46 protein-coding genes and 1 tRNA gene (1 of these 47 running past the window's edge) are annotated in these 57,671 nt (G+C 58.1%); 27 read left to right on the top strand and 20 right to left on the bottom strand.

Translation table 11 applies throughout. The features are described 5' to 3' along the window. The 3 genes in view from fruA to fruB are tightly spaced (at most 16 nt apart) and all read right to left on the bottom strand, a layout consistent with a single transcriptional unit that may run on beyond the window. Positions 1–468, bottom strand: the beginning of a protein-coding gene (fruA, locus tag HMPREF3140_RS15200; RefSeq protein ID WP_002912939.1) for a PTS fructose transporter subunit IIBC. It extends 1,227 nt beyond the left edge of the window; only the first 468 of its 1,695 coding nucleotides appear in the window; it begins with the start codon at positions 466–468; the stop codon falls past the left edge of the window. Between the two features lie 16 nt (positions 469–484). Then, a complete protein-coding gene (fruK, locus tag HMPREF3140_RS15195; protein ID WP_002912941.1) occupies positions 485–1,423 on the bottom strand; it encodes a 1-phosphofructokinase in 939 nt (312 codons plus the stop codon). After that, entirely contained in the window at positions 1,424–2,554 is a 1,131-nt protein-coding gene (fruB, locus tag HMPREF3140_RS15190; RefSeq protein ID WP_002912947.1) for a fused PTS fructose transporter subunit IIA/HPr protein, read from the bottom strand. A gap of 336 nt (positions 2,555–2,890) precedes the next feature. Between fruB and setB the strand changes: the two genes are divergently transcribed. Further along, complete coding sequence (gene setB / locus HMPREF3140_RS15185) at positions 2,891–4,072, top strand: sugar efflux transporter SetB (RefSeq protein WP_004211524.1); 1,182 nt, start codon at positions 2,891–2,893, stop codon at positions 4,070–4,072. Between the two features lie 39 nt (positions 4,073–4,111). On the opposite strand, the gene HMPREF3140_RS15180 is transcribed toward setB, so the two are convergent. After that, positions 4,112–4,366: a YkgJ family cysteine cluster protein gene (locus tag HMPREF3140_RS15180; RefSeq protein ID WP_004175066.1), complete on the bottom strand. Its 255-nt coding sequence runs from the start codon at positions 4,364–4,366 to the stop codon at positions 4,112–4,114. A gap of 147 nt (positions 4,367–4,513) precedes the next feature. Here HMPREF3140_RS15180 and yeiP point away from each other — a divergent pair, with 147 nt between their 5' ends. Continuing rightward, positions 4,514–5,086: an elongation factor P-like protein YeiP gene (gene yeiP / locus HMPREF3140_RS15175; protein ID WP_002912951.1), complete on the top strand. Its 573-nt coding sequence runs from the start codon at positions 4,514–4,516 to the stop codon at positions 5,084–5,086. A gap of 70 nt (positions 5,087–5,156) precedes the next feature. Here yeiP and uxuA read toward each other — a convergent pair whose 3' ends face one another. Beyond that, complete coding sequence (gene uxuA / locus HMPREF3140_RS15170; RefSeq protein WP_016946899.1) at positions 5,157–6,347, bottom strand: mannonate dehydratase; 1,191 nt, start codon at positions 6,345–6,347, stop codon at positions 5,157–5,159. A gap of 207 nt (positions 6,348–6,554) precedes the next feature. Here uxuA and HMPREF3140_RS15165 point away from each other — a divergent pair, with 207 nt between their 5' ends. The 9 genes from HMPREF3140_RS15165 to yejF all read left to right on the top strand — a co-directional run bounded on the left by HMPREF3140_RS15165 (position 6,555) and on the right by yejF (position 18,212). After that, on the top strand, positions 6,555–8,021 hold the full coding sequence (locus HMPREF3140_RS15165; protein WP_032411974.1) for a mannitol dehydrogenase family protein: 1,467 nt from the start codon (positions 6,555–6,557) through the stop codon (positions 8,019–8,021). Between the two features lie 121 nt (positions 8,022–8,142). Beyond that, complete coding sequence (locus HMPREF3140_RS15160; RefSeq protein ID WP_032411976.1) at positions 8,143–9,120, top strand: CobW family GTP-binding protein; 978 nt, start codon at positions 8,143–8,145, stop codon at positions 9,118–9,120. A gap of 37 nt (positions 9,121–9,157) precedes the next feature. Then, positions 9,158–9,871, top strand: a complete 714-nt coding sequence (locus HMPREF3140_RS15155) for a phosphatase PAP2 family protein (RefSeq protein WP_002912965.1) — start codon at positions 9,158–9,160, stop codon at positions 9,869–9,871. A 426-nt stretch (positions 9,872–10,297) separates the two neighbouring features. Continuing rightward, positions 10,298–10,867 carry a bifunctional murein DD-endopeptidase/murein LD-carboxypeptidase gene (gene mepS, locus HMPREF3140_RS15150; RefSeq protein ID WP_002912967.1) on the top strand — a complete coding sequence of 190 codons (570 nt, stop codon included), beginning with the start codon at positions 10,298–10,300 and terminating at the stop codon, positions 10,865–10,867. 188 nt (positions 10,868–11,055) lie between these two features. Further along, a complete protein-coding gene (locus tag HMPREF3140_RS15145; protein WP_002912968.1) occupies positions 11,056–12,618 on the top strand; it encodes a cyclic di-GMP phosphodiesterase in 1,563 nt (520 codons plus the stop codon). Between the two features lie 68 nt (positions 12,619–12,686). Further along, positions 12,687–14,492, top strand: coding sequence for an extracellular solute-binding protein (locus HMPREF3140_RS15140; protein WP_032411977.1), 1,806 nt, complete (start codon positions 12,687–12,689; stop codon positions 14,490–14,492). A 9-nt stretch (positions 14,493–14,501) separates the two neighbouring features. Further along, complete coding sequence (locus HMPREF3140_RS15135) at positions 14,502–15,596, top strand: microcin C ABC transporter permease YejB (protein WP_004200501.1); 1,095 nt, start codon at positions 14,502–14,504, stop codon at positions 15,594–15,596. Next, a complete protein-coding gene (locus HMPREF3140_RS15130) occupies positions 15,596–16,621 on the top strand; it encodes a microcin C ABC transporter permease (protein ID WP_002912972.1) in 1,026 nt (341 codons plus the stop codon). The genes HMPREF3140_RS15135 and HMPREF3140_RS15130 overlap by 1 nt, the downstream gene beginning before the upstream one ends. A 1-nt stretch (position 16,622) precedes the next feature. Beyond that, positions 16,623–18,212, top strand: coding sequence for a microcin C ABC transporter ATP-binding protein YejF (gene yejF / locus HMPREF3140_RS15125; RefSeq protein ID WP_070553028.1), 1,590 nt, complete (start codon positions 16,623–16,625; stop codon positions 18,210–18,212). A gap of 3 nt (positions 18,213–18,215) precedes the next feature. Here the strand turns inward: yejF and HMPREF3140_RS15120 are convergent, their stop codons facing one another. The 3 genes from HMPREF3140_RS15120 to rsuA form a co-directional block, all read right to left on the bottom strand. Beyond that, positions 18,216–18,560: a YejG family protein gene (locus HMPREF3140_RS15120; protein ID WP_002912974.1), complete on the bottom strand. Its 345-nt coding sequence runs from the start codon at positions 18,558–18,560 to the stop codon at positions 18,216–18,218. A 331-nt stretch (positions 18,561–18,891) separates the two neighbouring features. Beyond that, a complete protein-coding gene (locus HMPREF3140_RS15115; RefSeq protein ID WP_023280364.1) occupies positions 18,892–20,088 on the bottom strand; it encodes a Bcr/CflA family multidrug efflux MFS transporter in 1,197 nt (398 codons plus the stop codon). Continuing rightward, positions 20,085–20,804: a 16S rRNA pseudouridine(516) synthase RsuA gene (rsuA, locus tag HMPREF3140_RS15110; protein WP_002912977.1), complete on the bottom strand. Its 720-nt coding sequence runs from the start codon at positions 20,802–20,804 to the stop codon at positions 20,085–20,087. Before rsuA ends, HMPREF3140_RS15115 begins: the two co-directional genes overlap by 4 nt. 147 nt (positions 20,805–20,951) lie before the next feature. Here rsuA and HMPREF3140_RS15105 point away from each other — a divergent pair, with 147 nt between their 5' ends. After that, entirely contained in the window at positions 20,952–22,709 is a 1,758-nt protein-coding gene (locus HMPREF3140_RS15105; RefSeq protein ID WP_032411979.1) for a DEAD/DEAH box helicase, read from the top strand. A 136-nt stretch (positions 22,710–22,845) separates the two neighbouring features. After that, entirely contained in the window at positions 22,846–23,130 is a 285-nt protein-coding gene (rplY, locus tag HMPREF3140_RS15100) for a 50S ribosomal protein L25 (protein ID WP_004189006.1), read from the top strand. Between the two features lie 58 nt (positions 23,131–23,188). On the opposite strand, the gene HMPREF3140_RS15095 is transcribed toward rplY, so the two are convergent. Further along, positions 23,189–24,076 (bottom strand): LysR family transcriptional regulator, encoded by an 888-nt coding sequence (locus HMPREF3140_RS15095; protein WP_032411981.1) that lies wholly within the window; start codon positions 24,074–24,076, stop codon positions 23,189–23,191. Between the two features lie 104 nt (positions 24,077–24,180). Here HMPREF3140_RS15095 and HMPREF3140_RS15090 point away from each other — a divergent pair, with 104 nt between their 5' ends. Further along, positions 24,181–25,467, top strand: coding sequence for a serine hydrolase domain-containing protein (locus HMPREF3140_RS15090; protein WP_032411983.1), 1,287 nt, complete (start codon positions 24,181–24,183; stop codon positions 25,465–25,467). Positions 25,468–25,485: 18 nt separating this feature from the next. On the opposite strand, the gene HMPREF3140_RS15085 is transcribed toward HMPREF3140_RS15090, so the two are convergent. Beyond that, the gene (locus HMPREF3140_RS15085) at positions 25,486–26,082 is read right to left on the bottom strand and encodes an NUDIX domain-containing protein (RefSeq protein ID WP_004144265.1); all 597 of its coding nucleotides are present in this window, start codon (positions 26,080–26,082) and stop codon (positions 25,486–25,488) included. Positions 26,083–26,164: 82 nt separating this feature from the next. On the opposite strand from HMPREF3140_RS15085, the gene HMPREF3140_RS15080 reads away from it, so the two are divergent. Beyond that, complete coding sequence (locus tag HMPREF3140_RS15080; RefSeq protein WP_014343355.1) at positions 26,165–26,926, top strand: DeoR/GlpR family DNA-binding transcription regulator; 762 nt, start codon at positions 26,165–26,167, stop codon at positions 26,924–26,926. Positions 26,927–26,945: 19 nt separating this feature from the next. Here the strand turns inward: HMPREF3140_RS15080 and yejK are convergent, their stop codons facing one another. Beyond that, on the bottom strand, positions 26,946–27,953 hold the full coding sequence (yejK, locus tag HMPREF3140_RS15075) for a nucleoid-associated protein YejK (RefSeq protein WP_004144267.1): 1,008 nt from the start codon (positions 27,951–27,953) through the stop codon (positions 26,946–26,948). 186 nt (positions 27,954–28,139) lie between these two features. On the opposite strand from yejK, the gene HMPREF3140_RS15070 reads away from it, so the two are divergent. The 5 genes from HMPREF3140_RS15070 to eco all read left to right on the top strand — a co-directional run bounded on the left by HMPREF3140_RS15070 (position 28,140) and on the right by eco (position 32,259). Further along, positions 28,140–28,367, top strand: coding sequence for a YejL family protein (locus HMPREF3140_RS15070; RefSeq protein ID WP_004195346.1), 228 nt, complete (start codon positions 28,140–28,142; stop codon positions 28,365–28,367). A gap of 18 nt (positions 28,368–28,385) precedes the next feature. Next, a complete protein-coding gene (yejM, locus tag HMPREF3140_RS15065) occupies positions 28,386–30,146 on the top strand; it encodes an LPS biosynthesis-modulating metalloenzyme YejM (protein ID WP_002912990.1) in 1,761 nt (586 codons plus the stop codon). 76 nt (positions 30,147–30,222) lie between these two features. After that, positions 30,223–30,299 (top strand) — tRNA-Pro (locus HMPREF3140_RS15060). A 184-nt stretch (positions 30,300–30,483) separates the two neighbouring features. Then, positions 30,484–31,593 carry an AI-2E family transporter gene (locus tag HMPREF3140_RS15055; protein WP_002912992.1) on the top strand — a complete coding sequence of 370 codons (1,110 nt, stop codon included), beginning with the start codon at positions 30,484–30,486 and terminating at the stop codon, positions 31,591–31,593. A gap of 174 nt (positions 31,594–31,767) precedes the next feature. After that, positions 31,768–32,259, top strand: coding sequence for a serine protease inhibitor ecotin (eco, locus tag HMPREF3140_RS15050; RefSeq protein ID WP_032411985.1), 492 nt, complete (start codon positions 31,768–31,770; stop codon positions 32,257–32,259). A 66-nt stretch (positions 32,260–32,325) separates the two neighbouring features. Here eco and mqo read toward each other — a convergent pair whose 3' ends face one another. Beyond that, positions 32,326–33,960, bottom strand: a complete 1,635-nt coding sequence (mqo, locus tag HMPREF3140_RS15045; RefSeq protein ID WP_032411987.1) for a malate dehydrogenase (quinone) — start codon at positions 33,958–33,960, stop codon at positions 32,326–32,328. A gap of 359 nt (positions 33,961–34,319) precedes the next feature. Between mqo and HMPREF3140_RS15040 the strand changes: the two genes are divergently transcribed. Beyond that, on the top strand, positions 34,320–35,480 hold the full coding sequence (locus HMPREF3140_RS15040; protein ID WP_014599216.1) for a SulP family inorganic anion transporter: 1,161 nt from the start codon (positions 34,320–34,322) through the stop codon (positions 35,478–35,480). On the opposite strand, the gene mgtE is transcribed toward HMPREF3140_RS15040, so the two are convergent. From mgtE to ompK36, 6 genes are all read right to left on the bottom strand, one after another. Continuing rightward, positions 35,443–36,879 (bottom strand): magnesium transporter, encoded by a 1,437-nt coding sequence (gene mgtE, locus HMPREF3140_RS15035; protein ID WP_002912996.1) that lies wholly within the window; start codon positions 36,877–36,879, stop codon positions 35,443–35,445. The two genes, HMPREF3140_RS15040 and mgtE, sit on opposite strands and share 38 nt — an antisense overlap. A gap of 148 nt (positions 36,880–37,027) precedes the next feature. Continuing rightward, positions 37,028–38,671: a multidrug ABC transporter permease/ATP-binding protein gene (locus HMPREF3140_RS15030; RefSeq protein ID WP_004184919.1), complete on the bottom strand. Its 1,644-nt coding sequence runs from the start codon at positions 38,669–38,671 to the stop codon at positions 37,028–37,030. Positions 38,672–38,745: 74 nt separating this feature from the next. After that, positions 38,746–39,399: a DNA oxidative demethylase AlkB gene (gene alkB / locus HMPREF3140_RS15025; RefSeq protein ID WP_004140817.1), complete on the bottom strand. Its 654-nt coding sequence runs from the start codon at positions 39,397–39,399 to the stop codon at positions 38,746–38,748. After that, a complete protein-coding gene (gene ada, locus HMPREF3140_RS15020; RefSeq protein ID WP_002913002.1) occupies positions 39,399–40,463 on the bottom strand; it encodes a bifunctional DNA-binding transcriptional regulator/O6-methylguanine-DNA methyltransferase Ada in 1,065 nt (354 codons plus the stop codon). Before ada ends, alkB begins: the two co-directional genes overlap by 1 nt. A 73-nt stretch (positions 40,464–40,536) precedes the next feature. Then, on the bottom strand, positions 40,537–41,589 hold the full coding sequence (gene apbE / locus HMPREF3140_RS15015) for an FAD:protein FMN transferase ApbE (protein ID WP_032411989.1): 1,053 nt from the start codon (positions 41,587–41,589) through the stop codon (positions 40,537–40,539). Positions 41,590–41,692: 103 nt separating this feature from the next. Further along, positions 41,693–42,811, bottom strand: coding sequence for a porin OmpK36 (gene ompK36, locus HMPREF3140_RS15010; protein ID WP_004149145.1), 1,119 nt, complete (start codon positions 42,809–42,811; stop codon positions 41,693–41,695). Positions 42,812–43,582: 771 nt separating this feature from the next. Here ompK36 and rcsD point away from each other — a divergent pair. Both rcsD and rcsB read left to right on the top strand, forming a co-directional pair. Beyond that, positions 43,583–46,240: a phosphotransferase RcsD gene (gene rcsD, locus HMPREF3140_RS15005; RefSeq protein WP_023280372.1), complete on the top strand. Its 2,658-nt coding sequence runs from the start codon at positions 43,583–43,585 to the stop codon at positions 46,238–46,240. Positions 46,241–46,255: 15 nt separating this feature from the next. After that, positions 46,256–46,906, top strand: a complete 651-nt coding sequence (rcsB, locus tag HMPREF3140_RS15000; protein ID WP_002913007.1) for a response regulator transcription factor RcsB — start codon at positions 46,256–46,258, stop codon at positions 46,904–46,906. A gap of 45 nt (positions 46,907–46,951) precedes the next feature. Here rcsB and rcsC read toward each other — a convergent pair whose 3' ends face one another. Together rcsC and gyrA are read right to left on the bottom strand one after the other, a co-directional pair. Continuing rightward, on the bottom strand, positions 46,952–49,792 hold the full coding sequence (gene rcsC, locus HMPREF3140_RS14995) for a two-component system sensor histidine kinase RcsC (protein WP_023301166.1): 2,841 nt from the start codon (positions 49,790–49,792) through the stop codon (positions 46,952–46,954). A 131-nt stretch (positions 49,793–49,923) separates the two neighbouring features. Continuing rightward, positions 49,924–52,557, bottom strand: a complete 2,634-nt coding sequence (gene gyrA / locus HMPREF3140_RS14990) for a DNA topoisomerase (ATP-hydrolyzing) subunit A (RefSeq protein ID WP_004140833.1) — start codon at positions 52,555–52,557, stop codon at positions 49,924–49,926. Positions 52,558–52,703: 146 nt separating this feature from the next. Between gyrA and ubiG the strand changes: the two genes are divergently transcribed. The 4 genes from ubiG to yfaE all read left to right on the top strand — a co-directional run bounded on the left by ubiG (position 52,704) and on the right by yfaE (position 57,548). Then, the gene (gene ubiG / locus HMPREF3140_RS14985) at positions 52,704–53,432 is read left to right on the top strand and encodes a bifunctional 2-polyprenyl-6-hydroxyphenol methylase/3-demethylubiquinol 3-O-methyltransferase UbiG (protein WP_029602052.1); all 729 of its coding nucleotides are present in this window, start codon (positions 52,704–52,706) and stop codon (positions 53,430–53,432) included. Between the two features lie 344 nt (positions 53,433–53,776). Then, positions 53,777–56,062, top strand: a complete 2,286-nt coding sequence (gene nrdA, locus HMPREF3140_RS14980; RefSeq protein ID WP_002913016.1) for a class 1a ribonucleoside-diphosphate reductase subunit alpha — start codon at positions 53,777–53,779, stop codon at positions 56,060–56,062. Between the two features lie 101 nt (positions 56,063–56,163). Continuing rightward, entirely contained in the window at positions 56,164–57,294 is a 1,131-nt protein-coding gene (gene nrdB, locus HMPREF3140_RS14975) for a class Ia ribonucleoside-diphosphate reductase subunit beta (protein ID WP_004140835.1), read from the top strand. Next, positions 57,294–57,548: a class I ribonucleotide reductase maintenance protein YfaE gene (yfaE, locus tag HMPREF3140_RS14970; protein WP_002913017.1), complete on the top strand. Its 255-nt coding sequence runs from the start codon at positions 57,294–57,296 to the stop codon at positions 57,546–57,548. Before nrdB ends, yfaE begins: the two co-directional genes overlap by 1 nt. Positions 57,549–57,671 lie beyond the last annotated feature (123 nt).

Below are 57,671 nucleotides of genomic sequence, written 5' to 3'. Positions count from 1 at the left end.
CACCTCTTCCGGGGTGATGGCATTGCCCGCCCCAACGGAGCCGCGGGTCTCCACCTTCACCCACCAGCCGCGTTTTTTGGCTTCGGTTTCGATGGCTTCTGCCGCCATAAAGGTGTGGGCGACGCCGGTCGGACAGGCCGTGACCGCGACAATGCGTTTCTGCCCCTGAGCGGCGGCCGGAACGGCTACCGCCGCTGGCGCAACGTAGGGCTTAGCGTGGTCTTTCGCTTCTCCCAGGAACAGCTCCGGATGGGCGACAGCACGGTTAATATCGCCCAGGTAAACGTTTTTACCATTCAGCGCGCTATCGGCCGGCAGCGCGGTTCCCAGCACGATGGCCAGTTCGGCGTCATTCGGGTTATCAATCAGCTCAAGGTGCGCTTTCGGCGCCGCGGCACCCAGCAGGGTTTTCGCCATGTAGGCGCGCGCCTGTCCGAGTCCGGCATCAATAATCAGCAGCGTTTTCATTATGCCTCTCCTGCTGTCAATTAAAGGGTTGTAAGTCGACGCGCGCCATCATCGCGGCCAACTGGGTACGGTCGGTAATTCCTACATTGCTCTGGCTGACGGCCAGGGCAGCGACGGCGGTCGCCAGGCGCAGGGTATGCTCGCTGGATTCACGCATCAGCAGGCCGTAAATCAGGCCGCCGACCATCGAATCGCCGGCGCCAACGGTGCTGACCACTTCCACTGAAGGTGGTTTAGCAATCCACTCCCCAGAGGCGTTGACCCACAGCGCACCCTCTTCGCCCAGGGAGATCACCACGTGGGCGATACCCTGCTCGCGCAGCGCATGGGCGGCGTCGATAACATCTTTCATCTCCGGCAGCTTGCGGCCAGCCCAGATTTCCAGTTCGCGACGGTTCGGTTTCACCAGCCACGGCGCCGCTTTTAGTCCGGCAACCAACGCTTCGCGGCTGCTGTCGAAAATGATGCATGGGCACTGACTGCGCAGACGGGTCATCCAGTCGGTGAAGGCTTCCGGGCTAACGCCGGACGGCAGGCTGCCGCTGACGCAGACCATATCGAACTGCCCGAGCCAGCTCAGGGAGTCGTTGACGAAGCGTTCCCAGTCGCCCGGGGTGACTTCAAAGCCGGAGAAGTTGAAATCGGTCACTTCGCCATCTTTTTCCGTCAGCTTAACGTTGATACGGGTCCGGCCCTGCACCACCTGGAAACGGTTGGCGATCCCCAGCTCGCTGAACAGCTGCTGAAAGCCGTCCTGGTTGTCTTTACCCAGGAAACCGCCGACGGTGACGTCAATGCCGAGATCTTTCAGCACTTTCGCCACATTAATGCCTTTCCCGGCGGCGTGCAGGCCGGTGGTGCGCACCAGGTTCACTTCACCGCGTTCAATCTCCGGGGTGAATCCCACCAGGTCGTATGCCGGGTTTAACGTAATCGTTGCTACACGTCTGCTCATTTATGCGCCCTCCCCAAGGCCTGCGGCGATCGCTTCGCCAATCGCATCCAGCGCTTGTTGCGCATCCTCACCCTGCGCGGTAAAACGCAGACGGTGACCTTTTTTCACACCCAGCGCCACAACCTTCATCAGGCTGCGACCGTTAGCCGGCTTGCCGGAACCGTCGAGATTGGTGACGGTGATGTCGCTGGAAAATTGTTTAATGGTGTTGACCAGCATGGTGCCCGGACGGGCATGCAGGCCGTGTTCATTGCGCACCACGAATTCGGCGCTCAGCACATCTTCGGCAATGGCGTCGTCGCTGGTCAGCAGCGCCAGCACGGTGGCGGCGTCGGCTTTCAGCAAATGTTCAGCTTTCTTGTCCAGCAGCAGCTTGCTCAGACGGTTCAGCACTGCGGTCGGCTGCTCGTCGGCCATCGCCACCGTGACCAGCAGGGAAACCGGCTGCTCGTCGCGGGTAAAGGCGTTAGCCGCGCGGCTGACCGCCACGGCGCTGCGCAAATTGCCTTCCGCACTGTCGTTCAGCCAGACGCCCTGACCGAGGTTCAGCGGCGTATCGTTAATGACGTGGCTAACGAAGGCGGCATCGACAGCGCCAACTTCTTTCAGACGCGCCGCGTTCAGCGCCTGCAGGGTCAGCAGATCGCTGGCCGCGACGTCGAGACTGAGGGTCTCGTTATCCAGCTTCAGCGCTTCGCTCTGCTTCTCTCCCATCAGCAGCGCGCGCAGCTCTTCCGCGGTGGTGGCGGACTGCAGCTGCGCGGCGACCGCGTCATCGCTCAGCACGTGGGTCAGCTGACGCAGCAGGCCGAGGTGTTCATCTGAGCTGGCGGCAATCCCGATCGCCACATAGGCGGTCTGCCCTTCGCCCCAGGTGACGCCCTGCGGGAACTGAAACACCTGAACGCCGGTCTTCAGCACCTGGTCACGCGTATCCGTCGTGCCGTGCGGGATCGCGATCCCGTTGCCGAGGAAGGTCGAGGTCTGCTGCTCGCGCGCCAGCATGCCGTTCACGTAGCCATCGGCCACGTTGCCGGCGCTGACCAGCGCGGCGGCGACCTGCCGGATGGCCTCTTCTTTATTACCGGCCTGCTGGCCGGGATGAATATCCTGCACAGATAACTGGAACATGGTTCTCCTCTCCTGCTGAATTGAATCGTTTCAGCTAACTTGAGAAAAAAGGCGCCATCTGACGGGGAACGGATTGCCGAATGACGCTGAAACGTTTCAAGAATTTTGTACCTTTCTTGCTCAACGCGCAAGGTACGTCAGCGACTTGATCGCAGAACTTAGAGGTACTGCACACTTTTGCTGAAGCCTTAGCTATCGACCGCCTCGAACGTCAGCTTTTTGCTGAACCCTATATTTTGAAACGCCTTTTTAATTATTCGTGCCATACTACTGTTTATTTTTAGCCAGCAGGCGTAAACTCCGCGCCGTCTCCTGAAACTACAGAAAACCAAACCCATGGAAAACCGTAGCGCCGCTCTCCCCCGACGCGGGTTCGATGTCACCTCTTCCGCCTTCTTAATCGTCGCCTTTCTGACGGGCATTGCCGGGGCGCTGCAAACCCCGACCCTGAGCCTGTTTCTGACCAACGAAGTGCACGTCCGCCCGGCGATGGTCGGTTTCTTTTTTACCGGCAGCGCGGTTATTGGCATTCTGGTCAGTCAGTTCCTCGCCGGCCGCTCCGACCGTCAGGGCGATCGCAAGCAGCTGATTGTCGTCTGCTGTCTGCTGGGGGTGCTGGCCTGCGTACTCTTTGCCTGGAACCGCAACTATTTCATTTTGCTGTTCATCGGCGTTTTTCTCAGCAGCTTTGGATCGACCGCCAACCCGCAGATGTTTGCCCTCGCGCGGGAGCATGCCGACAGGACCGGCCGCGAAGCGGTGATGTTCAGCTCCATTTTACGTGCCCAGGTCTCCCTGGCATGGGTGATTGGTCCCCCGCTGGCCTACGCCCTGGCGATGGGGTTTGGTTTTACCGCGATGTATCTCAGCGCCGCGGCGGCGTTTATCGTCTGCGGGATCATGGTCTGGCTATTCTTGCCCAGCATGCGCAAAGAAAACCCGGTAGCGACCGGCCGGCTGGAAGCTCCGCGCACGCATCGCCGCGATGCGCTGCTGCTGTTCAGCATCTGCACCCTGATGTGGGGTACTAACAGCCTGTACATCATTAACATGCCGCTGTTTATCATTAACGAGCTGCATCTGCCGGAGAAGCTGGCGGGGCTGATGATGGGCACCGCCGCCGGACTGGAAATTCCGACCATGCTGATTGCCGGTTACTACGCCCGGCGTTTCGGCAAACGCTTTCTGATGCGTCTTTCTGCAGTGGCCGGGGTGCTGTTTTACGTCGGCATGCTGACGGTGCATACGCCAGCGCTGCTGCTGGCGATGCAGGTGCTGAACGCCATCTATATCGGGATCCTCGCCGGGATCGGCATGCTCTATTTCCAGGACCTGATGCCGGGGCAGGCGGGCGCGGCCACCACCCTCTATACCAATACTACCCGCGTCGGCTGGATCATCGCCGGTTCACTGGCGGGGGTAGTGGCGGAGATCTGGAGCTATCACGCGGTGTTCTGGATTGCGCTGGCGATGGGCGTTGTCACTCAGGCCTGCCTGTGGCGGATAAGAGACGTGTAAGCACATTGGTTTCCATCCCTCTCATCTGCTGCGTTGAGCTCAGGGCGCGGTGGCCAGCTCAAGCTCCAGCAGCCAGGTGATCGCTTCATCGCGGTGGGTGAGGCACATCTCCGGCGAGGGCTGCAGGCTGGCGCACACCTTCGGGCGCAGAGGGGAGCCGAAAATAAGGCATAAATTGCGCTCGGAAAGCTGGATACAACGGGTGTTAGCCGGCTTGCCCTGCGGCATGCCGGGGATCGGCGATGATATAGAGGGGGCGATGCAACATGCGCCACAATCAGTACGACATTCCACAACCCGACTCCCAAACGCTCATTTTGCGCCACAGCCTAAACGTTTTGCCAGAAGATAGCAAAACTCGCGAAATCCGCTTGCCTGAACGCCCGGGCGCGAGTAGTTTTACGCGATATTTTTGACTCGTTAAGTGACAGGATTACTGCAATGCCAAGAGCGAATGAAATTAAAAAAGGTATGGTGCTGAATTACAACGGCAAGCTGCTGATTGTGAAAAATATTGATATTCAGTCACCCAGCGCCCGCGGTGCTGCGACACTGTATAAAATGCGCTTCTCCGATGTGCGCACCGGCCTGAAAGTAGAAGAGCGCTTCAAAGGCGACGATATCGTCGATACCGTCACCCTGACCCGCCGTTTCGTCGACTTCTCCTACGTCGATGGCAACGAATACGTGTTCATGGATAAAGAAGACTATACCCCTTACACCTTTACCAAAGAGCAGATTGAAGAAGAGCTGCAGTTTATTCCGGAAGGTGGGATGCCGGACATGCAGGTGCTGACCTGGGACGGCCAGCTGCTGGCGCTGGAGCTGCCGCAGACCGTTGACCTGGAAATTATCGAAACCGCGCCGGGTATTAAAGGCGCGTCCGCCAGCTCCCGCACCAAGCCAGCCACCATGAGCACCGGCCTGGTGATTCAGGTGCCGGAATACCTGACCACCGGTGAGAAAATCCGCATTCATATCGAAGAGTGCCGCTATATGGGCCGCGCGGATTAATCATCGGTAACGCCCCGACAGTAAAAAAGGACAGCGCTGGCTGTCCTTTTTATTATCCCCATTGCCGCGATTACAGCAGTTCAGGGTATTTGGTCATTTTCAGCGCCAGCTCGACGCCGCGCACTTCCGCCATCCCCTTGAGACGGCCAATCGCCGAATAGCCTGGGTTGGTTTTCTTGCGCAGATCATCGAGCATCTGATGACCATGATCCGGACGAAATGGGATCGGGCGCAGATCGCCGGCCTGTTTACGCCGCTGCTCTTCACGCAGGATAGCATCCACCACCGCCACCATATTGACGTCGCCGCTAAGGTGCGCCGCCTCGTGGAAGGTTTTTGGGTTTGCTTCACGGCAGGTAGAGCGCAGATGGGTAAAATGGATGCGATCGCCAAAGGTCTCCACCATCTTCACCAGATCGTTATCGGCGCGAACGCCATACGATCCGGTACACATGGTGAAGCCATTATTAATGCTGTCCACCGTCTCCTTCAGCCACTGCATATCTTCGATGGTCGACACGATACGCGGCAGGCCAAGGATCGGCCGCGGCGGATCGTCCGGATGCACAGCCAGGCGGATCCCTACCTCTTCGCATACCGGCACGATGGCGCGCAGGAAATAGGCCATATTTTCACGCAGCTGCGCTTTATCAATGTGGTCGTACTCCGCCAGACGCGCGCGGAACTGGTCAAGGGTGTAGCCCTCTTCCGCTCCCGGCAGGCCGGCGATGATATTGCGAGTCAGTTTATCGATCTCTGCTTCGCTCATCGCCTTGAAATAGACCTCAGCCTGACGCTGCTCTTCTTCACTGTAATCCGCTTCCGCTCCCGGGCGTTTAAGGATATGCAGCTCAAAGGCGGCGAAAGCGATCTGATCGAAACGCAGCGCCCGGGAGCCGTCCGGCAGCTCATATTCCAGATCGGTGCGCGTCCAGTCGAGGATCGGCATAAAGTTGTAGCACACGGTATCGATGCCGCAGGCCGCGAGGTTGCGGATGCTCTGCTGATAGTTGGCAATCCAGGTCGCATACTGCCCGCTGTGGGTTTTAATATCCTCGTGGACGGGAATGCTTTCGACGACCGACCAGGTCAACCCTTTTGCCGCTAACAGCGCCTGACGCGCTTTAATCTCGTCGATCGGCCATACCTGACCGTTTGCAATATGGTGCAGCGCAGTGACGACGCCGGTCGCCCCCGCCTGCCGTACATCATCAAGCGATACCGGATCGTTCGGCCCATACCACCGCCAGGTTTGCTCCATCGCTATGCCCTCACAAAAGTTGTTATACCAATAATGGCGACACTCATGACGACTACCATACATGTTTCTCACCTGGCTGCAAACAGTGCTGGCCTATTGATTGATCCAGCTCACAGTCAGCGGATAATTTCGGCTTACCAATTTAACTTCCTGTCATATAACTTTAGACTGGCATTGTTAATAAGCAGTTAAACAGGTGTGGGAAGAATGACAACAATTGCAACCGCTACGCTACCGAAGAACGTGCAATACCCTCAATACGATCGCAGCCAACTCCGCTCGCGTATTGTCCATTTCGGCTTTGGCGCGTTTCACCGCGCGCACCAGGCGCTGCTCACCGATCGCGTGCTGAATAACGTCGGCGGCGACTGGGGGATCTGTGAAATCAGTCTGTTCAGCGGCGACACGCTGATGAGCCAACTTCGCGAACAGGACCATCTGTTTACCGTGCTGGAAAAAGGCGCCGACGGCAACCAGCCCATTGTGATCGGCGCGGTGCACGAATGTCTGAACGCCAGGCTCGATTCGCTGGCGGCGATTATCGAAAAATTTTGCGAGCCGCAGGTAGCGATTGTCTCGCTGACCATTACGGAAAAAGGCTACTGCATCGATCCGGCGACCGGGAAACTGGATCCGACGCATCCGCGCATTATTCACGATCTGGAGAATCCGACGCTGCCGCAGTCAGCTCCCGGTATTTTAGTTGAAGCGCTAGCCCGCCGCCGGGAACGAGGCCTTCCGCCCTTTACCGTGCTCTCCTGCGATAATATCCCCGACAACGGTCACGTGGTAAAAAATGCCGTCCTCGGCATGGCGGAAAAACGCAGCCCGGCGCTGGCGGACTGGATCGCCGACAACGTCAGCTTCCCGGGCACCATGGTGGATCGTATTGTTCCTGCGGCCACACCGGAGTCGCTGGCGGAAATCGCCGCCGTGCTGGGGATCGACGATCCCTGCGCCATCAGTTGCGAACCCTTCATTCAGTGGGTGGTCGAAGATCACTTCGTCGCCGGGCGACCCGCCTGGGAGACGGCGGGCGTGCAGATGACCGATGACGTGTTGCCCTGGGAGCAAATGAAGCTGCGGATGCTCAACGGCAGCCACTCTTTCCTCGCCTGGCTTGGCTATCTGGCAGGGCATGCGCACATTAGCGACTGCATGCGGGATGACGTCTTCCGCCGCGCCGCCCGCCAGCTGATGCTTGACGAACAGGCTCCGACGCTGACCATTACCGGCGTTGATCTGCTGGCCTATGCCGACAGTCTCATCGCCCGCTTCAGCAATCCGGCGCTCAAACACCGCACCTGGCAAATCGCCATGGACGGTAGCCAGAAGCTGCCCCAGCGCATGCTCGATGGCATCCGCGTACATCTGGCGCGCGACAGCCGTTGGCCGCTGCTGGCTCTCGGCGTGGCCGGCTGGATGCGCTACGTCAGCGGCACGGACGACGCCGGTCAGACGATCGACGTGCGCGATCCGCTGGTCGACAAGATCCGGCAGCGGGTGGCCCAGAGCGATGAGCAGCAGCGCGTCGACGCCCTGCTGGGGCTGGAGGAAATATTTGGCCGCGACCTGCCGCACAACGCCCAGTTTGTCGCCGGGATCCGCGCCGCCTGGCAACAGCTGGCGACGCACGGCGCCCGCGAGGCCGTCGCCCACGCGCTGAATTCTTAACAATATTTGCGCTTATGCGGACAGAATTCTCTTCTGTCCGCCTCAGGACTTCTCTTTTCCCCCTTTTTTCGTCAGGATAGGCGTAACTGTTACAACATTACATTTATCCTGGAGAAAAAGAGTGACCAGAACCAATTTGATCACCGGCTTTCTCGGCAGCGGTAAGACGACCTCGATTCTTCATCTGCTGGCGCAGAAGCCTGCGGATGAAAAATGGGCCGTACTGGTTAACGAGTTTGGCGAAGTCGGGATAGACGGCGCGCTGCTGGCCGATAGCGGCGCCCTGCTCAAAGAGATCCCCGGCGGCTGCATGTGCTGCGTCAATGGCCTGCCGATGCAGGTTGGGCTGAACACCCTGCTGCGCCAGGGCAAACCCGATCGCCTGCTGATCGAACCCACCGGTTTGGGCCACCCAAAGCAGATCCTCGATATCCTCACCGCGGCGGTGTATGAGCCCTGGATCGATCTGCGCGCCACGCTGTGCATCCTCGATCCCCGCCAGCTGCTGGATGAAAGAGCCGTCAGCAACGACAACTTCCGCGATCAGCTGGCCGCGGCGGACATCATTGTGGCTAATAAAAGTGATCGGGAAACCGCCGAAAGCGCCCGGGCGCTGGCCGACTGGTGGCAGCGCTGGGGCGGCGAGCGTCGCAAGGTGTCGGCAATCCAGGGCAATATCGATCTGGCCCTGCTCGATGAGCCACGACGGAACACCGCCCCGCTGCCAGCGAGCGCGGAGCACGCCCACCGCCATCCCCCCTCTTCCGGCCTCGCCGCGCTCAGCCTGGCGGAACACCAGCGCTGGCGCCGCCATCTCAACAATGGCCAGGGCTATCAGGGCTGCGGCTGGATCTTCGACGCGGAGACGGTCTTTGACACCATCGGCCTGCTCGAATGGGCCAGGCTGGCGCCAGTGGGGCGCGTTAAAGGCGTGATGCGCATTGCCGAGGGGGCGGTACGAATCAACCGTCAGGGGGAGGATCTCCATATCGAGACCCTCAGCGTCGCTCCGCCCGATAGCCGGATCGAGCTTATTTCCGCGAATGAAGCCGACTGGAACGCACTCCAGACCTCGTTGTTGAGGCTTCGTTTAAGTTAAGGCGGCTAAGGTTGCCGCCGACTGTCACAAAATCGCAATGGCTATGATGAAAAACCGAATTCCTTTAATCCTGCTGCTTAACATCGCGGGTGTAGCGCTATTTTGCTCCTGGTATCTGCCAGCCAACCATGGCGCGTGGTTGCCGGTCGACTCCGCGATCTTCCATTTCTTTAACCATGGCGTCAGCGTCAGCCATGCTTATGCCTGGCTGCTGGCGATCATCAACAATCGCGCCTTCGACGCCTGTTCGCTGCTGGCGATGGGCTGCCTGATGCTGAGCTATTGGCTAAAGGCGCCGACTGCAGGCCGTCGTCAGATCGCCATCATGGGCCTGGTGATGCTGCTGGCGGCGGTGATCATCAACCAGCTCGCACAACACCTGATGCCGGTACAGCGCGCCAGCCCGTCTCTGTTTTTTAGCGATATTACCCGCGTCAGCGACGTCGTTAACTTCCCCACTAAGGATGCGTCGAAAGACAGCTTCCCTGGCGATCATGGGATGATGCTGCTGATCTTCGCGAGCTTTATGTGGCGCTATTTTGGCCGTCGCGCGCTGGGCGTCGCGCTGATTATCTTTGTGGTCTTTGCTTTCCCGCGGGTAATGATTGGCGCCCACTGGTTTAGCGATATTGCCGTCGGCTCCCTGACCGCCGTGCTGATCGGCGCGCCCTGGGTATTGATGACCCCGCTGAGCGATAAATTGATCGCCTTTTTCGATCGCTACTTACCCAGTAGAATATCGGCCAAATAATGTCTCCGGCAGCCGCCAGAGTCATTAACTATAAGGGGACCTTTTGGGTCCCTTTTTACATTTTCCCTTTTTTTCAACATGACGTTCATCTTCTTGTCACATTAATCCCGTGACAAATGAAGGAATTGTCTGTTTTTTGCCCGATATTGCCGTAATTTTGGCCTTTCCCGATGATTCACTTTTTGTCACCAAAATACTTATAAGAAATCGCGCAAAACCGCTCGCCATGCGGCGTTTGATAGGGTAATCTCGTTCTCGTTTTGCCTTTTCCGCAGCATTAATTCAGGGCATGAATAAAATTGTGCGTGACTGCACAAATTTAAGCTTAAGGAATTGTCTCATTGCGGATGGGTATTTAGGCTCTAACACGTTTGGCATTTTTTATAACGACATTGTCGTTAAGGACAACAAGGGAAAATAAACAGCATGGTCAAATCTCAGCCGATTTTGAGATATATCTTGCGGGTAGCCCCCGCGATTGCAGTAGCGGTTCTGCTTTCCGCGTGTAGTTCAACAAGTACCGCCAGGAATATGCATTCTGAGACGCATGCTGTGGGTAGTGGCGATTTATCATCACTGCAAGCCTCTCAGGATGAATTTGAAACGATGGTCCGTAACCTGGACGTAAAGTCCCGTTTAATGGATCAGTATGCCAGCTGGAAAGGCGTGCGTTACCGCCTCGGCGGCAGCACCCGCAAGGGTATCGACTGCTCAGCGTTTGTGCAGCGCACCTTCCGCGAACAATTTGGTCTGGAACTGCCGCGTTCAACTTCTGAACAGCAGGAAACCGGAAAATCGATTTCCCGTGCCCAACTGCGGACAGGCGATCTGGTTCTGTTTCGCGCCGGCTCTACCGGCCGCCATGTCGGGATCTACCTCGGCAACAACCAGTTTGTTCACGCCTCCACCAGCAGCGGGGTGACTATCTCCAGCATGGATGAGCCATACTGGAAAAAGCGCTACAATGAAGCGCGTCGAGTCCTGAGCCGCTCGTAAACTGTCCTCCACCGCCGCCGGTTATCCCTTGGCTGGCTGCGGGATAAAAAACACTGCCCCAGGCAGTGTTTTTTTTTGCCACCTGGTTCTCAACGTCGCAAAATAAGCTATGTCTTTTAAGTGGGAATGAGAAAAACGACGACCGACACTCCGTTGATGCGCTTCAATAACACGGAAAGAATCTGGCTATGCTTACTCGCTACTTTTCGCCCCAGCGTAAAACCTGGTTAACCAGCCTGAGCGTGGGGATCATCGTCGCGCTGTTGGCCGGGAGCATTCAGTTTATGGTGATCTACCATAACCGGGCCGAGCGTTTCGACGCCATTATCAACAATGTTAATACCTATCTGAAAAGCTATTTTCACGACCTGCGCCAGACCATTGACGGCCTGCAGCCGCTGGTGGACCAGCCCTGCGAGAATATTGACTCCGGGCTTACCTCCCACGCCGCGTTCAGCCCCAACGTCCGCGCTTTCCTGCTGGTCAAAAACGGCATCGCCTTTTGCTCATCGGCTACGGGAGCCATGAATACGCCCCTCAGCCAGCTGATCCCGGCCATCGATATCAGCAAACCCGTTGCTATGGCGATTTTACCAGGCACGCCGATGATGCCGAAGAGCGCGGCGCTGGCGCTGTGGGTAGGTAAACCCGGCGATCAAAACAGCGGCATTTTCGTGTCGATTAACGCTAATCTCACGCCGTATATCCTCTATTCCGCGCGGCAAAACGATTTCAGCGGCATTGCGCTGGCCATCGATCACACCGCTATCTCCACCTTCAGTAATCGACTGGTGGATCCGCAAACGCTGCATAACGCGCCGATCCGCCAGGCACAGATCGAGGGCTTACCGCTGAAGGTCTATCTGTATGCCAACAGCTGGCTGGCGGAAAATACGCAGTTTGCTCTGCTGCTCGGGGTCGTCTGCGGCCTGCTGGCGGGGCTGCTCTGCTATTACGTGCTGACGATCAAATCGGATCCGCGAAAATCCATTCTGCTGGGGATCAAAAATAACCAGTTCTACATCGTTTATCAGCCGGTGGTTAATGCTCAGACTCTACGTATCAGCGGCGTGGAGGTCCTAATGCGCTGGCGCCATCCGGTGGTTGGTGAAATTCCGCCCGACGTTTTTATTAACCTGGCCGAAACCCAGCAGATGATCGTGCCGCTAACCCATCACCTGCTCGCGCTGATCGCCAGCGACGCTGCGGTGTTGAAGCGTATTCTGCCGCGCGGCGTGAAGCTGGGGCTGAATATTTCCCCTGCCCATCTGCAGGCCGACAGCTTCCGCGACGATATGCTGCGCTTCGCCGCCGCGCTGCCAGCCGACCACTTTCACGTGGTGCTGGAGGTAACCGAGCGGGCGATGATTGATAAAGAAAAATCGATGGCTAACTTCGCCTGGCTCCACCGCCAGGGATTCGAAATCGCGATTGATGATTTCGGCACCGGGCATAGCGCGCTGATCTATCTCGAACGCTATAACTTCGATTATCTGAAGATCGATCGCGGTTTTGTGCAGGCGATTGGTACTGAAACAGTAACCTCGCCGGTGCTGGATGCGGTACTGACCCTCAGCCGCCGGCTGAAATTAATGACCGTCGCCGAAGGGGTGGAGACCCAGGAACAGGCGGAGTGGCTTCGCGGCCAGGGCGTTCATTTCCTGCAGGGGTACTGGATCAGCCGACCGCTGTCGCTGGCCGGGCTGGTGGCTGCGCACGATGAACCCGCGAACTATTTCACAACGCGCTAAGTCTCACTTATGATGCGGGAACGGATGTCGGCCATGGGGGCCGGCCATGACAGGGTATTCTGCCGCCTATGTATGCGCGCCTCTTTCTGATTCTGCTGGCTCTGTTTAGCCTGGACGCTAAGGCGCAAACCATTCAGGAAAGCGTAGCCTTCGCGATTATCGGTGAACCGAAATACGCCGCCGGTTTCAGTCATTTTGATTACGTCAATCCCAGGGCGCCGAAAGGCGGCACCCTCACCCTGGCGGCGATCGGCACCTTTGATAACTTCAACCGTTATGCGATGCGCGGCAACCCCGCGGTACGCACGGAGGCGCTCTACGATACCCTGTTCACCACCTCGGATGATGAGCCCGGCAGCTACTACCCGCTGATTGCCGAGCGGGCGCGCTATGCCGAGGACTATTCCTGGATGGAGATCGCGCTCAACCCGCACGCCCGCTTCCATGACGGCACGCCGATCACCGCCCGCGATGTGGCGTTTACCTTCAACAAGTTTATGACCGAAGGGGTGCCGCAGTTTCGCCTGTTTTATAAAGGCACCACCGTGAAGGCCATCGCGCCGTTGACCGTGCGTATTGACCTCGGCCAGCCCGGCAAAGAGAACATGCTGAGTCTGCTGAGCCTGCCGGTGATGCCCGAGGCGTTCTGGCGCCAGCACAAACTCAGCGACCCGCTGTCGAAGCCGCCGCTGGCCAGCGGGCCATACCGCATCAGCGCCTGGCGAATGGGGCAATATATTATCTATTCCCGCGTCGCCGACTACTGGGCGGCCGACCTGCCGGTCAACCGCGGTCGCTGGAATTTCGATACGCTGCGCTATGACTATTATCTCGACGACAATGTCGCTTTCGAAGCCTTTAAAGCGGGAGCCGTCGATCGCCGGGAAGAGACCGTCGCCAAAAACTGGGCTACCCGCTACGTCGGTCGCAACTTCAGCCGCGGCTACATCATTAAAGATGAGCATACCAATACCTCGGCGCAGGATACCCAGTGGCTGGCGTTCAATATTCAGCGCCCGATTTTTGCCGATCGCCGGGTGCGGCAGGCCATTACCCTGGCGTTCGATTTCGAATGGATGAACAAGGCGCTGTTTTACAGCGCCTATCAGCGCGCCAACAGCTATTTCCAGAACACCGAATATGCCGCCCGCAGCCTGCCCGACGCAGCCGAGCTGGCCCTGCTGACGCCGATGAAAAACGAACTGCCCCCGGAGCTCTTCAGCCAGGTTTACCAGCCGCCGGTCTCCCGCGGCGATGGCTTCGATCGCGCCAACTTACTCAAAGCCGACGCCCTGCTCAATGCGGCGGGCTGGACGGTGAAGAACCAGCGCCGGGTCAACGCCGCCACCGGCAAGCCGCTGCGCTTTGAGCTACTGCTGCCGGCCGGGGGCAATGACCGCTGGGTGCTGCCGTTTCAGCACAACCTACAGCGTCTGGGGATCGTCATGGATATTCGTCAGGTTGATAATTCGCAGTACAGCAACCGCCGCCGCAGCCGGGATTACGACATGATGCCAAGCCTGTGGCGCGCCATGCCCTGGCCGGGGACCGACCTGCAAATCTCCTGGGCGTCCGACTATATTCACTCCAGCTACAACGCGCCGGGGGTGCAAAGCCCGGTAGTGGATAAGCTGATTGCGCAGATCCTGCAGTGGCAGGGCAATAAGCAGAAACTGATCCCTCTCGGTCGGGCGCTGGATCGTGTGCTGACCTGGAATAACTACATGTTGCCGATGTGGTATATGGCGCAGGACCGCACCGCGTGGTGGAATAAGTTCTCTTTCCCCGCGACCCGCCCCATCTATTCGTCCGGCCTCGATACCTGGTGGTACGACGTGAACAAAGCGGCCACCCTCCCCGCGGACAGACGCTAAGGACATCCCATGGGCAGCTACCTGATCCGCCGTTTGCTGTTAGTCATCCCCACCCTGTGGGCCATCATCACCATTAACTTTTTTATTGTCCAGATCGCGCCTGGCGGCCCGGTCGATCAGGCCATCGCCGCCATCGAGTTTAATCAGCGCGGCGGGATGCCGGGGGCTGGCGACGGCGGGATGGGCGCCAGCCATGCCCGCACCGGCGCAGGCAATATCAGCGAGGGTCACTATCGCGGCGGGCGCGGCCTCGACCCGGAAGTCATCGCCGAGATCACCCACCGCTACGGCTTCGATAAACCGCTGCACGAACGCTATCTGAAGATGCTGGGCGATTATCTGCGCTTTGATTTCGGCGACAGCCTGTTTCGCAGCGCCTCCGTGCTGCAGCTGATTAAAGACAGCCTGCCGGTCTCGGTGAGCCTCGGGCTGTGGAGCACGCTGATTATCTATCTGGTCTCCATTCCGCTGGGCATCCGCAAAGCGGTCAGCAACGGCAGCCGCTTTGATATCTGGAGCAGTACACTGATTATCATTGGCTATGCGATCCCTGCCTTTCTGTTCGCCATCCTGCTGATCGTGATTTTTGCCGGCGGCAGCTATTTCGACCTCTTCCCGCTGCGCGGTCTGGTCTCGCCAAATTTCGACACCCTCCCCTGGTATCAGAAGATCCTCGACTACCTGTGGCACATCACCCTGCCGGTGCTGGCGACGGTAATTGGCGGCTTTGCCGCGCTGACTATGCTGACCAAAAACAGCTTCCTCGACGAGATCCGCAAACAGTATGTGGTCACCGCCCGCGCCAAAGGCGTTGGTGAGAAACAGATCCTCTGGGGACACGTGTTCCGTAACGCCATGCTGCTGGTAATCGCCGGCTTCCCGGCCACCTTTATCAGTATGTTCTTTACCGGCTCGTTGCTGATCGAAGTGATGTTCTCGCTAAACGGCCTGGGTCTGCTGGGCTATGAAGCGACGGTCTCCCGCGACTATCCGGTGATGTTTGGCACGCTCTATATTTTCACTCTGATTGGCCTGCTGCTGAATATCGTCAGCGATATCAGCTATACGCTGGTCGACCCGCGCATTGATTTTGAGGGCCGCTAATGTCTTTCTTCAGTCCCGTTAATCAGGCCCGCTGGGCGCGCTTTCGCCACAACCGTCGCGGCTACTGGTCGCTGTGGCTGTTTTTAATTCTCTTCCTTTGCAGCCTGGGCGCCGAGCTGCTGGCCAACGACCGCCCGCTGCTGGTGCAGTACCGGGGCCAGCTGTACGTCCCGGTGTTAAAAAACTACACCGAGCAAACCTTCGGCGGCGCGTTCGCCACCGCCGCCGACTATCAGGATCCCTGGCTGCAGCAGCAGCTGGCGACTCACGGCTGGGCGCTATGGCCGCCAGTGCGCTTCGGCGCGACGACAATTAATTTTGCCAGCACGGTTCCCTTTCCATCGCCGCCCTCGGCCAGCAACTGGCTCGGCACCGACGCCAACGGCGGCGATGTGCTGGCGCGGATCCTCTATGGGACACGCATCTCGGTGCTCTTCGGTCTGCTGCTGACGCTGTTCTCCAGCGTGCTGGGGGTGCTGGCCGGAGCGATACAGGGTTACTACGGCGGTAAAATCGACCTGTGGGGGCAGCGCTTTATCGAAGTCTGGTCCGGCATGCCAACGCTGTTCCTGATCATCCTGCTCTCCAGCGTCGTGCAGCCGGGCTTCTGGTGGCTGTTGGCAATCACCGTTCTCTTTGGCTGGATGACGCTGGTGGGCGTGGTGCGCGCGGAATTTCTCCGCACCCGCAACTACGACTATGTTCGGGCGGCGCAGGCGTTAGGGGTTAGCGACCGGCAGATCATCCTGCGGCATATGTTGCCCAACGCGATGGTGGCGACCCTCACCTTCCTGCCCTTTATCCTGTGCAGCTCCATTACCACCCTGACGTCGCTGGATTTTCTCGGCTTCGGCCTGCCGCTCGGCTCGCCCTCCCTCGGCGAGCTGCTGCTGCAGGGCAAAAACAACCTGCAGGCGCCCTGGCTGGGCATTGCCGCATTTCTCTCCGTCGCCGTGCTGCTGACGCTACTGATTTTTATCGGTGAAGCGGTTCGCGACGCCTTTGACCCGAGTAAGGCGGTGTAATATGACCCACCCGCTATTAGCTATCGACAATCTCTCTATTGCCTTTCGCCAGCAGGGCGAGACGCAGACCGTGGTGCATAATCTGTCGCTCGAGGTGGCGGTCGGCGAAACGCTGGCGCTGGTGGGCGAATCCGGCTCAGGTAAGAGCATCTCCGCCCTGTCGGTGCTGCGGCTGCTCCCTACCCCGCCGGCCAGCTACCCCAGCGGTGACATCCGTTTTCATGGCCAGTCGCTGCTGCATGCGGATGAGGCGACCCTGCGCGGCGTGCGCGGCAACCGGATCGCGATGATCTTTCAGGAGCCGATGGTATCGCTCAATCCCCTGCACACCCTGGAAAAACAGCTCTACGAGGTGCTGTCGTTACACCGGGGAATGCGCAAACAGGCGGCGCGCGGGGAGATCCTCGACTGCCTGGAGCGCGTCGGGATCCGTCAGGCGCCGCGGCGGCTGGCGGACTATCCGCATCAGCTCTCCGGTGGCGAGCGCCAGCGGGTGATGATCGCCATGGCGTTGCTGACTCGCCCGGAGCTGCTGATCGCCGACGAGCCGACTACCGCCCTGGACGTATCGGTGCAGGCGCAAATTCTGCAACTGCTGCGCGAGCTGAAGCAGGAGCTGAACATGGGGCTGCTGTTTATCACTCATAACCTGAGCATCGTCCGCCAGCTGGCTGACCGGGTGGCGGTAATGCAGAACGGCCGCTGCGTGGAACACAATGACTGTCGGGCGCTGTTCAGCGCGCCAGCGCATCCCTACACCCAACGCCTGCTGGATAGCGAGCCGGACGGGGAGCCTGTGCCGCTGGCCGCCGATGCCCCGGTGCTGCTGCAGGCGGACGATTTAAAGGTGGCGTTTCCCGTTCGCAAAGGGATCCTGCGTCGGGTGGTCGATCATCATCGGGTGGTCAACAGCCTCAGCTTTCAGCTGCGCGCCGGCGAGACGCTGGGCCTGGTGGGGGAATCGGGTTCCGGTAAAAGTACCACCGGCCTGGCCCTGCTGCGCCTGATCCCGTCCGGGGGCAAGATAACCTTCGCCGGCCAGCCGATTCAGGGGCGTAACCGCCGACAGCTGCTACCGCTGCGCCGACAGATGCAGGTGGTTTTTCAGGATCCGAACTCGTCGCTCAATCCGCGCCTCACGGCGCAGCAGATCATTGAGGAAGGCTTGCGCGTCCACCAGCCGACGCTGACGGCGGCCGAACGCGAACAGGCGGTGATCCTTGCCATGCAGGAGGTCGGCCTCGACCCGGCCAGCCGCCAGCACTATCCGGCGGCGTTCTCCGGTGGCCAGCGACAGCGTATCGCCATCGCCAGAGCGTTGATCGTCAAACCGCAGCTGATCGTCCTCGATGAACCGACCTCATCGCTGGACAAAACCGTTCAGGCGCAGATCCTGAACCTGCTGAAAGCCTTACAGCGAAAGCATCAGCTGGCCTATATTTTTATCAGCCATGATTTAGGCGTGGTGCGGGCGCTGTGTCACCAGGTAATGGTGCTGCGTCAGGGAGAGGTGGTCGAACAGGGCGAGTGCAAGTCCGTCTTCAGCGCACCCCGGCATGAGTATACCCGCCAGCTGCTGGCGCTAAGCTGACGGTCAGAAAGGGTTATTGCCGGAGAAGGGCTCGGCGATGGCCACGCCAAAGTTTTTCAGACGACAGGTGGCGGCAAACTCATCCTGCAGGTTAACGAACAGGCAGGGTTCGCCTTCGCACTCCAGCACGGAACAGTCGACTTCGATGTCGCTTAACGCCTGGCTGAGCTTATGCATCACCGGCCAGGCTTTCTCACCGTCCGGGCTCAGCAATTTCAGGGCAACGAGACTGTTCTCGTTCTGCGCGCCGTTTTGCGGAATCGGTTCAACTCTGGAACCCGCAAAACCGGCCAGCCAGCGATAGCTCTGCGGCAGACGGTGTACGATAGAGAGTTGTTGTGTATTCACTTGGTTTCCCCGGAAGCAAAAGGCTTCACAATAAATTTACATCAATATTAACACACTGTTGACAAATAGTCCTGCCTTGAGGCAGAAAACGTTTACAGCGGCGGCGGACCAGGGTTAAGCGCTTATAATCCAGCGCTTTATTTTTTATACCCGGCGAGCCGATTGGCGCTATATGTACCCGTTTCTGTGATCCAAAACAACTTTTTTATCGCAACAATGCGACTTTTTACACTAATTGATTTTACATAAAGGAAACAAATCGCAGAACCCTGAAGCCCATTGCGGTTGACATGCATCAAGAAAGGGGCGATTTCGCCCCTGAAAATGTGACCTAGCGTGCGATTTTTCGCCGCCGGGATGCGTAAAGCGAGAAGAAAATAGAGCAGGTTGCGCAGAAGGCAATAGAGATCAGCATCGGCCAGGCGTTGGTAAACGTCGCCATCGACAGCAGCGCGCCGATAATCGCCCCGATACCGAAACGGAAAGTCCCCGCCAGCGACGAAGCAGTGCCTGCCATATGCGGAAACTCATCGAGGATCACCGCCATGGCGTTAGACGACACCATGGATACGCAGCCGACAAAGGCCGCTACGCCGATCACCAGTGACCAGAAACCGACATCCAGCAGCGCGCAGACCACCATCCACACCGCCATGGCAAACTGGATCCACAGCCCGGCGCGGAACATACGCAACGCCCCTACCCGCCGCACAAACCGGCTGTTGAACATGGTCATCAGAAACAGAAAAACGATGTTCAGCGCAAAATAGTAGCCAAAGTGCTGAGGCGCGACGTGGTTTATATTGATGTAGACAAAGGGACCGGCGCTAAGGAAAGAGAACATGCCCGCGAAGCTAAAGCCGCTCGCCAGCATATAGCTCAGTACCCGCTTGTGGCGGAACAGAGTGGCAAAGTTACCCAGCGTGGTGCGCAGATGGAACGGCTGACGCCTTTCAGCCGGCAGCGTTTCGCGGATAAACAGGCCGATCATCAGCGAGGCCAGCAGGGCCACCAGGGCGAGGATCCAAAAGATGGCATGCCAGCTGAACCAGACCAACACCGCCCCGCCGACCATCGGCGCCACCAGCGGCGCAATGGTCGTGACCAGCATGACAAACGACATCATGCGCGAAAACTCATCTTTCGGATAGATGTCGCGCATCAGGGCGTTAATCACCACGCTGGCCGCCGCGGCTGCCAGTCCGTGGAAGAAACGCATGACAATCAGCATATCGACGGTTTGCGACAGGGCGCAGGCTACCGCCGCCGCCGCGAAGACCAGCGTCCCGCCGAGGATCACCGGCTTGCGGCCAAGGCTGTCCGCCATCGGGCCGTACAGCAGCTGACCCAGCGCAAAGCCGAGGATATAGGTGCTGAGCGTCATCTGCGCGCTGCCGTCCGGGACGTTATACTGGGCGGCAATCACCGGCAGGGCCGGAAGATACATATCAATAGACAGCGGCATCAGCATGGCCAGCAGGCCAAGGATAAACACAATCCCCAGTGAAGAATTCTGCTTCAGCGTCACGTTTTACTCCGTGGCTGCGGGGCGCCCACGCTGGCGATTTCCGCTTCCGTCAGCGGACGATATTCACCCGGCGCCAGCGATTCATCCAGCAGGATGTCGCCGATGCGTTCCCGATGCAGGCCAACCACGTGGTTGCCCACGGCGGCGAACATGCGTTTCACCTGATGGTAGCGGCCTTCGCTGATGGTGAGGCGCACTTCGGTCGGAGTGATAACTTCCAGCAACGCCGGTTTGGTGAGATCTTTTTCGTTATGCAGCTGAACGCCTTTGGCGAACAGCTCCGCGGTCCCTTCCGCCAGCGGGCTTTCCAGCGCCACCAGATAGGTTTTTTCACAGTGGTGGCGCGGCGAGGTAATGCGATGCGACCACTGGCCGTCATCGGTCATCAGCACCAGCCCGGTGGTGTCGATATCCAGCCGTCCGGCGGCGTGCAGCTTATGCGCCACCGGCTCGTCGAGGAAATAAAGGATAGTCGGATGATCGGGATCGTCGGTGGAACAGACGTACCCTTGCGGCTTGTTGAGCATAAAGTAACGCGGGCCATTCTGCTGGGTCAGCGTATTTCCGTCATACTCCACCTCGTGCTCCGGCTGGAGCTTAAAAGAGGCATCTTTCACAATGTCGCCGTCCACGGTAACGCGGCTGCCGCGAATTTCACGCCCGGCAATAGCCCGGCTGACGCCCAGCTGCTGAGCGATAAACTTATCAAGTCGCATGAGATTTTTTTAGCCTGTCATAGTGCTGGAGCGGGCAAATCGCCCGAAAAAGAAGAATTTCACCGGCTAGTATAACGGGCTCTTAACACCACTCAAGGGAAAAGATTCATGGCATACTATTCGCCAGTTAATTAGCCCCGTGAATTCATGACTTTTACATTACGTCCTTACCAACAAGAAGCCGTCGATGCCACCCTCGCCTGGTTCCGTCGCCATACCGAGCCGGCGGCGATTGTCCTGCCCACCGGCGCGGGCAAAAGTCTGGTGATCGCCGAGCTTGCCAGGCTGGCGCGCGGCCGCGTGCTGGTGCTGGCCCATGTCAAAGAGCTGGTGGCGCAGAACCATGCCAAATACTGCGCCCTTGGCCTCGAGGCGGATATCTTCGCCGCCGGTCTGCAGCGAAAAGAGAGCCACGGCAAAGTGGTGTTCGGCAGCGTGCAGTCGGTGGCGCGCAATATCGACCAGTTTCGCAGCGAATTTTCGCTACTCATCGTCGATGAATGCCACCGCATCAGCGATGATGACGACAGCCAGTATCAGCAGATCATCGGTCACCTGCGGCAGGTCAATCCGCAGATCCGGCTGCTCGGCCTGACGGCCACGCCGTTCCGCCTTGGCAAGGGCTGGATCTATCAGTTCCATTATCATGGGATGGTGCGCGGCGATGAAAAGGCCCTGTTCCGCGACTGCATCTATGAGCTACCGCTGCGCTATATGATTAAACACGGCTATCTGACGCCGCCGGAGCGCCTCGATATGCCGGTGGTGCAGTACGATTTCAGCCGCCTGCAGGCGCAAAGCAACGGCCTGTTCAGCGAAGCCGATCTTAACCATGAGCTGAAAAAACAACAGCGTATCACGCCGCATATTGTCAGCCAGATCGTGGAGTTCGCCGAAAACCGCAAAGGGGTGATGATCTTTGCCGCCACCGTGGAACACGCCCGGGAAGTGACCGGCCTGCTGCCGGTAGGCCAGGCGGCGCTGATCACCGGCGAAACGCCTGGGCCGGAGCGGGATCGCATCATCGAGGCCTTTAAAGCGCAGGCGTATCGCTATCTGGTGAACGTCGCGGTGCTGACCACCGGCTTCGACGCCCCGCACGTCGACCTGATCGCCATCCTCCGCCCCACCGAGTCGGTGAGTCTTTACCAACAGATCGTTGGCCGCGGTCTGCGCCTGGCGCCGGGGAAAACCGACTGTCTGATCCTCGACTACGCCGGCAATCCGCATGACCTGTATGCCCCGGAAGTAGGGACGCCGAAGGGCAAAAGCGACAACGTGCCGGTGCAGGTCTTCTGCCCAGCCTGCGGCTTCGCCAATACCTTCTGGGGCAAAACCACCGCCGACGGCACCTTGATTGAACACTTTGGCCGCCGCTGCCAGGGGTGGTTCGAAGATGACGACGGCCACCGCGAACAGTGCGACTTCCGCTTTCGCTTTAAAAACTGCCCGCAGTGTAATGCGGAAAACGACATCGCCGCCCGCCGTTGCCGGGAGTGCGACACTATACTGGTTGACCCGGACGATATGCTGAAGGCGGCGCTGAAACTGAAGGACGCGCTGGTGCTGCGCTGCAGCGGCATGGCCCTGCAGCACGGCGGCGACGAGAAGGGCCCGTGGCTGAAAATCACCTACTACGATGAAGACGGGGCGGATGTCAGTGAGCGCTTCCGTCTGCAGACCCCCGCCCAGCGCACCGCCTTCGAACAACTGTTTATTCGCCCGCATACCCGCACCCCCGGGGTGCCGCTGCGCTGGATAACGCCGGCGGATATCGTGACCCAGCAGGCGCTGCTGCGCCATCCGGACTTTGTCGTCGCCCGCATGAAGGGGCAGTACTGGCAGGTGCGGGAAAAAGTGTTCGATTATCAGGGGCGTTTTCGTCGCGCCAACGAGCTGCGTTAATTACCGGAAAGCTGAGGTTTTGATTGCCCGGGTGTCGTTTGGCGGCTATAATGCCGCCCGCTTTTGCATTCGCAAAGCAGATAATCCGCCTGTTGCTGGGTCGCCTGTAGCAGGCTTTATATATAGAGAGACATCAATGTTTACTATCAACGCAGAAGTACGTAAAGAGCAGGGTAAGGGTGCGAGCCGCCGCCTGCGCGCAGCTAACAAGTTCCCGGCAATCATCTACGGTGGCGCAGCTGCTCCGGTTGCTATCGAACTGGACCACGACAAAGTATGGAACATGCAGGACAAAGCTGAGTTTTACAGCGAAGTTCTGACCGTCGTTGTTGATGGCAAAGAAGAAAAAGTCAAAGTTCAGGCTGTTCAGCGCCACGCGTTCAAGCCGAAACTGACTCACATCGACTTCGTTCGCGCGTAATCGCCGATAGCAAGTTGTATGGCAAGCGCCCCGGGGTCTCAGGCTCCGGGGCGTTTTGTTATCTGCGCAGCCAAAGCTCCGGCGCCTCGTGCACGATGTCGCTAAGCATCCGATGCTTATTCATTCCGGGCAGCCAGAGCATCACCATAGTGACGTTCAGCCCCTGACTGCCGACCTCCGTCGCGATTTCACTGACTCCCTGCCACTCGCCTGGCCGCAAATGGTCCGGTAAAAACCCCCAGCCCCTCCCCTGCTCCAGCGCATGGCGCAACAGGGTAATTTCATTCATATACAACGTATGGCCGGAAATCTGCAGCCGGCGGGCGATTTGATCGTCACTGCGCCGGTGCATCACTAACTGCGGCGTCAACGAAAGATTCAATAGCGTCAGCGGCCGCGGAGCGTCGTGGAACAGGCTGTCCGCCGCGTAGAAACGCAGATCCACGGTGCCGAGCGCCCGCCACTCCATTTCGCTCCCCAGCGTGCGGTTGTTAGCCTGACAAATCGCCATCTCCGCCACGCCATCGCTCAGCGCCTGCTCGGCTTCGCGACGCGAGGCGCTCCAGCAGCTCAGGCGGATCTGCCGTCGGGCCAGGTTATCGGCCAGCGCACAGAGAAATTCACGCGGCACGAAGGGATCGTACACCAGACGCAGCGCCTGCCCGGTGGTTTGCGGCAGCGTTTGCGCAAAAGACTCGAAAGCCTGCGCCTGACGCAACAGCAGATGCGCCTGGCGAAACAGCTGCTCGCCCTCGGCGGTTAGCGTCAGGCTACGTCCTTCACGGCTGAACAGCCGGTAGCCCAGCGCATCTTCCAGATAGTCCAGCAGATCGCGCAGCGTGGTCCGGTCTTTAGCTAAACGAATGGCCGCCTGCGACAGGCTGCCGGTCTCAGCAATCGTCGCGAAGGCTTCAATCTGTGCGAATGAATACTGTAGGGTTTTCATCCTTTTTCTCCCTTAAGGGGGAAAATCCCCCATGTGCTGATTTTAGCCGGCGCGCGCCGATTTATATACTGCGCAGCGAATCTATGGCAAACGAGGAAATGACAATGATAAGAAAACCACTGGCCCTGGCGTTAATATTGGCGGCGCTGCCGGCGGCGGCAATGGCGCAACACTGCGGCAGCCTGACGCTGGATGTCTGCCCAACGCCTTACGATCAAACGCTACCCGCGGCCAAAGACATGCTCAGCTGGGATCAGACTTCACGCGTGATTGGCTTTCGCAATGACTATCGCAACTATGCCGGCGATGTCTTCCGCCACGGCGCCTCGACGCCGCTGGAGCGCGGTGAAAAACAACTGACCGATGCCCGCTATACGCTCAACGGCCACACCTGGAATTTGCAGGATTACCTGAAGCGCGAGAACGTCAGCGGTATGCTGGTGCTGAAAGATGGTAAAGTCGCCTGGAAATATCTCGCCGAAGGTAATACCGACACCACCCTGTGGACCTCGCGCTCGGTAGGCAAATCGGTGGTCTCGACGCTGGTCGGTATCGCCATTCAACAGGGTAAAATCCACTCCCTTAATGACCTGATTACCGTTTATGAACCCGAACTGAAAGGCACCGCCTGGGACGGCGTAACGCTGAAGCAGTTGATTCAACACACCAGCGGGGTGGAATGGAATGAAGACTACACCGACCCGCAGTCGCATTTCGCCCGCCTGACCCAGTGTGAAGCGCACCCCGGCGCCTATGCCTGCGTGCGTAAGATCGTCACCGGCCTGGCGCGTCAACACCCGGCGGGCGAGCAGTGGTCCTACTCTTCCGGCGGCGCCTGGCTGCTTGGGGATATCCTGGAGCGCGCCACCGGCATGTCGCTGGCCGCCTGGCTTGAACAGGCTCTATGGCAGCCGGCCGGGATGGCCCACGACGGCGTGTGGCATGCTTATCAGCAAGGGAAGCACGACGTCGGCGCCCACGGCTTTAACGCCACCCTTGAAGACTGGGGCCGCTTTGGTGAATTCGTCGCCCGTGACGGTCGGTTAAGCAATGGCAAACAGCTGGTGCCGACTGGCTGGTTCGATCAAGCCGCCAGCTGGACCAAGGCGCTAAACTCGGTCTCGGCAGCGCATCCGGAGGGTATTTACGGCTATCAGTGGTGGAATAACGCGATTCCGGCGAATGCGCAAAACGTCCAGCCGACGCCGCAGGAAGGGCTTAAAGGGTCGCTGTGGGCGCTGGGGATCTACGGCCAGGTGATCATGGTGAACCGCGCGGAACACCTGGTGATCGTCCAATGGTCGACCTGGCCGCAGGCGGAACCTTCCTTCAACGCTCAGCCGTTGGAAGCGGCGCTGATGTACAGCGCCATTGCCCGCGAGCTGCGTTAACTCCCCGCTCCTTGCCGCTCAGCCGGCGAGGAGCGTGTCGGCATTCAGCGCCAGGTGTTGCAGCAGGATAATGGTTTTAGCATCCATGATCTCGCCATCGCGAATGGCCTGCAGCGCCCGCGTCAGCGGCCACTCCAGTACTTCAATGTCCTCACCTTCCGCCGCCAGTCCGCCGCCGTCGCCCCGACGGTCATCGGCCTGATATTCGGCGATAAAAAAGTAGAGTTTTTCGGTGACGGAGCCGGGGCTCATAAAGACGGTGAAGACGGGTTCGACACGGGTCACGCGAAAGCCGGTCTCCTCTTCCGCTTCGGCAACGATCCGCGCCTCCGGCGAGGCGTTATCCAACAGCCCGGCAGCCGCCTCAATGAGATATCCGTCGTGGCCATGAGTAAATACCGGAAAACGGAACTGACGGGTCAGGACCACCGTCCGCTTTTCCCGGTTGTAGAGTAAAATGACTGCGCCGTTGCCCCGGTCATAAGCCTCGCGGCTCTGCTCCTGCCAGCGACCGTCCCGACGCAGCAGTTCGAAGGTATATTTTTTCAACGTGTACCAGTTATCCGAGAGCAGCGTCTCGCGAACGTGGCGGACGTGCGGTGCATGTGTTTGCATGTTATTTCCCCTTTGAGGTGACAGCAGGCACCATAACATGCATAATCGTGCACAAACAAGATCATTCGATGAAGGAAAACCGATGCTCGCCAGTCAGAGAAAACAGCAGATCCTCCAGATCCTCACCGAGGAAAAACAGGTGATGTCCGGGGAGCTAAGCCAGCGGTTTAACGTCTCCGAGGACTCCATTCGCCGCGATCTGCGCGAGCTGGCGGCGGAGGGAAAACTGCAGCGGGTCCATGGCGGGGCATTGCCGGTTTCCGCCGCCATTGCGCCAATTGAAACGCGCAAAAGCGTGCAGATCGACTCCAAGCAGGCGGTCGCCCGCGCCGCCGCCGCCATGATCCAGCCGGGACAGGTGGTGATTGTCGATGGCGGCACCACCACCGCGGCGATGATCGGCTTTTTACCCGCCGACCTCAGCTGCACGGTGGTCACCCACAGCCCTGGCATCGCCGTGGCGCTGGTGGACCATCCGCGAATCGAGGTGATCCTGCTCGGCGGCAGAGTATTTAAACATTCGGTTGTCGCCGTCGGCGCCGAGACGCTGGCGGGAATGGCGCGGATCAACGCCGATCTGTTCTTTATGGGGGTGACCGGCGTCCACCCGCGGGCGGGTTTCACCACCGGTGATTACGAAGAGGCAGGCATCAAGCGCGCGCTGACGGCCAGGGCGGCAGAAACCGTGGTAATGGCCTCCCGGGAAAAGCTCAACGCCGCGTCGGCCTTTGCCATCGGCGAGCTGAGCCTCGCCAGTACGCTGATTGTCGATGGAGAACCCGACGCCGCGCTGCGCCAACAGTTGGTGCAGAGCGGCGTGGAGATCGTCCCCGTTCAGCGGTAGCGCCGCCGTGGCGCAGGGCTTAATTGCCGCCTGACGTCCGGCGCTGCAGCTGGTCGCGCAGATTCGGCGGGGTACCCTTAATGGTCAGGGTATCAGTGGCGGGATCCCAGAATACGCGTTCGCCCAGCAGCATGGCGTCGAAGTTAATGGTCAATCCGCCGCCGCTGCCGGCAAACTTGGTCAGCTGACGTAAGGTGCTGCGATCCGCCGGGAAGCTCTCTTCCAGCTCATAGCCCTGCTCAGCGGTGAATTCCTGGAAGCTCTTTTCGCTGACGCCGGCGAGCTCTTTGGACAGCGACTCCAGCTCAATCTCTTCCCCAGCCTGCAGCTGTTCGTTGCAGTAGGCGTAGACCTGCTGGCGCACGTTCTGTCGCTCGGATTTATCAAGCTGGGCATCGGCGGCGAAGTCATCCACCGCCTGCAGTAGGCCGCGGTTCTGCGCTTTGGCGTTAAGCCCTTCGCTGGCGCCGAGGAAATCCATAAAGAAATCGGCCACTTTGCGCCCTACCCGCCCTTTCAGGAAGGTCAGATAGCGGGTCGACTCCGGGTTGGTTTCCCACTCGGTGAGATCGATGCGCGCGACGATATCGGCATGGTTAATATCCAGATAATGGGTCGAGCGGATATCCAGCTCTTCGTTGACGCGCATACTGCTCAGGTTATTGAGTACCGCCACCAGCAGATACTCGACCGCAAGGTAACGATACTGGCAGAAGAGGACAATGCCTCCTTCGGCGAACGGGTATTTCGCCAGCTCATCGCGCAGGCGACCGGTCGCCGCGCGGCTAAACGCCAGAAACTCTTCTTCCCCCTGACGCTGCAGGCGCAGCGCCTGGGCCAGTTCGCTCTCTTCATTGAACAAGCCATAGGCTTTGCTTTTGGCGCTATAGACCCGGTGCAGTTCAGCCATCATCTCGACGACCGTCGCGTTCGGCTCCAGCAGTGACTCGCGCAGCACCAGCTCCAGATTTTGTTCATCACGTTTGATTAACTGATGCAGGGCAATCTGGTCGATATCCAGACTCATGTTAAACTCTCCTTTTAGACCGGGCGGTATTCAACCACCGCCGGGTGGCCGACGCAACTGGCGCCACACATTTCGACGTCGTTAACGTCGATTGATGCGCTTTTGCGCCGCGGCGAAAAAATGCGGAAAAAAAGCTGCTGCTACGGTAATATGTTGCCCTTTCACGAACAAACAGATTTTGAGTTTATGCCGCAAATTTCCCGCTATAGCGATCAACAGGTCGAACAGTTGCTCAGCGAGCTGACGAACGTCCTGGAATCACACAAAGCCCCGGTGGACCTTTCACTGATGGTGTTAGGCAATATGGTGACCAACCTGATCAACAGTAGCGTCGCGCCGGCGCAGCGTCAGGCCATCGCCCGTTCTTTCGCGCAGGCTTTGCAATCTTCGATTAACGACGATCCAGCGCATTAAGGATAACAGCAACAGTATATGGTGACTCTACGTCAGCCCTACCGAGAAAAAGTCTCCCAGATGGTTAGCTGGGGGCACTGGTTCGCCCTGTTCAACATGTTGTTGGCCATGGTGCTCGGCAGCCGCTACCTTTTTGTCGCCGACTGGCCGACGACGCTTGCCGGACGACTGTTTTCGTACGTCAGTCTCGTCGGGCATTTCAGCTTTCTGGTGTTTACCAGCTATGTGCTGATCCTCTTTCCGTTGACCTTTATCGTGGTCTCGCAGCGCCTGATGCGCTTCCTGTCGGTGATCCTTGCCACCGCCGGGATGACGCTGCTGCTGATAGACAGCGAGGTTTTTACCCGCTTCCATCTGCACTTAAACCCGGTCGTCTGGGAGCTGGTCATCAACCCTGACCAGAATGAGATGGCGCGCGACTGGCAGCTGATGTTTATCAGCGTCCCGGTCATCTTCTTGATTGAAATGCTCTTCGCCACCTGGAGCTGGCAAAAGCTGCGCAGCCTGACGCGCCGCCGCCATTACGCCCGCCCGGTCGCCTGGTTCTTCTTTTTGTCGTTCGTCAGCAGCCACCTGGTCTATATCTGGGCGGACGCCAATTTCTATCGCCCGATCACTATGCAGCGGGCGAATCTGCCGCTCTCCTATCCGATGACCGCCCGTCGTTTCCTTGAGAAACATGGCCTGCTCGACGCCCAGGATTATCAGCGTCGTCTGGTGGAGCAAGGGGCGCCGGAGGCGGTATCGGTCCAGTATCCGCTTAGCAACCTGCGCTACCGTGACCTCGGCGCGGGCTACAACGTGCTGCTGATCACCGTCGACAACCTGAACTACTCGCGGTTTGAAAAGACCATGCCGGCGCTGGCGGCATTTGCCAAAGAAAACGTTAACTTTACCCAGCATATGAGCTCGGGCAATACCGCCGACAGCGGCCTGTTTGGCTTGTTCTACGGTATTTCGCCTGGCTATATGGACGGTGTCCTCTCGGCGCGTATTCCCGCCGCGCTGATTACTGCCCTCAACCAGCAAGGCTACCAGCTGGGCCTCTTCTCCTCCGATGGGTTTAGCAGCCCGCTGTATCGCCAGGCGCTGCTCTCCGATTTCTCGCTGCCGAGCGCGAAGACCCAGAGCGACGAGCAGACGGCCAATCAGTGGATCGGCTGGCTGGACCGTTACGCGCAGGATGAGAATCGCTGGTTCTCGTGGATCTCGCTCAATGGCACCACTCTCGACGACACGCAGCAGCAGGGCTTTGTCCGCCGCTACAGCAAGGCGGCAGGCGACGTTGATGCCCAGATCGATCGGGTGCTGACTGCGCTGCGCGAAGCCGGCAAACTCGATAATACGGTGGTAATTATTACCGGCGGCCACGGCAAGCCGCTGAATGCGAAACACGACGCGTTCGACTGGTCGCGCGAGCAGCTGCAGGTGCCGCTGGTTATTCACTGGCCGGGCACGCCGGCGCAGGAGATTGCCACCCTGACCGATAACAAAGATGTGATGACTACGCTGATGCAGCGCCTGCTTCACGTTTCGACGCCGGCCAATGAGTACTCGCAGGGAGAAGATCTGTTCAGCGCCGCGCGGCGTCGTAACTGGGTCACCGCGGCCAACGGCGATACGCTGGCCATCACCACCCCGACCATCACCGTGGTCCTCAACCATAACGGCACCTATACCACCTGGAGCCGCGACGGCGAGAAAATTAAAGATCAGAAACCGCAGCTCAGCCTGTTGCTGCAGGTCCTGACTGACGAAAAACGCTTTATCGCTAACTGATTGATTAATTATGAATCAATCGCGCGTGACCCGCTTGCATTCGCCTGGGGAACGGGTAATATTGTTCCCCACGCGTCGGCACGTAGCGCAGCCTGGTAGCGCACCGTCATGGGGTGTCGGGGGTCGGAGGTTCAAATCCTCTCGTGCCGACCAAAAACTCCACAGAAACCAGCCTTTTAAGGCTGGTTTTTTTATGCCTGTTTCCCCTGTTGCCGCCCGCTCGCTTAATTTGTGCCCTTTCTTCAATGTATCGTGAAGATGTACGACTATCCTGATGGTAAATTACGTCGTAGCATCTATTATTCGACCGTATGACTCATAAGCAGGAGCGGATAACATGAGAGTTAATGGACTTACCAAAGGATTTTTCATCCTTATCGTCTTCATTGTAACCCTGGCCTTTTTTGATGTTCTCTCACCCTATTATTCCGCCATCCTTTGGGCTGCGATCCTCGCGGTGATTTTTAATCCGGTCAAAAACAAGATCCGTACCCGCCTCGGCGAGCGCAATGGCCTCGCGGCGCTGATGACCATCGTCATTATCTGTCTTATCGTTTTTACGCCGCTGGCTATCATTCTCTCCTCGCTGGCCTACGAGCTCAACCTGGTGTACAGCAAACTGCAGCATAACGACACCCAGTTTCCGACGGTGGTCGCCAGCCTGTTCGCCCATCTTCCCGGCTGGGCCAGAAGCTTCCTCGCCGATCATAACCTTGATAGCGCGCAGCAGATCCAGCAGCAGCTCTCTGATGCCGCTCTGAAAGGCGGTCAGTATCTGGCCGGCAGCGCGTTTCTGATTGGCAAAGGGACTTTTGGCTTCACCGTCAGCTTCGGCATCATGCTGTATCTGCTGTTTTTCCTGCTGAAGGATGGACCTTATCTGGTGCTGTTGATCCTCGAGTCTCTACCGTTATCAAGCTATGTGAAGCAGCATTTGTTCGCTAAATTCGCCGCTGTGGCCCGCGCCACGGTAAAAGGTACCGTCGCCGTGGCGCTGGCGCAGGGGGCGCTGGGTGGCTTTGCCTTCTGGATCGCCGGTCTGGACGGCAGCATTCTCTGGGGAGCGCTGATGGCGTTTCTGTCGCTTATCCCGGCGGTGGGCTCGGCCATTATCTGGGTGCCAGCGGCCATCTACCTCTTCGCCACCGGCCAGCTGTGGCAGGGCGCCTTTATCGTCGGCTTCTTTGTGATTGTGATTGGCCTGGTGGATAACATTCTGCGTCCACTGCTGGTGGGCAAGGATACCAGGATGCCGGACTATCTGATCCTTATCGCCACTCTGGGCGGCATGGAGATCTACGGTATCAACGGCTTCGTGATCGGGCCGCTGATCGCCGCCCTGTTTATCGCCTGCTGGAACCTGCTGTCGGGACGAGAACATGCCGGCAATACCGATGAAATCGATGAAGAGTTTATTGAGGAAGCGAAAAATAGCCGTAATGAATAGCTTTCCCGGCAGGGGGCTGGCGGCCCGCCAGCGCCTCTGTTGCGCTCTGCGCGGCCGATGTCTTACCAGTAGATAACACTATTCATTTTGCAAAAATTGGTAAATAAATCTTAACATTCAGCTGAGTGATGATAGGCTATCTCTGTCAGGAACGAAAATAAAGGATGATCAACCGTGAAAAAAATCACTACGCTAGCCGTTTCTCTGCTGACCGCCGCCTGCATGTCCGCTGGCGCATTGGCCGCAGACCAGCCGCTGGAAAAAGTCGCGCCGTTCCCGAAAGCGGAAAAAGGCATGAAGCGTCAGGTTATTCAGCTGCCGCAGCAGCAGGATGAGTCGGCGCTCAAGGTTGAGCTGATGATCGGCCAGACGCTGGAAGTCGACTGCAACCATCATCGTCTCGGCGGGGAACTGGAAAGTAAAACCCTGGAAGGCTGGGGCTATGATTACTATGTCTTTGAGAAGCTGAGCGGCCAGGTATCCACCATGATGGCCTGCCCGGACGGCAAAAAAGAGAAGAAATTTGTCACTGCCGGCCTCGGGGATGACGCCATGCTGCGCTACAACAGCAAACTGCCGATCGTGGTATACACGCCGAGCAATGTCGATGTGAAATATCGCATCTGGCGCGCCGACGAGACTATCGGCAACGCCGTCGTCCGCTAAGGCGAACAGCGCAAACGGCAATAAAAAACGGCAGCCCGCAGGCTGCCGTTTTTGTCAGAGCGTTTATCAGAGCGCGATATCCGCCATCGGCTTGCCGCCGCTCAGCGGCTTCAGCTCCGCCTGCGGTACCTCATCCACCGCCCCAGCTGGCTCATATTTCAGCTCCAGCACTTCACTGGTCCACGCCAGCGCTTTCTCGATCTCCGCCGGATTGCCGTCAAGACGAATACCGTAGGTTGGGATGATCGCCTTCAGCTTGGCCTGCCATTCCGGCGAATTGACTTTATCTTTAAACACTTTTTCCATTAGCTGCAGCATAATAGGCGCCGCGGTGGAGGCCCCTGGCGACGCGCCGAGAAGCGCCGCGACGGTGCCTTCATCATCGCTGACCACTTCGGTGCCCAGGCGCAGTACCCCGCCCTTCTTCGCGTCGCGCTTAATGATCTGCACGCGCTGACCGGCCTGCCACAACCGCCAGTCCTCTTTCCGCGCTTCCGGATAATATTCGCACAGCGCGGCCAGACGATCTTTATCTTTCTGCATCACCTGGCTAATCAGATATTTTACCAGATCGAAGTTGTCCAGGCCGACGTTGAGCATTGGCAAAATATTTGAGGTATTCGTCGAGGCCAGCAGATCCCACAGCGAACCGTTCTTCAGGAAACGGGTCGAGAAGGTGGCGAATGGTCCGAACAGCACCACGCGTTTACCGTCGATAATACGGGTATCGATGTGCGGCACCGACATCGGCGGCGCGCCCACTTCGGCCTGACCGTAGACCTTCGCCAGATGGTGGTTCACCACCTCCGGATTTTCGCAGACCAGGAACTGGCCGCCGACCGGGAAGCCCGCATACTCTTTGGCCTGCGGAATGCCGGTCTCCTGCAGCAGGGTCAGCGCTGCGCCGCCGGCGCCGATAAAGATAAATTTGGCTTTAATGACCCGCTTCTGACGACGATTGTCGGCATCCGCCAGGGTGACCGTCCAGCTCTTGTCGGCGTTGCGCTTGAAGCGACGCACCACGGTGCCCAGCTGTAGGGAGAAATTATCATGCTTTTGCAGACCGGCGATCAGCTGGCGGGTAATTTCACCATAGTTGACGTCGGTTCCCACTTCTGAGCGAGTGGCGGCGACCTTTTGCAACGCGTCGCGGCCTTCCATCACCAGCGGCGCCCAGGCTTTGATCTGCTGATGGTCTTCAGAATAGCGAATACCGCGGAACAGTTCACTTTGCTGCAGCGCCGCGTAGCGCGCACGCAGGAAGTTGACGTTATCTTCGCCCCACACAAAGCTCATGTGCGGCACGCTGTTAATGAAAGATTTTGGTTTGTTCAGGACGCCGCGCGTCACCTGATGCGCCCAGAACTGACGCGAGATATGGAAGGCTTCGTTGATGTCGACCGCTTTGTCGATATTGATGCCGTTGGCGGTCTGCGGCGTGTAGTTCAGCTCCATCAGCGCCGCGTGGCCGGTACCCGCATTATTCCACCCGTTTGAGCTCTCTTCCGCCACGCTGGACATCTGCTCAACCATGGTAATAGACCAGTCTGGCTCAAGCTCCTGCAGCCAGGTTCCCAGTGTGGCGCTCATAATGCCGCCGCCAATCAACAATACATCCGTCTCTTGCTCATGGCGGGTGTTGGTCCGAGTGCTGTTGGGACCAACCGCCTGTGAGCGTGGTACGGCCATCTTTTTATTCATCGGATTTGAGCCTTACTTTACTCGCTGTTTTTATTTAGCGCAGGTGATACGATTCTCACCCCTCACGTTACCACCGAAGCTCAAAAATTTAAATATTGTTTAAATTTTAAGTTCTGTTTTGAGATCCGTTATAAAAATGTTTAATAAATGTATACACCAAATCACTTTTTGTACTGGTGCGCTGACAGATTCCGCGCTATCATCCCTGGTTTTGTGACAGACCGCACGGAAGCAGGGCCTGACACCGCTCCCTCTTTTTTTATAAGCTGCGAACTTTTTTTATGCCTCCAGTTTCTGACCCCGCCGCTTCCGGCAACCTCCGTCCCATCCTCCGCTCCCCGTCTTTACTGACGCGCGAAGTGCTGGCCGGCGTGCTCACCGCCCTGGCGCTCATCCCTGAAGTGATTTCGTTTTCAGTCATTGCCGGCGTTGACCCGCAGGTAAGCCTGATTGCTTCGGTGGTGCTCTGCCTGGCGATGTCAGTCTTCGGCGGACGCCCGGCGATGGTCACCGCCGCCGCGGGCTCGGTGGCGCTGGTGATTGGCCCGATGGTGCATCAGCACGGCGTGGGGTACATTTTACCGGCTGTCATTCTGGCGGGTATTATTCAAATTTTGTTTGGTCTGTGCGGCATGGCGCGCCTGATGCGCTTTATTCCCCCGGCGGTGATGACCGGGTTCGTCAACGCCCTTGGGATCCTGATTTTCTTTGCTCAGGTGCCGCATTTCTGGAGTCGACAACCGCTAATCGTTGGCCTGTTCGTCCTGACGCTGCTTATCGTCCTGTGGGCGCCGCGCGTTATTAAGGCTATCCCGGCGCCGCTGATCGCCATCGTCGCGCTCACCCTCTATACCGCGACCACCGGCCAGCAGCTGCCGACCGTCGGCGATGAAGGCTCGATGAGCGGCGGCCTGCCGGGGTTCACCGCCCTGACCGTTCCCCTGAACCTGACCACCCTGCAGATAATCTGGCCGTGCGCCCTCAGCATCGCCTTTGTCGGCCTGATGGAGTCCTTGCTGACGGCTAAGCTGGTGGATGATCTCACTCATACCCCGTCGAACAAATCGCGGGAAAGCGCCGGGCTGGGTATCGCCAATATCCTTGCCGGCTGCTATGGCGGCATCGCCGGCTGCGCGATGATCGGCCAGACTATCGTGAACGTGGAAATGGGCCGGGCCCGCAGCCGCCTCTCAACGGTAATCGCCGGCCTGGTGCTGCTCCTGCTGGTGACAGCGCTCAGCCAGGTGATGGCGAAGATCCCGATGGCGGTTCTCGCCGGGGTGATGGTGATCGTGGCGGTGAAGACCTTTAGCTGGCGCAGCATTCGCCCGGGTGAGCTGGCGCGTAATCCGTGGCCGGAAACGCTGGTGATGCTGGTGACCGTCGCCGCGACGGTGGGAACCAGCAATCTGGCGATCGGTGTGCTGGCGGGGATTGTCGCGATGGCGATCATCCCCCGCCGCCTGCGGGCAAAAGCGCAGGCTACATTAGAAACAGCGTCGCCAGACCCAGAAAAATAAAGAAGCCGCCGGTGTCGGTGATGGCGGTGATCATTACGCTGGAGCCGACCGCCGGGTCACGCCCCAACTTCACCATGACCATCGGGATTATCACGCCCATCATCGCCGCCATCAGCAGGTTGAGCATCATGGCCAGCGTCATCACCCCGCCGAGCTGCGGATCGTCATACAGCCACCAGGTGATGGCCCCCATAATCCCGCCCCACACCAGGCCATTAATCAGCGCAACGCCCATTTCACGCAGGATCAGAAAGGTAAAGCTGCCGGGCTGGATCTGCTGCAGCGCCATCGCCCGGACGATCATGGTGATCGTCTGGTTGCCGGTGTTGCCGCCGATGCCGGCGACGATCGGCATCAGCGAGGCCAGCGCCACCAGCTGTGAAATGGTGTGTTCGAAGCCGTCGATGACCCGGGAAGCAATAAACGCCGTACACAGATTGACCGCCAGCCATGCCCAGCGGGTTTTCACCGCTTTGCTGACCGGGGCGAAGACATCCTCTTCATCGCTCAGGCCGCCCATCCGCCGCAGATCGTTATCGGTTTCTTCATAAACCACATCGACGATCTCATCGATGGTCAGGCGCCCGATCAGCTTGCCGTCGGCATCAATGACGGCGGCGCTGAGCAAGTCGTCGCGTTCGAAGGTGCGCGCCACCTTCTCCGCCTCTTCGTGCGGCTGAAAGGTGACCGGGTCGCCCTCCATCACCTCCCCCACCCGCTTCTGCGCATCATTGAGCAGAATGGTCTGCAGCTCCAGCTCGCCGAGCAGCAGCTTGTTACGGGTGGTAACGAACAGCTTATCGGTGTTTTCCGGCATTTTACCGAGACGCCGCAGATAGCGCTGCACCGCCGCCAGGGTGGCCTCCGGTCGCACCGTAATGACCTCAAACTCCATGATCGACCCGACGCTGTTGTCGGCGTAGCGCATAATCTGGCGAATACGGGCGCGCTTCTCGGCCGGCAGGGTCGCCAGCAGCCGTCCGGTCAGGTTGCGCGGCAGATGCTGCAGCAGGTAAACCTGTTCATCGATATCCAGCGGCTGCATGGCCTGCAGCAGCTCGGGGTCGCTCATCTTGTCGATCAGGTCGCCCCAGACGTTCTCTGAGGCCTCCAGCAGCACTTCGCCGCGTTTATCGTCGGGCACCAGGCACCATAGCGCGGTGCGGGCGTCATAGGGAAGCGCTTCCAGCGCATCGGCGAGATCCGGCGGCGGCAGATGCGAGACCAGCATTTCCACTTCGGCCAGGTCATCGGCCAGCGTCCCTTCATCATAGCGCTCAGCCAGCGTCAGTTTGCCCAGCAGCGCGGAAGTCACCGCTTTATCGGTGCTCAAGAGCCAAATCAGACGGGCGCGCTCTTCGTCACGCAAGCGGGCGCTTTTTTTATGCAAAACGGACATCGATCGGGCAATCCTTTTGAGAATGGTGAGCCGGCCTGCGGGCCGGAAGCCTTAAGCATAGCGCGAGGAGGGGGAAATAATAACCGTCAGCGATGTAGACGCTGAAAATTTCAGCGGCGCCCGGGCTTTTCCGGGCGCGCGTTGTGAATCAGGCCGTACGGGCCACCGCATCGCGGGAAGCCTGTTCCCGCTCTTCGCCGGTAAGTTCGGCGAGCTGGCCAGCGCGCATCTCCAGCAGACGATCGGCGTGCTGGAAGTAGTGATCGTCATGGCTGATGGCGAACACGGTTTTGCCCATCTGCTGCATCAGCGGCAGCAGGACCTGGTAAAACTCGCGGCGGAAATGCGGATCCTGATCCGCCGCCCATTCATCCAGCAGAATGATGTCCCGGGACTCGGCCAGCGCCAGCAGGAGCGCCACGCGCTTCTTCTGCCCTTTCGACAGCCGCAGGTCGGCGATTTTTCCGTTCTCCAGCTGCAGCTTGTGGGCCATTTGCAGACGCTCCAGCCATGTCGCCACCAGCGCCGGATCGGCCTCCTCGCCCTGCGGCCCGAGCAGGCGGTCAAACAGCCAGACGTCGGTAAACACTGCGGAAAACAGTTTGCGGTACTCCTCTGGCCTCTCCGCCGCCAGCGGCTGGCCGTCGACGAGGATCTGACCGGATATTGGCTGGTACAGGCCGGTCAGGAGCATCGCCAGCGTTGACTTGCCGCTGCCGTTGCCGCCTATCAAAAACACCAGCTCGCCGCGCTTCAGCGTCAGATTAAGCGGCCCTACCGCAAAGCGCTGGTCCGGATAATGGAAGGTGACATCGCGCAGCTCCAGCGTCTGCCAGTCAGGATGCGCCTGCGGCCGGGGAAAGTCGGCCCGGTACGGGGCGAGGGAGAACTGACGCAGCTTGTTAAACGCCACCTGGGCGCTGAGCAGCGTGGGCAGCGCGCCGACGGCGGAGAGCAGCGGCGTGCGCAGAAACAGCAGCGTCAGGGAATAGGTCGCCGCCACGGCGGTATCGGCCCAGCCGAGGCTGTTGGCCATCCAAAACACCAGCCCGATGGCGCCAAGCATCATAATATTCGACCAGTTGACCGCGCTGAGGTGGAAGGTATCGGCGCGAACGATATGGTGCCGGTACTCCCGGGCGTCCGGGAGGTAGAGCTGGTTAAACACATACTCCGCGCGCTCGCGGTTGAGGGTCAGCTCTTTACGCCCCTCCAGCACCGTCTGATAGTCGTGATACAGTTTATCTTCCGTTTCGCGCAGGCTGGCCATATGTTTGTACACCCGCGAGACCAGCACAAAGCCGCCCCAGATGGTGAGCGCCATCCACAGCGCCGTCACCAGCATCATTTTTCCTGACAGCCAGGCGAGGTAGGCCGCGGAGCCGAAGGTGAGAATGATCCCCTGCACCAGCTCCGGCAGGCGCACAAAGGCGATGGTGATATTGCGGATATCGCTGGTCAGCCCGGCAAGCAGCGACGCGCTGCCGATCTTCTCTACTTGTTCAATCTGGGTATCGAGGATGCGTTTAACAAACTCACCGCGCAGACGATAGACAAAATGGTGGCCGAGGGTGGTTAGCGCCAGCTGCGAACCCAGGGTCACCGCCATCAGCAGCCCCAGCAGACCAAGAAACTCCGGCAGGACCCGCAGCGAGGTATCGACAGCGGTAATCAGACGCAGGTTAATGAAAGCGATTAAGCCGATACCCAGCGCGGCGCTGAGCAGGCTGAGAGCAATAACGCCCAGAAACGGCCAGCGATACTGGCGCCAGACGAGAGAGAGAAGTTCCATAACAGGCTATCCGCAAAAGCAAAACAGCCAGCAGTTTAAACGGCTCGCCGATGACATCAAGAATAATTCTTATTTTAATACTGGCGACCACCCGCCTGTCGGAAGGTGAGATTGTAACGACAATCGCCCGTTTCCGGATGATGCCCCGCTTTCAGCGGCTGAATGCCATGATAAAACAGGCGCGACTCGCCGCCCCAGACCACCACATCGCCATGCTCCAGCAGCAGCCGCTGCAGCGGGTCGCTGCGTTGCAAGCCGCCAAACTGAAAGATGGCCGGCAAGCCCAGCGAGACCGAGACAATCGGCGCCCGCAGATCCTGTTCATCTTTATCCTGATGCAACGACAGTTTTGCGCCAGGACAATAGCGGTTAATCAAACAGGCATCGGGGGAAAACTCCGGATAGCCGCCGGCGGCGGCCGCCGCCAGCGCCAGTTCATGAAATACGGCAGGCATCGGCGGCCAGGTTTGATCGGTTACCGGGTCGACCGGGGCGTACAAATAGCCGTGGCGATCGGTAGTCCAGCCCAGCGCGCCGCAGTTGGTCATGGCGACCGACATGGTGTACCCGCCCGGCGTGACCATCTGGCGAAACGGCGACTGACTGGCGACGTCGGCTATCGCCTGCAGCAGCGCCGGGGCACGTTCGCGGGCAAATCGCCGCAGCACCACCGCGCCGGGGGCCAGCGGCTCCTGCCACGGTGGGGTATCGCTAAACAGATCGAGCATTACTCCTCCTCATGTTGGGCCTCGCGCGCCAGCAGCTGCGCTTTTCGCGCCGTTCCCCAACGATAACCGGACAGGGCGCCATCTTCACGCACCACCCGGTGGCAGGGAACAATCACCGCCAGCGAATTCGCCGCGCAGGCGCCGGCCACGGCTCTTACCGCCCGCGGCTGGCCAATATGCTCTGCCACCTGGCGGTAGCTGCGGGTCTCGCCCACCGGGATCTGCCGCAGCGCCTGCCAGACCTGCAGCTGAAACGCGGTGCCCTGCAGATCCAGCGGCAGCGATACCGGCCGCCGGCTGTCGTCGAGGTGGGCGAAAATCTCGGCCATCTGCTGACAAAAATCGGGGTCGCCTTCACGCAGCTCGGCATTGGGAAAGCGCCGGCGCAGGTCGTCGAGCAATGCCGCATCGTTATCACCCGGCAGCACCGCGCAGACGCCGCGCTCGCTCTGCGCCACCAGGCAACGACCCAGCGCGCAGTCGCCCGTGGTCCAGGTTACCACGGTGGCGGCGCCGCCGCGGCGAAACTGGCTGGCGGTCATCCCTAACGCTGCGTCGGCCTGGCGATAATAGCTGCTGCTGTCGGGAAAACCAGCCGCCAGCGCGGCGCGGGTCACCGGTATCCCCTGCTCCAGCGCTTCCCGCAGGCGCTGCGCCCGCCACGCTTGTTGCCAGGCTTTAGGGGTCATGCCGGTGACGGATTTAAATAAACGGTGAAAATGAAACGGGCTCATCGCCAGCTGGCCTGCCAGCGCCTCGAGGGTCAGGGGCGCGTCCTGCTCCAGCAGCCGACAGGCCTGCGCCACTTTGTCGACCCTTTGCTGCTGCGGGTAGTCTTTATCCGGTTGGCAGCGTTTGCAGGGGCGGAATCCCGCCGCCACGGCGGCGGCGACGTCGGCAAAAAAGCGTACGTTTTCCCGCCGCGCGCGCCGCGAGCGGCAGGAGGGTCGACAGCAGATGCCGGTGGTCAGTACCGCAAAGACGAACTGACCATCGGCCCGGGTATCACGTTCGCAGACCGCCTGCCAGCGGCGATCATCGGTATCGGCAACTATCGGTTTCATGACGGGTCTCCAGCTGTAAGTGTACCCTCAGTCTGTGGTAAAGCCCGCAGTAAAAAACCCGCAATCTTGCTTTTTAATTTTTCTCGCCGACAAGGAAAGTGCGGAACTGCGGCGACATCCAGGTTTTAAAATCCTCTCCATCTTTAACGATCATGTAGACCGCCAGCCCCTCCTCGCGCACCACCTGCTGCGCTTTTTCCGGCCCCAGCACCATCAGTCCGGTATCCCAGCCGTCCGCCTCCAGCGCCGTTGGCGCAATGACGGTCACGGAGACCAGCTTATGGGTTATCGGCTGCCCGGTCTGCGGATCGATAACGTGCGAGATGCGTTTGCCATCGAGTTCATAGTAGTTGCGATAGCTGCCGGAGGTGCTGATGCCGTGCCCATTGATGTCGACAATCGCCTGAACGGCGTTTTCGCGGTCGGTCGGTTTCTGGATCGCTACCCGCCAGGGCTTGCCTTCGCCGTTCATCCCGCGGCTGACCAGCGCCCCGCCCACCGACACCAGATAGCGGGAGATCCCCTCCTGCTCCATCAACCGCGCGAGGTGGTCGGCGGCATAGCCTTCCCCCACGGTGGAGAGGTCGACAAACAGATCGGGAATATCTTTTTGCAGGAACTGCCTGCCGCTCTGATTAATAACCTGCAGATGCTGCAGGCCGGTGCGCGCCTTCGCCGCGGCTATCGCCTCGGCATCCGGGGTGGTGACCGGCTGTTTATCCGGGCCAAAGCCCCACAGGTTGACCAGCGGCCCCACGGTAATATCCATCGCGCCGTGCGTTTTGGCGCCAATCCGCAGCGACAGGGTGACGATATCCGCCATCGCTTCGCTCACCGGCCAGGGTTCGGTAGTGGCGGCATGATTGAAGCGCATCAGCGCTGAGTCGTTTTTCCAGGTCGACAGCAGGCGATCGTCGGCGTCCAGCTGGGCCTGAACCTTGGCGCGCAACGCCTGGGCCTTTGCCTCATCCACGCCAATGACGCTGACCCGCCAGAAGGTGCCCATCGTTTTGCCATCCAGCACGGTGGCCGTCGCGGCGGGGGTCGCAGGAGTGGTAGCTGAATCGCAGCCAGAGAGCAGAACGCAGGCGCCCAGCAGCGCGGCGCGAAAGAAAGTCATATCCATTAATCGAGGCTCCTCTTACCAGGGCGACAAGAGTATACCAGCGAGGTTAAACCGGACATAAAAAAAGGCGCCAGAGGCGCCTTTTTGTTATGCAGCTTGCAACTTAGAACTGGTAAACCAGGCCCAGTGCAACCACGTCGTCGGTAGAGATACCAGCGCGACGAGTGAAATCGTTTTCGTCCAGCAGGTTGATTTTGTAGTCAACATAGGTGGACATGTTTTTGTTGAAGTAGTAGGTCGCGCCAACGTCAACATATTTCAGCAGGTCCTGATCGCCGTAACCTTCGATGTCCTTACCTTTAGACTGCAGGTAAGCTACGGACGGACGCAGACCGAAGTCGAACTGGTACTGAGCAACCACTTCGAAGTTCTGTGCTTTGTTAGCAAAACCGCTAATAGAATCAGATTCTCCGTTGCCGCTGAAACGAGTTGCGTTGTAGGTCTGGGTGTACTGAGTCGCCAGGTAAATGTTGTTGGCGTCGTATTTCAGACCACCGGTGTAGGTTTCAGCGTTGTCGCCACGGCCTTTATCCAAACGATTCTGATCGCCGTTACGTTTGGAGTGCGAGTACGCGAAACCAGCGCTGATGCCATCATAGATGTCATAGGTCAGAGAGGTACCGAAGCCGTCACCGTTCTGTTTCAGAGCGCCACGACCGTTGTTGGTCGGAGAAGTACCTTCGCCGCTGACGCTGCCGTTTTTACCCTGATACTGCAGAGCAAAGTTCAGGCCGTCAACCAGACCGAAGAAATCAGAGTTACGGTAGGTTGCAACGCCGTTAGCACGGGACTGCAGGAAGTTGTCAGAACCGTAGGTGTCGCCGCCGAATTCCGGCAGAACGTCGGTCCAGGACGTTACGTCGTATACTACGCCGTAGTTACGACCGTAGTCGAAAGAGCCCGCGTCGCCAAATTTCAGGCCTGCGAATGCCAGACGAGTCCATGCCTGATCGCTGGAGCTTTCAGTGTTGTTCGCCTGAACGTTGTATTCCCACTGGCCGTAACCGGTCAGCTGGTCGTTGATCTGGGTTTCGCCTTTCACGCCTACACGCATGTAGGTCTGGTCGCCGTCGACGCTCTTGTCGTCAGAGAAGTAGTGCAGACCGTCAATTTTACCGTACAGGTCTAATTTGTTGCCGTCTTTGTTATAAATTTCAGCCGCATTTGCTGCGCCTGCTACCAGCAGAGCCGGTACCAGGAGGGACAGTACTTTAACTTTCATGTTATTAACCCTCTGTTTGTTATATGCCTTTTATTATGCCACTGCTTACTGATTACCCTTCTAATCAGTCGGCTATTTCATTGTGCTGCAAAATGCAGAATAATCCAACAAGAATATGATACTAAAACTTCTAAGATGTTTCAAAGTTCCCACAAGATGTTTCAATTTGTAAATTCAGCGGAACTTTTTTCACCGCAAAATGGTCAGGGAAATACGCACTAATCATCAAAAAAAATATTTAACCTTTTATAATCAAAGCGATAGACAACAACATATCTATAGCACTGAATGGTAAAACAAAATGATCATTGGTGGCTAAAATAAGAGTCGCTATCATCATTAACTTTATTTATTACCGTCATTCAGTTCTGAATGTCTGTTTACCCCTATTTCAACCGGATGCCTCGCATCCGGTTTTTTTTACCCTTCTTTACACAACTTTAATTTATCTGTGCTACGGCTAATGATTCCCTAACGACTATTAATCAATCAATTAGGCCATCAGTGGGGCATATTCTGCCAATGTCTTGTTATTTCGTGCGATTCTTCCCTTTTGTTTCCGTCAATATCGTCGCCGGTTAACCTTCCCGGCGCGGTTTCATTTACGCTTCGTTTCTAAGATAATTCCTGGGCGGCATCGCACCGCTGGCGCCAATCTGTAGTATGGATTTACGCCATTAGCCTTTATACTGCCAGCAGCATCTGCTTTGTTGCCAGTTACTCTGGCGCTACATCCTGTTTACAAACAATGATGAGTCGTTCAGCCACAAGATGACCCCGAAAAAATTCTCCCTGATCCCCGGCAACATCAGCCGCTTCTTCATTTTGATGGTTATTGTCCTGCTGGCGACAATGGGGGTGATGATCCAAAGCGCCGTCAATGCCTGGCTGAAGGAGAAAAGCTATCAGGTGGTTGATATCTCCCACGCTCTGCACCAGCGCATTGACGCCTGGCGCTATGCCACCTGGCAGATCTACGACAATATCGCCGCCACCTCAGTCAACACCGCAAGCGGCGGTCTGCAGGAGACGCGTTTAAAACAGGACGTTTACTACCTGGAGAAACCCCGGCGTAAAACCGAAGCCCTGATCTTTGGCTCCCATGACAGCTCCACCCTCGAAATGACGCAGAAAATGTCCGATTATCTCGATATTTTGTGGGGCGCGGAGACCATTCCGTGGTCGATGTACTATCTCAACGGCCTGGACAATAGTCTGATCCTGGTCTCCACCCTGCCGTTGAAGGACCTCTCTTCGAGCTTCAAAGAGTCAACGATCAGCAGCGTCGTGGAGTCACGGCGCGCGGAAATGCTGCTGCAGGCTAATACCCTTGATGAGCGCGAGACGTTCTCGCCACTGCGCCATCTCGCCTGGCAGAACGCGCACTATTTTACGTTACGCACCACCTTCAACCAGCCCGGACACCTTGCCACGGTGGTCGCATTCGACCTGCCGATTAACGATCTGATCCCGCCCGGCATGACCATCGACAGCTTCCGTATCGAGCCTGACCCGTCGCAAAATCTCGCCACCACGCCGGATAAAGAGAGCGCCGATCATATCGGGATCACCTTTAACGGCATGCAGATTGACATCGCCACCGACATCAGCACCACCGGTATGCAGTTGCTGTGGACGGTACCAATGAGCACCATGCTGCTGGAGTCCATGCAGAACATTCTTCTGCCGCTGCTGCTCAATATTGGTCTGCTGGCGCTGGCGCTGTTTGGTTTTACCACCTTTCGCCACTATAAAGGACGCAGCCATTCGTCTGGCGCCGGGCTCCCCTCCGCCGCCAACAGCGAACTGCGTCTGCTGCGCGCCATTAACGAAGAGATTGTTTCTCTGCTGCCGCTGGGGCTGCTCGTTCACGATCAGGAAGCCAACCGAACGGTTATCAGCAATCCAATTGCCGACCATCTGCTTCCGCACCTGAATCTGCAGAACATCACCAATATGGCGGACCAGCACCAGGGGGTGATCCAGGCCACCGTCAATAATGAGCAGTATGAAATCCGCCAGTATCGCAGCCAGGTAGCGCCGCGCACCCAGATCCTGATCATCCGTGATCAGGACCGCGAAGTGCTGGTTAATAAAAAGCTCAAGCAGGCCCAGCGCTTGTATGAGAAAAACCAGCAGGGACGGGCCGCCTTTATGCAGCACATCGGCAGCGCCCTGAAGCAGCCCGCGCTGACGCTGGCGGCAGAGGCGGCGGCGCTCAGTAGTACAGAGAATCGGACGCTGGCCCAGCATGCCGATGAGCTGGTCAAACTCATCGATGACATTCAGCTCGCCAATCTGCTGGAAAGCGATGCCTGGAAAACCAACCAGACGTTGTTCTCGGTGCAGGAGCTTATTGACGACGTCGTGCCGGAAGTGCTGCCGGCGATGAAACGCAAGGGTCTGCAGCTGCTCATCAACAATGCGCTCCCGGCCGGCGAGCAGCGCTATGGCGACCGTGAAGCTCTGCGGCGCACGCTGGTGCTGTTAATCCAGTATTCAGTGACCACCACGCCTATCGGCAAGATCACCCTCGACGTCTGTCAGGATGAGTCGGCCAGCGATCGCCTGACCTTCCGCATTCTGGATACCGGCAACGGCGTCTCGGCAAACGAGATCGACAATATGCACTTCCCGTATCTCAACGAGACCCAGAGCGACCTGTACGGCAAAGCAAACGCCCTTACCTTCTGGCTATGCGACCGCATGACGCGCAAGCTGGGCGGGCAATTGACCATTAAAGCCCGGGAGTCGCTGGGGACGCGCTATACCCTGCATCTGAAAATGCCGGCTAGCGAAGAGGCGCCAGAGGCGGGAGAGCATTTGCTGGATGACGTTATCGTCCTGCTGGATGTGACTTCCAGCGAAGTGCGGCGGATTGTCACTCGCCAGCTGGAGAGCTGGGGAGCGTCCTGCATCACACCGGACGATCGGGCGACCAGTCAAGCCTTTGATCTTTATTTAACGGATAATCCGTCTAATCTTACTGCTTCAGGCTTGCTTTTAAGCGATGATGAGGTCGGGATACGCAAGATCGGCCCGGGCCAACTGCGGGTCAACTTTAATATTAGCACGGCGATGCAGGAGGCTATCCTGCAGCTTATTGAGCAGCAGCTGGCGGAGGAGGCGGTTCAGCCCGTCACCTCAGGAAACGAGAGTAACGCCGAACTCCATGCCAGCGGCTATTACGCACTGTTTGCCGATACGGTACCGGATGATGTTCAGAGATTGTATACTGAAATCGAAGCGGGCGATTTTGCTGCTCTGGCGCAAACCGCCCACCGCCTCAAAGGGGCATTTGCTATGCTTAATCTGATACCCGGCAAGCAGTTATGTGAAACGCTTGAGCATCTGATTCGCGAAAAGGATGCGCAAGGCATAGAAAAATATATCAGCGACATTGACGCTTACGTCAAGAGCTTGCTGTAGAAGGTAGCCTTATACATGAACACTATGAACGTAATTATTGCCGATGACCATCCGATCGTACTGTTCGGTATTCGTAAGTCACTTGAGCAAATTGAGTGGGTGAACGTCGTTGGCGAGTTTGAAGACTCCACGGCCCTTATCAACAATCTTCCGAAGCTGGACGCCCATGTGCTGATCACCGATCTGTCCATGCCCGGTGACAAATACGGCGACGGGATCACGCTGATTAAATACATCAAGCGCCACTTCCCGGATCTGTCGATCATTGTTCTGACCATGAACAACAATCCGGCGATCCTCAGCGCGGTGCTGGATCTGGATATCGAAGGGATCGTCCTCAAGCAGGGGGCGCCGACCGACCTGCCAAAAGCGCTGGCCGCGCTGCAGAAAGGGAAGAAATTCACCCCGGAAAGCGTCTCTCGCCTGCTGGAAAAAATCAGCGCCAGCGGCTATGGCGATAAACGCCTGTCGCCGAAAGAGAGCGAAGTACTGCGCCTGTTCGCCGAAGGTTTCCTGGTAACCGAGATCGCCAAAAAGCTTAATCGCAGCATTAAAACCATCAGCAGCCAGAAGAAATCGGCGATGATGAAGCTGGGCGTCGAAAACGACATCGCCTTGCTGAACTACCTCTCTTCCGTCTCGCTGAGCGCGACGGACAAAGAGTAATCTCTTCGCCCTCTCCGTCTCGCCCCGGCGAGACGGAGCTCCCCATTATTCCCGCCCTTTACGCACCCGCGCCGCATATACCGTCAGCGTTTGCTTCAGTACGTCGAGGGTGACCGGCTTGGACAGACAACTGTCCATCCCCGATTCCAGACAGCGCTGCTTCTCTTCCGCCAGGGCATTGGCCGTTACGCCAATCACCGGCAGCGTCAGGCCAAGCTGACGAATGCGCTGCGTCAGGCGATAACCATCCATATTAGGCATGTTGACGTCGCTGAGCACGATATCGATGTGCTGCTTGCTGAGGACGTTGAGCGCGTCGATCCCGTCGTTCGCGGTCACGCACTGGTAGCCGAGCGAACCCAGCTGATCCGCCAGCAGGCGGCGGTTGATCGGGTGATCGTCGACCACGAGGATCATCATGTCGTCGTTATTGCCGGCCTGCGCCTCCGGGGCCATCAGCGCCGGGCTATTTTCCGCACTGGCGAGCGCAACATGGAAAATACGCCCCAGCAGCGGCAGCAGTTCGTGGGGAGTCGTCACGCTGTGCAGCCATTCGCCGGCGGACCGCTCCTGCGGAATACCGATATGACGGCGACAGAAGATGACCATGGCCCTTCCCTGCCATCCGCTCAGCGCCTCATCGTCAGTGAGTAAGACATCCTCGGCGTCCGGCGTTTCGCCGGCATGGCGGCGGACCGTCAGGCCGTGGTAGCTGAGCAGCGAGGTGACGAACATCGCCAGCGAAGTGTTATGAATCGCCAGCCAGCAGGTCTTGCCAGCGAAACCGTCTCTGCTCACCGGTGAGGTATTCTGCACGCCATACAGAGGAATACGGATGGTAAAGCGGCTACCCATCCCCGGCTCGGTTTCGACAGCAATATCGCCATCCATCATGCTGATCAGTTTTTCACAGATCGCCAGGCCAAGGCCGGTGCCCTGAAAATTGCGCTGCACGCCGGTCCCCACCTGGAAGAAAGGATCGAAGAGGCGCAATACCTCTTTCGCCGGGATCCCCTCTCCGGTGTCGCGAACGCTAATCTGCAGATAATCCCCCGCGCACTGGACGTGCAGGACAATACAGCCGGTATCGGTGAACTTTATCGCATTGCTGAGCAGATTTGAGATCACCTGCTGCAGGCGCATCGGGTCGCCGGACATTTGTTCCGGAACGTCCGGCTCGATAAAGCAGTACAGGCCCAGCTGCTTGCGCACCACCAACGGCAGATAGTTAGCGGAGATATGGTTCATGACTTCGCGCGGAGAGAACTCCCGCGGCTCGATCTTCAACTGCTCGGACTCGATTTTCGAGAAATCAAGAATATCGCTGATGATTTTCAGCAGCAGGCTGGAGGAGTTGTTCATCGCCGTCACAAGGCGATCGACGCCTTTCGGCAACGCTTTGGTCTGCAGCAGATCGAGGTTACCGATGATGCCATACAGCGGGGTACGCAGCTCATGGCTAACCGTCGCCAGGAACATCGATTTCGACTGGCTGGCCTGCTCCGCCGCCTGGGCCATCTCCTGCAGCGACTCCTCCATTTTCACGCGGGCGGAAACGTCCACCAGCACGCAAATGGCGACGTTTTCATTGCGATAGCGTGAATGAACAAAGCTAATCTGCAGGTTGGTATGGTTGCTGGTCAGCACGTCGACAAAATTGACCTGCTGGCCGCAGATGATCTGCGTCAGCCGCTGGCGGTCCTCGTGGGTCAGCATGTTCAGGTAGTTGTGCGCCAGTTCATTACTGAGAATATTGGTCCCGTCGGCAGTGCGCAGAATACAGATCCCTACCGGGGCAGAAGCCACAATTTTGCGGTTGAACTGCTCGTGCTCTTCCAGGCGCTGGGCGTCATTCTCCGCGGGGATAAAAATGCGCCGCTCATACATTCGCGCCAGCGCGAACAGCATCGCGCCGCTGAGGATATTAAGAACGATAGCATTGATGATCAGCATACGGATCCGCTCCAGCACCTGATCTACCGAGACGGAATAGACGATGCTCAGGGAGGACGGCGAGAGGCTTTTTTTCAGCACCAGCTCGCGGAAACCCGAACTGTAGCCAAACCACATCCGCTCCTGCATCCACTTCGCTTCGCTCTGGATTTTACCTTCCGCACCGGCCAGCGAAATCAGCGGCTGCCCGTTATCGTCAAAGATCGTCACGCTCATCGGCAGGCTGCCCGGCGTAAAGAAGCTTTCCATGCGGATGGTCTGCTCCACGCCCAGCATCGCCTGCAGGCGATTGGCCATATAGACCGGCGTCAGGGCGTAAAAATAGCCCACCCCGGGGCGAACGCCCTGGCTTATCCAGAACAGGTTGTTGCCGCGCTCGTTTTGCGGCGCGTTGCGATATTGCTCTATGCGCTGATGCAGGACTTTCAGCGCCTGATCGCGCTCAATCGGCACGTCCCGCAGGCCAAAGTTGGCCATGCAGAGGTTATCGCTGCCGATGAGAAAGATGCGGTTAAGGTCGTAGGCGGCAGTAAAATTATCCCGCCAGTAGCGCATAAACCATGCCAGCGACTGCAGCGAATTACGCCAGGTGGCGCTCATCGCGCTGCAGTCGGAATCGGGGTACAGGGGTTCAAAGTTGGGCACCGCCATATCGCCGTTTTGCCCTTGCGCTACCGCGTCCCCTGCCGACAAGCGGTTACCGGCGACATACTTCAGCTCTTTCATTACATCCGCGGTACGCTGGATATAGCGCTGGGCCTGATCGGCGTTGAGATTAAGCTCCTGATGGATTTCGGCTTCCCGCTCGTGCAGCGCGTTGACGATATAAAACGCAGAGACAAACGCAATAAGCAGCCACAGCAATACCGCCAGCGCTCTGAACAGATAACGTGAAACCTTCAGGGTTGTATGAAAAGAGGCAAGATATTTCAATGTGGCGATGCTCGGCCGTCAGGGACTCAACAGAATGCGGTTAAGGTAGCGGTAAACCGGCTTTGCCGCAATGTTAATGCAAAAAGGGCCGGGAAAATACCCGGCCCTTCCAGAACATTTACCTCGGACGATTATTCTTCGTCTTCGGCGATGTCGTCATCGGTATCCGCTTCCGGGGCGATATCGTCATCGCCTTCCGCCGCGCTACCGTCGATGGCATCCAGCTCTTCATCATCCACCGGCTCAGCCACGCGCTGCAGACCTACCACGTTTTCATCTTCCGCGGTGCGGATGAGGATCACGCCCTGGGTGTTACGGCCCACGATGCTCACTTCGGAAACGCGGGTACGCACCAGCGTCCCGGCGTCGGTGATCATCATGATCTGATCGCAGTCATCCACCTGCACGGCGCCGACCACGGAACCGTTACGCTCGGTGACTTTGATCGAAATAACGCCCTGGGTGGCACGCGACTTGGTCGGATACTCCGCCGCCGCGGTACGTTTACCGTAACCGTTTTGCGTCACCGTCAGGATCGCGCCTTCGCCGCGTGGAATAATCAGCGAGACGACGCTGTCGTTTTCCGCAAGCTTAATACCGCGTACGCCGGTGGCGGTACGGCCCATGGCGCGAACGGCGTCTTCTTTGAAGCGTACAACCTTACCGGCCGCGGAGAACAGCATCACTTCATCCTGACCAGAGGTCAGATCGACGCCGATCAGCTCATCGCCTTCGTTCAGGTTGACCGCGATGATACCGGCGGAACGCGGACGGCTGAACTCGGTCAGCGCGGTTTTCTTCACGGTACCGCTAGCGGTGGCCATAAAGACGTTGACGCCCTCTTCGTACTCGCGGACCGGCAGGATGGCGGTGATGCGCTCATCGGCTTCCAGCGGCAGCAGGTTGACGATCGGCCGACCGCGCGCGCCGCGGCTGGCTTCCGGCAGCTGATAGACCTTCATCCAGTACAGACGGCCGCGGCTTGAGAAGCAGAGGATGGTGTCATGGGTGTTGGCCACCAGCAGACGGTCGATAAAGTCTTCTTCTTTAATGCGCGCTGCCGATTTGCCTTTACCGCCACGACGCTGTGCTTCGTAGTCGGTCAGCGGCTGATACTTCACATACCCCTGATGCGACAGGGTGACCACCACATCTTCCTGGTTGATCAGATCTTCGATGTTAATATCAGCGCTGTTGGCGGTGATTTCGGTACGACGTTCGTCGCCGAACTGGTCGCGGATCAGCTCCAGCTCTTCGCGAATCACTTCCATCAGACGGTCGGCGCTGCCGAGAATGTGCAGCAGCTCCGCGATCTGCTCCAGCAGCTCTTTATATTCGTCGAGCAGTTTTTCATGCTCAAGGCCGGTCAGTTTCTGCAGACGCAGATCCAGAATCGCCTGAGCCTGCTGCTCGGTCAGATAGTATTTACCGTCGCGTACGCCGAACTCTGGCTCCAGCCATTCCGGACGCGCGGCGTCATCCCCGGCGCGCTCCAGCATCGCCGCAACGTTACCGAGATCCCACGCCTGGGCAACCAGCGCCGTTTTCGCTTCTGCCGGGGTCGGCGCGCGACGGATCAGTTCGATAATCGGGTCGATGTTGGCCAGCGCAACGGCCAGCGCTTCGAGGATATGCGCCCGGTCGCGAGCTTTGCGCAGTTCGAAAATCGTACGACGGGTCACCACTTCACGGCGGTGGCGTACAAACGCGGCGATAATGTCCTTCAGGTTCATGATCTTCGGCTGACCATGGTGCAGAGCTACCATGTTGATGCCGAAGGAGACCTGCAGCTGGGTCTGGGAATAGAGGTTGTTAAGCACCACTTCCCCTACCGCATCGCGCTTCACTTCAATCACGATGCGCATCCCGTCTTTATCAGACTCGTCACGCAGCGCGCTGATGCCTTCCACGCGTTTTTCTTTGACCAGCTCGGCGATTTTCTCGATCAGGCGCGCTTTGTTCACCTGATACGGAATTTCGTGCACGATGATGGTTTCGCGGCCGGATTTCGCGTCCACTTCCACTTCCGCGCGCGCGCGGATGTACACTTTACCGCGACCGGTGCGGTAGGCCTCTTCGATGCCGCGACGGCCATTGATAATGGCGGCGGTCGGGAAATCAGGGCCAGGAATATGCGCCATCAGCCCTTCAATGCTGATGTCTTCATCGTCAACATACGCCAGACAGCCGTTAATCACTTCCGTCAGGTTATGTGGCGGTATGTTGGTGGCCATCCCTACGGCGATCCCGGAGGCGCCGTTCACCAGCAGGTTAGGAATTTTGGTCGGCATGACGTCCGGAATACGCTCCGTACCGTCATAGTTGTCGACGAAATCGACCGTCTCTTTTTCAAGATCGGCCATCAGCTCATGAGCGATTTTCGCCAGACGAATTTCGGTATAACGCATCGCCGCGGCGGAGTCGCCGTCGATGGAACCAAAGTTACCCTGGCCGTCCACCAGCATGTAACGCAGCGAGAACGGCTGCGCCATACGCACGATGGTGTCGTATACCGCGGAGTCGCCGTGCGGGTGGTATTTACCGATTACGTCACCAACGACACGGGCTGATTTTTTATAGGCTTTGTTCCAGTCATTGCCCAATACGTTCATGGCGTAAAGTACGCGACGGTGTACCGGCTTCAGGCCATCTCGGACATCCGGCAGCGCACGGCCAACAATGACCGACATCGCATAATCCAGATAAGAGTTCTTAAGCTCTTCCTCAATGTTGACCGGTGTAATTTCTCTCGCAAGGTCGCTCATCTAACCGCTATCCCTCTACTGTATCCCGGATTCAAAGGTCGCAAATTATAACACAGCCGCGCTAATAGAGGTAAAGCAATACGGTTTATTCATGGCGCGCTGCTGATATACTCGCAGGTCTGAACAGAAAAGGAGTAAAAGCGCCCATGAATGCCGAAAAAACGTCGGTAGCCCCTAATGTCGATCATGCTGAAATCGCCAAATTCGAAGCCGTCGCCTCGCGCTGGTGGGATCTGGAGGGCGAGTTCAAACCGCTCCACCGCATCAACCCGCTGCGGCTGGGCTATATTGCCGAACGCTCCGGCGGCCTGTTCGGTAAAAAAGTCCTCGATGTCGGCTGCGGCGGCGGCATCCTCGCCGAGAGCATGGCGCGCGAAGGCGCGACGGTCACCGGGCTGGACATGGGGGCCGAACCGCTGCAGGTCGCCAGGCTGCACGCCCTGGAGAGCGGTATTCAAGTGGACTATGTTCAGGAAACAGTTGAGGAACATGCCGCGAAGCACCCGCAGCAGTATGACGTCGTGACCTGCATGGAGATGCTGGAGCACGTACCCGACCCGCAGTCGGTGGTGCACGCCTGCGCGCGGTTAGTGAAGCCCGGCGGCCAGGTCTTCTTCTCCACCATCAACCGCAACGGCAAGGCCTGGCTGATGGCGGTATTCGGGGCGGAATATGTCATGAAGATGGTGCCCAAAGGCACTCATGATGTGAAGAAGTTTATCAAGCCGGCCGAGCTGCTGGGCTGGGTAGATCAGACTACTCTGAAAGAGCAGCATATCATCGGTCTGCATTACAATCCGCTGACCAATACCTTCAAGTTAGCGCCGGGGGTTGATGTTAACTATATGTTGCATACCACCGCCAAACAGGACTGAGGTCAGCACCTCCGCTTATGATGATTGCGCGGCATCAAGCCGCGTGATTATTTCTTCCGATGAAGAAATCAGCACTCGATCAAATTTTCATTTTTTTTTCTGTTTTATTGACTTCTTCTCCAGGCCTTATGCGACGTGGACTTGCGGATTATTACCCTTCCGCAACCTCAATTTAACGTCAAAATCAACCCTTGTACTCAAAAGATTCCTTACTAAAATACTCACCATATAGCGTTTCTTTTATCGACAACCCCCTACATATAGTATTTATCCACAGAGTTAGTCACAACGGCCTTCTGTGGATAAACGGGGGATATTTTCTTTCACGGACAGGTAAAATCCACATGAATCAGAGTCTGCTGGTGACAAAGCGCGACGGGACCACCGAGCGCATCAATCTCGACAAAATCCATCGCGTACTGGATTGGGCGGCAGAAGGACTGAATAACGTTTCGATTTCCCAGGTAGAGCTGCGCTCCCATATCCAGTTCTATGACGGCATCAAAACCGCGGACATCCACGAAACCATTATTAAAGCCGCTGCGGATCTGATCTCCCGCGACGCACCGGATTACCAGTACCTCGCCGCGCGTCTGGCGATTTTCCATTTGCGTAAAAAAGCCTTCGGTCAGTTTGAGCCGCCGGCGCTCTACGATCACGTGGTGAAGATGGTCGAGAAAGGTAAATACGATCATCATCTGCTGGAAGACTACACGGAAGAAGAGTTCCAGCAGATGGACGGTTTCCTCGACCACTGGCGCGACATGAACTTCTCCTACGCAGCCGTTAAGCAGCTGGAAGGCAAGTATCTGGTACAAAACCGCGTCACCGGCGAAATTTATGAGAGCGCGCAGTTCCTCTATATTCTGGTCGCCGCTTGCCTGTTCTCGAACTATCCGCGCGAAACGCGTCTGGACTATATCAAGCGTTTCTACGACGCGGTGTCCACCTTTAAAATCTCGCTGCCGACGCCGATCATGTCCGGCGTGCGTACCCCAACCCGTCAGTTCAGCTCCTGCGTGCTGATCGAGTGCGGCGACAGCCTGGATTCCATCAACGCCACCTCCAGCGCGATTGTGAAATACGTTTCCCAGCGCGCCGGCATCGGCATCAACGCCGGGCGCATTCGCGCGCTGGGCAGCCCGATCCGCGGCGGCGAAGCCTTCCACACCGGCTGCATTCCGTTCTACAAGCATTTCCAGACCGCGGTGAAATCCTGCTCGCAGGGCGGCGTGCGCGGCGGCGCGGCAACCCTCTTCTACCCAATGTGGCATCTGGAAGTGGAAAGCCTGCTGGTGCTGAAAAACAACCGTGGTACCGACGCCAACCGCGTTCGTCACATGGACTACGGGGTACAGATCAACAAGCTGATGTACACCCGTCTGCTGAAGGGCGGCGATATTACCCTGTTCAGCCCTTCCGACGTCCCGGGCCTGTATGACGCCTTCTTCGCCGATCAGGACGAGTTTGAGCGCCTGTACACCCAGTACGAGCAGGACGACAGCATTCGTAAGCAGCGTATTAAAGCCGTTGAGCTGTTCTCGCTGATGATGCAGGAGCGCGCCTCTACCGGCCGCATCTATATCCAGAACGTCGACCACTGTAACACCCACAGCCCGTTCGATCCGGTAGTCGCCCCGGTGCGTCAGTCTAACCTGTGCCTGGAGATCGCCCTGCCGACCAAACCGCTGGAAGATGTCAACGACGAAAACGGCGAAATCGCGCTGTGCACCCTGTCGGCCTTCAACCTCGGGGCTATCGACAGCCTCGACGAGCTGGAAGAGCTGGCGGTGCTGGCGGTGCGTGCTCTGGATGCGCTGCTAGACTATCAGGATTACCCCATCCCGGCGGCTAAACGCGGTGCGATGGGGCGTCGTACGCTGGGTATCGGCGTGATCAACTTCGCTTACTATCTGGCGAAGCATGGCAAACGCTACTCCGACGGCAGCGCCAACAACCTGACGCACAAAACGTTCGAAGCGATTCAGTACTATCTGCTGAAGGCCTCTAACGAGCTGGCTATCGAGCAAGGCGCCTGCCCGTGGTTCAACGAAACCACCTATGCGCAGGGCATCCTGCCGATCGATACCTATAAGAAAGATCTGGACGGCATCGTCAGCGAACCCCTGCACTACGACTGGGAAGCATTGCGCGAATCCATTAAAACCCACGGCCTGCGCAACTCCACGCTCTCCGCGCTGATGCCGTCCGAGACCTCGTCGCAGATCTCCAACGCCACCAACGGCATTGAGCCGCCGCGCGGCCACGTGAGTATCAAAGCGTCCAAGGACGGTATCCTGCGCCAGGTGGTGCCGGATTACGAAAACCTGCAGAACGCCTACGAGCTGCTGTGGGAGATGCCGAACAACGACGGTTATCTGCAGCTGGTGGGTATCATGCAGAAGTTTATCGACCAGTCGATCTCTGCCAACACTAACTACGATCCGACGCGCTTCCCGTCCGGAAAAGTGCCGATGCAGCAGTTGCTCAAAGACCTGCTCAACGCCTATAAATTCGGCGTCAAAACGCTGTACTATCACAACACCCGTGATGGCGCTGAAGACGCCCAGGATGACCTGGCCCCGTCCATCCAGGACGACGGCTGCGAAAGCGGCGCTTGTAAGATCTAAGGTACTTTTGCCGGGTAACGCTACGCTTACCCGGCCTACGTTTGTGTAGGCCCGGCCGACCCATTCCCGCCGGGCAATACAGTTCAACAGGACTCACTTCAATGGCATACACCACTTTTTCACAGACGAAAAACGATCAGCTGCTGGAACCTATGTTTTTTGGCCAGCCGGTTAACGTGGCCCGCTACGATCAGCAAAAATACGACATCTTTGAAAAGCTGATTGAAAAGCAGCTCTCCTTCTTCTGGCGCCCGGAAGAGGTTGACGTTTCCCGCGATCGCATCGACTACCAGGCGCTGCCGGAACATGAAAAACATATTTTCATCAGCAACCTGAAGTACCAGACGCTGCTCGACTCCATCCAGGGCCGTAGCCCGAATGTGGCGCTGCTGCCGCTGATCTCCATCCCGGAACTGGAGACCTGGGTAGAAACCTGGGCCTTCTCCGAGACCATTCACTCGCGCTCGTACACTCACATCATCCGCAACATCGTCAACGACCCGGCGACCGTGTTCGACGACATCGTCACCAACGAGCAGATCCAGAAACGTGCGGAAGGCATCTCTCACTATTACGATTCGCTGATCGAGATGACCAGCTACTGGCATCTGCTGGGCGAAGGCACCCACACCGTCAACGGCAAAACCGTGACCGTGAATCTGCGCGAGCTGAAAAAGAAACTCTATCTGTGCCTGATGAGCGTTAATGCCCTGGAAGCGATCCGCTTCTACGTCAGCTTCGCCTGCTCCTTCGCCTTTGCCGAACGCAAACTGATGGAAGGCAACGCCAAAATTATCCGCCTGATCGCCCGCGATGAAGCGCTGCACCTGACCGGCACCCAGCATATGCTGAACCTGCTGCGCTCCGGCAGCGACGATCCGGAAATGGCGGAAATCGCCGAAGAGTGCAAACAGGAGTGCTATGACCTGTTCGTGCTGGCGGCGCAGCAGGAGAAAGAGTGGGCGGACTACCTGTTCCGCGACGGCTCGATGATCGGCCTGAATAAAGATATTCTCTGCCAGTACGTCGAGTACATCACCAATATCCGCATGCAGGCGGTGGGCCTCGATCTGCCGTTCCAGACCCGCTCCAACCCGATCCCATGGATCAACACCTGGCTGGTCTCCGACAACGTTCAGGTGGCGCCGCAGGAAGTGGAAGTCAGTTCTTATCTCGTCGGCCAGATCGATTCTGAAGTCGATGCCGACGATCTGAGTAACTTCCAGCTGTAATGAAGCGGATCTTCCTGAAAATCTCTGACACTCGCCTTGAGTGTCAGGATGAACACCCTTCCCTGCTGGCGGCGCTGGAGTCGCATAATATCGACGTCGAATATCAGTGCCGCGAAGGCTACTGCGGCTCCTGCCGCACTCGCCTGGTCTCCGGCCAGGTTGACTGGCTGACCGAGCCGCTGGCCTTTATCCAGCCGGGAGAAATTTTGCCCTGCTGCTGCCGGGCGAAAGGCGATATTGAGATCGAGATGTAGTCTTGTCAGGTGGCGCTACGCTTACCTGACCTACTGTTCCAGGACCGGCCGTTTACGCACTGCCGCCCTGGGCTGCTGAAACTGCCGGTGTTGACGGCCTCAAAATCGCTGAGACGTTCCCGG

Origin of the sequence: Klebsiella sp. HMSC16A12 (assembly GCF_001808265.1) — a bacterium.
GTDB lineage: Bacteria > Pseudomonadota > Gammaproteobacteria > Enterobacterales > Enterobacteriaceae > Klebsiella > Klebsiella pneumoniae.
Note: the sequence above shows the minus strand (reverse complement) of the source record. Positions and strands in the feature narration are given on the sequence as shown.

What these genes read in the sequence shown, in the direction of transcription:
- fruK (WP_002912941.1), bottom strand. Translation starts at nt 1,423, where the DNA reads ATGAGCAGACGTGTAGCAACGATTACGTTAAACCCGGCATACGACCTG.
- fruB (WP_002912947.1), bottom strand. Translation starts at nt 2,554, where the DNA reads ATGTTCCAGTTATCTGTGCAGGATATTCATCCCGGCCAGCAGGCCGGT.
- setB (WP_004211524.1), top strand. Translation starts at nt 2,891, where the DNA reads ATGGAAAACCGTAGCGCCGCTCTCCCCCGACGCGGGTTCGATGTCACC.
- yeiP (WP_002912951.1), top strand. Translation starts at nt 4,514, where the DNA reads ATGCCAAGAGCGAATGAAATTAAAAAAGGTATGGTGCTGAATTACAAC.
- uxuA (WP_016946899.1), bottom strand. Translation starts at nt 6,347, where the DNA reads ATGGAGCAAACCTGGCGGTGGTATGGGCCGAACGATCCGGTATCGCTT.
- HMPREF3140_RS15165 (WP_032411974.1), top strand. Translation starts at nt 6,555, where the DNA reads ATGACAACAATTGCAACCGCTACGCTACCGAAGAACGTGCAATACCCT.
- HMPREF3140_RS15155 (WP_002912965.1), top strand. Translation starts at nt 9,158, where the DNA reads ATGGCTATGATGAAAAACCGAATTCCTTTAATCCTGCTGCTTAACATC.
- mepS (WP_002912967.1), top strand. Translation starts at nt 10,298, where the DNA reads ATGGTCAAATCTCAGCCGATTTTGAGATATATCTTGCGGGTAGCCCCC.
- HMPREF3140_RS15145 (WP_002912968.1), top strand. Translation starts at nt 11,056, where the DNA reads ATGCTTACTCGCTACTTTTCGCCCCAGCGTAAAACCTGGTTAACCAGC.
- HMPREF3140_RS15140 (WP_032411977.1), top strand. Translation starts at nt 12,687, where the DNA reads ATGTATGCGCGCCTCTTTCTGATTCTGCTGGCTCTGTTTAGCCTGGAC.
- HMPREF3140_RS15135 (WP_004200501.1), top strand. Translation starts at nt 14,502, where the DNA reads ATGGGCAGCTACCTGATCCGCCGTTTGCTGTTAGTCATCCCCACCCTG.
- HMPREF3140_RS15130 (WP_002912972.1), top strand. Translation starts at nt 15,596, where the DNA reads ATGTCTTTCTTCAGTCCCGTTAATCAGGCCCGCTGGGCGCGCTTTCGC.
- yejF (WP_070553028.1), top strand. Translation starts at nt 16,623, where the DNA reads ATGACCCACCCGCTATTAGCTATCGACAATCTCTCTATTGCCTTTCGC.
- rsuA (WP_002912977.1), bottom strand. Translation starts at nt 20,804, where the DNA reads ATGCGACTTGATAAGTTTATCGCTCAGCAGCTGGGCGTCAGCCGGGCT.
- HMPREF3140_RS15105 (WP_032411979.1), top strand. Translation starts at nt 20,952, where the DNA reads ATGACTTTTACATTACGTCCTTACCAACAAGAAGCCGTCGATGCCACC.
- rplY (WP_004189006.1), top strand. Translation starts at nt 22,846, where the DNA reads ATGTTTACTATCAACGCAGAAGTACGTAAAGAGCAGGGTAAGGGTGCG.
- HMPREF3140_RS15095 (WP_032411981.1), bottom strand. Translation starts at nt 24,076, where the DNA reads ATGAAAACCCTACAGTATTCATTCGCACAGATTGAAGCCTTCGCGACG.
- HMPREF3140_RS15090 (WP_032411983.1), top strand. Translation starts at nt 24,181, where the DNA reads ATGATAAGAAAACCACTGGCCCTGGCGTTAATATTGGCGGCGCTGCCG.
- HMPREF3140_RS15085 (WP_004144265.1), bottom strand. Translation starts at nt 26,082, where the DNA reads ATGCAAACACATGCACCGCACGTCCGCCACGTTCGCGAGACGCTGCTC.
- HMPREF3140_RS15080 (WP_014343355.1), top strand. Translation starts at nt 26,165, where the DNA reads ATGCTCGCCAGTCAGAGAAAACAGCAGATCCTCCAGATCCTCACCGAG.
- yejK (WP_004144267.1), bottom strand. Translation starts at nt 27,953, where the DNA reads ATGAGTCTGGATATCGACCAGATTGCCCTGCATCAGTTAATCAAACGT.
- HMPREF3140_RS15070 (WP_004195346.1), top strand. Translation starts at nt 28,140, where the DNA reads ATGCCGCAAATTTCCCGCTATAGCGATCAACAGGTCGAACAGTTGCTC.
- yejM (WP_002912990.1), top strand. Translation starts at nt 28,386, where the DNA reads ATGGTGACTCTACGTCAGCCCTACCGAGAAAAAGTCTCCCAGATGGTT.
- HMPREF3140_RS15055 (WP_002912992.1), top strand. Translation starts at nt 30,484, where the DNA reads ATGAGAGTTAATGGACTTACCAAAGGATTTTTCATCCTTATCGTCTTC.
- mqo (WP_032411987.1), bottom strand. Translation starts at nt 33,960, where the DNA reads ATGAATAAAAAGATGGCCGTACCACGCTCACAGGCGGTTGGTCCCAAC.
- mgtE (WP_002912996.1), bottom strand. Translation starts at nt 36,879, where the DNA reads ATGTCCGTTTTGCATAAAAAAAGCGCCCGCTTGCGTGACGAAGAGCGC.
- HMPREF3140_RS15030 (WP_004184919.1), bottom strand. Translation starts at nt 38,671, where the DNA reads ATGGAACTTCTCTCTCTCGTCTGGCGCCAGTATCGCTGGCCGTTTCTG.
- alkB (WP_004140817.1), bottom strand. Translation starts at nt 39,399, where the DNA reads ATGCTCGATCTGTTTAGCGATACCCCACCGTGGCAGGAGCCGCTGGCC.
- ada (WP_002913002.1), bottom strand. Translation starts at nt 40,463, where the DNA reads ATGAAACCGATAGTTGCCGATACCGATGATCGCCGCTGGCAGGCGGTC.
- apbE (WP_032411989.1), bottom strand. Translation starts at nt 41,589, where the DNA reads ATGGATATGACTTTCTTTCGCGCCGCGCTGCTGGGCGCCTGCGTTCTG.
- ompK36 (WP_004149145.1), bottom strand. Translation starts at nt 42,811, where the DNA reads ATGAAAGTTAAAGTACTGTCCCTCCTGGTACCGGCTCTGCTGGTAGCA.
- rcsD (WP_023280372.1), top strand. Translation starts at nt 43,583, where the DNA reads ATGACCCCGAAAAAATTCTCCCTGATCCCCGGCAACATCAGCCGCTTC.
- rcsB (WP_002913007.1), top strand. Translation starts at nt 46,256, where the DNA reads ATGAACACTATGAACGTAATTATTGCCGATGACCATCCGATCGTACTG.
- gyrA (WP_004140833.1), bottom strand. Translation starts at nt 52,557, where the DNA reads ATGAGCGACCTTGCGAGAGAAATTACACCGGTCAACATTGAGGAAGAG.
- ubiG (WP_029602052.1), top strand. Translation starts at nt 52,704, where the DNA reads ATGAATGCCGAAAAAACGTCGGTAGCCCCTAATGTCGATCATGCTGAA.
- nrdA (WP_002913016.1), top strand. Translation starts at nt 53,777, where the DNA reads ATGAATCAGAGTCTGCTGGTGACAAAGCGCGACGGGACCACCGAGCGC.
- nrdB (WP_004140835.1), top strand. Translation starts at nt 56,164, where the DNA reads ATGGCATACACCACTTTTTCACAGACGAAAAACGATCAGCTGCTGGAA.
- yfaE (WP_002913017.1), top strand. Translation starts at nt 57,294, where the DNA reads ATGAAGCGGATCTTCCTGAAAATCTCTGACACTCGCCTTGAGTGTCAG.